This window comes from uncultured Bacteroides sp. (assembly GCF_949298305.1).
Classification (GTDB): Bacteria; Bacteroidota; Bacteroidia; order Bacteroidales; family Bacteroidaceae; genus Bacteroides.
In genome coordinates this window covers 1-57,671 of the sequence record NZ_CASFWU010000005.1, presented here as the reverse complement: position 1 = coordinate 57,671, position 57,671 = coordinate 1, and the positions used below count along the sequence as shown (strand labels likewise).

48 protein-coding genes are annotated in these 57,671 nt (G+C 50.3%); 42 read left to right on the top strand and 6 right to left on the bottom strand.

Translation table 11 applies throughout. From position 1 onward, the window contains the following. Positions 1-260: 260 nt before the first annotated feature. The 9 genes from purU to Q1Y74_RS01280 all read left to right on the top strand — a co-directional run bounded on the left by purU (position 261) and on the right by Q1Y74_RS01280 (position 7,943). Entirely contained in the window at positions 261-1,115 is an 855-nt protein-coding gene (gene purU / locus Q1Y74_RS01320; protein ID WP_300811890.1) for a formyltetrahydrofolate deformylase, read from the top strand. A gap of 110 nt (positions 1,116-1,225) precedes the next feature. Further along, positions 1,226-1,819: an imidazole glycerol phosphate synthase subunit HisH gene (hisH, locus tag Q1Y74_RS01315; RefSeq protein ID WP_300811889.1), complete on the top strand. Its 594-nt coding sequence runs from the start codon at positions 1,226-1,228 to the stop codon at positions 1,817-1,819. 24 nt (positions 1,820-1,843) lie between these two features. Beyond that, positions 1,844-2,566 carry a 1-(5-phosphoribosyl)-5-[(5-phosphoribosylamino)methylideneamino]imidazole-4-carboxamide isomerase gene (gene hisA / locus Q1Y74_RS01310; protein ID WP_300811888.1) on the top strand — a complete coding sequence of 241 codons (723 nt, stop codon included), beginning with the start codon at positions 1,844-1,846 and terminating at the stop codon, positions 2,564-2,566. Between the two features lie 45 nt (positions 2,567-2,611). Next, complete coding sequence (hisF, locus tag Q1Y74_RS01305) at positions 2,612-3,370, top strand: imidazole glycerol phosphate synthase subunit HisF (RefSeq protein ID WP_300811887.1); 759 nt, start codon at positions 2,612-2,614, stop codon at positions 3,368-3,370. Positions 3,371-3,416: 46 nt separating this feature from the next. Next, the gene (hisIE, locus tag Q1Y74_RS01300) at positions 3,417-4,028 is read left to right on the top strand and encodes a bifunctional phosphoribosyl-AMP cyclohydrolase/phosphoribosyl-ATP diphosphatase HisIE (RefSeq protein ID WP_300811886.1); all 612 of its coding nucleotides are present in this window, start codon (positions 3,417-3,419) and stop codon (positions 4,026-4,028) included. 27 nt (positions 4,029-4,055) lie between these two features. Next, positions 4,056-4,754: an ATP-binding cassette domain-containing protein gene (locus Q1Y74_RS01295; RefSeq protein ID WP_300811885.1), complete on the top strand. Its 699-nt coding sequence runs from the start codon at positions 4,056-4,058 to the stop codon at positions 4,752-4,754. An 81-nt stretch (positions 4,755-4,835) separates the two neighbouring features. Next, complete coding sequence (locus Q1Y74_RS01290; RefSeq protein ID WP_300811884.1) at positions 4,836-6,152, top strand: aspartate kinase; 1,317 nt, start codon at positions 4,836-4,838, stop codon at positions 6,150-6,152. Between the two features lie 109 nt (positions 6,153-6,261). After that, on the top strand, positions 6,262-7,422 hold the full coding sequence (gene lysA / locus Q1Y74_RS01285) for a diaminopimelate decarboxylase (protein ID WP_300811883.1): 1,161 nt from the start codon (positions 6,262-6,264) through the stop codon (positions 7,420-7,422). A 38-nt stretch (positions 7,423-7,460) separates the two neighbouring features. Beyond that, on the top strand, positions 7,461-7,943 hold the full coding sequence (locus tag Q1Y74_RS01280) for a ferritin (protein WP_300811882.1): 483 nt from the start codon (positions 7,461-7,463) through the stop codon (positions 7,941-7,943). A gap of 308 nt (positions 7,944-8,251) precedes the next feature. Here Q1Y74_RS01280 and kbl read toward each other — a convergent pair whose 3' ends face one another. Next, entirely contained in the window at positions 8,252-9,439 is a 1,188-nt protein-coding gene (gene kbl / locus Q1Y74_RS01275) for a glycine C-acetyltransferase (protein ID WP_300811881.1), read from the bottom strand. A 153-nt stretch (positions 9,440-9,592) separates the two neighbouring features. Between kbl and Q1Y74_RS01270 the strand changes: the two genes are divergently transcribed. From Q1Y74_RS01270 to Q1Y74_RS01250, 5 genes are all read left to right on the top strand, one after another. Continuing rightward, entirely contained in the window at positions 9,593-10,549 is a 957-nt protein-coding gene (locus tag Q1Y74_RS01270) for an NAD-dependent epimerase/dehydratase family protein (RefSeq protein ID WP_300811880.1), read from the top strand. Positions 10,550-10,569: 20 nt separating this feature from the next. Beyond that, positions 10,570-11,430 carry a DUF4348 domain-containing protein gene (locus tag Q1Y74_RS01265; RefSeq protein WP_300811896.1) on the top strand — a complete coding sequence of 287 codons (861 nt, stop codon included), beginning with the start codon at positions 10,570-10,572 and terminating at the stop codon, positions 11,428-11,430. A gap of 17 nt (positions 11,431-11,447) precedes the next feature. Then, positions 11,448-12,449, top strand: a complete 1,002-nt coding sequence (gene murB, locus Q1Y74_RS01260) for a UDP-N-acetylmuramate dehydrogenase (protein ID WP_300811879.1) — start codon at positions 11,448-11,450, stop codon at positions 12,447-12,449. 85 nt (positions 12,450-12,534) lie between these two features. Then, positions 12,535-13,302 (top strand): MBL fold metallo-hydrolase, encoded by a 768-nt coding sequence (locus Q1Y74_RS01255; RefSeq protein ID WP_300811878.1) that lies wholly within the window; start codon positions 12,535-12,537, stop codon positions 13,300-13,302. Between the two features lie 70 nt (positions 13,303-13,372). After that, entirely contained in the window at positions 13,373-15,028 is a 1,656-nt protein-coding gene (locus tag Q1Y74_RS01250; RefSeq protein ID WP_300811876.1) for a DUF3352 domain-containing protein, read from the top strand. Between the two features lie 296 nt (positions 15,029-15,324). Here the strand turns inward: Q1Y74_RS01250 and Q1Y74_RS01245 are convergent, their stop codons facing one another. Then, positions 15,325-15,690: a DUF3127 domain-containing protein gene (locus Q1Y74_RS01245; RefSeq protein WP_300811875.1), complete on the bottom strand. Its 366-nt coding sequence runs from the start codon at positions 15,688-15,690 to the stop codon at positions 15,325-15,327. A gap of 266 nt (positions 15,691-15,956) precedes the next feature. Here Q1Y74_RS01245 and dnaN point away from each other — a divergent pair, with 266 nt between their 5' ends. The 7 genes from dnaN to Q1Y74_RS01210 all read left to right on the top strand — a co-directional run bounded on the left by dnaN (position 15,957) and on the right by Q1Y74_RS01210 (position 23,988). Next, entirely contained in the window at positions 15,957-17,081 is a 1,125-nt protein-coding gene (gene dnaN, locus Q1Y74_RS01240) for a DNA polymerase III subunit beta (RefSeq protein ID WP_300811874.1), read from the top strand. A 32-nt stretch (positions 17,082-17,113) separates the two neighbouring features. Continuing rightward, complete coding sequence (locus Q1Y74_RS01235; RefSeq protein WP_300811873.1) at positions 17,114-17,884, top strand: 3'-5' exonuclease; 771 nt, start codon at positions 17,114-17,116, stop codon at positions 17,882-17,884. Between the two features lie 7 nt (positions 17,885-17,891). Beyond that, complete coding sequence (gene coaBC, locus Q1Y74_RS01230; protein WP_300811895.1) at positions 17,892-19,115, top strand: bifunctional phosphopantothenoylcysteine decarboxylase/phosphopantothenate--cysteine ligase CoaBC; 1,224 nt, start codon at positions 17,892-17,894, stop codon at positions 19,113-19,115. Positions 19,116-19,165: 50 nt separating this feature from the next. Then, on the top strand, positions 19,166-20,824 hold the full coding sequence (recN, locus tag Q1Y74_RS01225; protein WP_300811872.1) for a DNA repair protein RecN: 1,659 nt from the start codon (positions 19,166-19,168) through the stop codon (positions 20,822-20,824). Positions 20,825-20,864: 40 nt separating this feature from the next. Further along, a complete protein-coding gene (rlmB, locus tag Q1Y74_RS01220) occupies positions 20,865-21,608 on the top strand; it encodes a 23S rRNA (guanosine(2251)-2'-O)-methyltransferase RlmB (protein ID WP_300811871.1) in 744 nt (247 codons plus the stop codon). A gap of 45 nt (positions 21,609-21,653) precedes the next feature. Next, entirely contained in the window at positions 21,654-23,357 is a 1,704-nt protein-coding gene (locus Q1Y74_RS01215) for a serine protease (protein ID WP_300811870.1), read from the top strand. A gap of 256 nt (positions 23,358-23,613) precedes the next feature. Further along, positions 23,614-23,988, top strand: coding sequence for a RidA family protein (locus Q1Y74_RS01210; protein WP_300811869.1), 375 nt, complete (start codon positions 23,614-23,616; stop codon positions 23,986-23,988). Here Q1Y74_RS01210 and Q1Y74_RS01205 read toward each other — a convergent pair. Next, positions 23,956-25,209 (bottom strand): folylpolyglutamate synthase/dihydrofolate synthase family protein, encoded by a 1,254-nt coding sequence (locus Q1Y74_RS01205; protein WP_300811868.1) that lies wholly within the window; start codon positions 25,207-25,209, stop codon positions 23,956-23,958. The two genes, Q1Y74_RS01210 and Q1Y74_RS01205, sit on opposite strands and share 33 nt — an antisense overlap. A gap of 171 nt (positions 25,210-25,380) precedes the next feature. On the opposite strand from Q1Y74_RS01205, the gene Q1Y74_RS01200 reads away from it, so the two are divergent. The 6 genes from Q1Y74_RS01200 (at position 25,381) to Q1Y74_RS01175 (ending at position 33,368) form a co-directional block, all read left to right on the top strand. Then, positions 25,381-26,706 carry a PhoH family protein gene (locus Q1Y74_RS01200; protein ID WP_300811867.1) on the top strand — a complete coding sequence of 442 codons (1,326 nt, stop codon included), beginning with the start codon at positions 25,381-25,383 and terminating at the stop codon, positions 26,704-26,706. Between the two features lie 505 nt (positions 26,707-27,211). Continuing rightward, on the top strand, positions 27,212-29,554 hold the full coding sequence (locus Q1Y74_RS01195) for a transglycosylase domain-containing protein (RefSeq protein WP_300811866.1): 2,343 nt from the start codon (positions 27,212-27,214) through the stop codon (positions 29,552-29,554). Next, on the top strand, positions 29,554-29,952 hold the full coding sequence (locus tag Q1Y74_RS01190) for a 2-amino-4-hydroxy-6-hydroxymethyldihydropteridine diphosphokinase (RefSeq protein WP_300811894.1): 399 nt from the start codon (positions 29,554-29,556) through the stop codon (positions 29,950-29,952). The genes Q1Y74_RS01195 and Q1Y74_RS01190 overlap by 1 nt, the downstream gene beginning before the upstream one ends. A 30-nt stretch (positions 29,953-29,982) precedes the next feature. Then, positions 29,983-30,741: a 3-deoxy-manno-octulosonate cytidylyltransferase gene (gene kdsB / locus Q1Y74_RS01185; protein ID WP_300811865.1), complete on the top strand. Its 759-nt coding sequence runs from the start codon at positions 29,983-29,985 to the stop codon at positions 30,739-30,741. Beyond that, positions 30,731-32,020, top strand: a complete 1,290-nt coding sequence (locus Q1Y74_RS01180; protein ID WP_300811864.1) for a pitrilysin family protein — start codon at positions 30,731-30,733, stop codon at positions 32,018-32,020. The genes kdsB and Q1Y74_RS01180 overlap by 11 nt, the downstream gene beginning before the upstream one ends. A 181-nt stretch (positions 32,021-32,201) precedes the next feature. Beyond that, positions 32,202-33,368 (top strand): phosphatidylinositol-4-phosphate 5-kinase, encoded by a 1,167-nt coding sequence (locus Q1Y74_RS01175; protein ID WP_300811893.1) that lies wholly within the window; start codon positions 32,202-32,204, stop codon positions 33,366-33,368. Positions 33,369-33,708: 340 nt separating this feature from the next. Here Q1Y74_RS01175 and Q1Y74_RS01170 read toward each other — a convergent pair whose 3' ends face one another. Then, positions 33,709-34,647, bottom strand: a complete 939-nt coding sequence (locus Q1Y74_RS01170; protein WP_300811863.1) for a ribose-phosphate pyrophosphokinase — start codon at positions 34,645-34,647, stop codon at positions 33,709-33,711. A 522-nt stretch (positions 34,648-35,169) separates the two neighbouring features. Between Q1Y74_RS01170 and Q1Y74_RS01165 the strand changes: the two genes are divergently transcribed. From Q1Y74_RS01165 to Q1Y74_RS01145, 5 genes are all read left to right on the top strand, one after another. Beyond that, entirely contained in the window at positions 35,170-36,225 is a 1,056-nt protein-coding gene (locus Q1Y74_RS01165) for an alcohol dehydrogenase (protein WP_300811892.1), read from the top strand. After that, positions 36,222-37,028 (top strand): RNA methyltransferase, encoded by an 807-nt coding sequence (locus Q1Y74_RS01160; RefSeq protein WP_300811862.1) that lies wholly within the window; start codon positions 36,222-36,224, stop codon positions 37,026-37,028. The genes Q1Y74_RS01165 and Q1Y74_RS01160 overlap by 4 nt, the downstream gene beginning before the upstream one ends. Positions 37,029-37,187: 159 nt before the next feature. Then, positions 37,188-41,549 (top strand): DUF5113 domain-containing protein, encoded by a 4,362-nt coding sequence (locus tag Q1Y74_RS01155; RefSeq protein WP_300811861.1) that lies wholly within the window; start codon positions 37,188-37,190, stop codon positions 41,547-41,549. Then, the gene (locus Q1Y74_RS01150; RefSeq protein WP_300811860.1) at positions 41,539-42,267 is read left to right on the top strand and encodes a DUF5932 domain-containing protein; all 729 of its coding nucleotides are present in this window, start codon (positions 41,539-41,541) and stop codon (positions 42,265-42,267) included. Before Q1Y74_RS01155 ends, Q1Y74_RS01150 begins: the two co-directional genes overlap by 11 nt. Beyond that, positions 42,260-43,738 (top strand): AbgT family transporter, encoded by a 1,479-nt coding sequence (locus Q1Y74_RS01145; RefSeq protein ID WP_300811859.1) that lies wholly within the window; start codon positions 42,260-42,262, stop codon positions 43,736-43,738. Before Q1Y74_RS01150 ends, Q1Y74_RS01145 begins: the two co-directional genes overlap by 8 nt. A gap of 103 nt (positions 43,739-43,841) precedes the next feature. Here Q1Y74_RS01145 and uvrB read toward each other — a convergent pair whose 3' ends face one another. Then, positions 43,842-45,890, bottom strand: coding sequence for an excinuclease ABC subunit UvrB (gene uvrB, locus Q1Y74_RS01140; protein ID WP_300811858.1), 2,049 nt, complete (start codon positions 45,888-45,890; stop codon positions 43,842-43,844). Positions 45,891-46,029: 139 nt separating this feature from the next. On the opposite strand from uvrB, the gene Q1Y74_RS01135 reads away from it, so the two are divergent. From Q1Y74_RS01135 to Q1Y74_RS01095, 9 genes are all read left to right on the top strand, one after another. Beyond that, the gene (locus Q1Y74_RS01135) at positions 46,030-47,328 is read left to right on the top strand and encodes a phenylacetate--CoA ligase family protein (protein ID WP_300811857.1); all 1,299 of its coding nucleotides are present in this window, start codon (positions 46,030-46,032) and stop codon (positions 47,326-47,328) included. Positions 47,329-47,494: 166 nt separating this feature from the next. Then, on the top strand, positions 47,495-47,920 hold the full coding sequence (locus Q1Y74_RS01130; RefSeq protein ID WP_300811856.1) for an amino acid-binding protein: 426 nt from the start codon (positions 47,495-47,497) through the stop codon (positions 47,918-47,920). 196 nt (positions 47,921-48,116) lie between these two features. Then, positions 48,117-48,941 (top strand): outer membrane protein assembly factor BamD, encoded by an 825-nt coding sequence (bamD, locus tag Q1Y74_RS01125; protein WP_300811891.1) that lies wholly within the window; start codon positions 48,117-48,119, stop codon positions 48,939-48,941. 17 nt (positions 48,942-48,958) lie between these two features. Continuing rightward, complete coding sequence (locus Q1Y74_RS01120; protein WP_300811855.1) at positions 48,959-49,294, top strand: DNA-directed RNA polymerase subunit omega; 336 nt, start codon at positions 48,959-48,961, stop codon at positions 49,292-49,294. Next, on the top strand, positions 49,294-49,752 hold the full coding sequence (locus Q1Y74_RS01115; RefSeq protein WP_300811854.1) for a DUF4293 domain-containing protein: 459 nt from the start codon (positions 49,294-49,296) through the stop codon (positions 49,750-49,752). Before Q1Y74_RS01120 ends, Q1Y74_RS01115 begins: the two co-directional genes overlap by 1 nt. 144 nt (positions 49,753-49,896) lie before the next feature. Continuing rightward, positions 49,897-50,583, top strand: a complete 687-nt coding sequence (locus tag Q1Y74_RS01110) for a TrkA family potassium uptake protein (protein ID WP_300811853.1) — start codon at positions 49,897-49,899, stop codon at positions 50,581-50,583. A 60-nt stretch (positions 50,584-50,643) separates the two neighbouring features. Further along, entirely contained in the window at positions 50,644-52,428 is a 1,785-nt protein-coding gene (locus Q1Y74_RS01105) for an ATP-binding protein (protein ID WP_300811852.1), read from the top strand. Between the two features lie 84 nt (positions 52,429-52,512). Continuing rightward, a complete protein-coding gene (locus tag Q1Y74_RS01100) occupies positions 52,513-53,160 on the top strand; it encodes a response regulator transcription factor (RefSeq protein ID WP_300811851.1) in 648 nt (215 codons plus the stop codon). A gap of 75 nt (positions 53,161-53,235) precedes the next feature. After that, positions 53,236-54,822: a hypothetical protein gene (locus tag Q1Y74_RS01095; RefSeq protein WP_300811850.1), complete on the top strand. Its 1,587-nt coding sequence runs from the start codon at positions 53,236-53,238 to the stop codon at positions 54,820-54,822. A 516-nt stretch (positions 54,823-55,338) separates the two neighbouring features. On the opposite strand, the gene Q1Y74_RS01090 is transcribed toward Q1Y74_RS01095, so the two are convergent. Then, on the bottom strand, positions 55,339-56,514 hold the full coding sequence (locus tag Q1Y74_RS01090) for an MFS transporter (RefSeq protein ID WP_300811849.1): 1,176 nt from the start codon (positions 56,512-56,514) through the stop codon (positions 55,339-55,341). Between the two features lie 393 nt (positions 56,515-56,907). Here Q1Y74_RS01090 and Q1Y74_RS01085 point away from each other — a divergent pair. Further along, positions 56,908-57,671, top strand: a 764-nt coding sequence (locus tag Q1Y74_RS01085) for a site-specific integrase (RefSeq protein ID WP_300811848.1), incomplete at its 3' end; no start/stop codon positions are given.

Sequence of the window (57,671 nt, the reverse complement as noted above, 5' to 3'; positions counted from 1 at the left end):
GCTTCATTATCAGTATGTTGTGTGAGGAATGTCGCAGTGTCTTTGGGGATGTTCTATTCAGTGAGTCTGGCTGCGTATGGCGTTGCCCGAAATGAAGAGAACGAAACGTTTTTAAGGTGGAAGTAAACTTTCTGCTCGAAAAGTTCGTCGATTTGCAGTAAATCGTTATTTTTGCAGCCTTAATTAAAGAATGTTGTAATCTGGGATTGTAAATGGCAATGCTTTGTGTTTGCAGAGCCAGCCCTAAATGGAAAATATGAATGAAAACTGCTAAATTGTTGCTGCATTGTCCTGACAGGCCGGGTATTCTTGCCGAAGTAACCGGCTTCATTACTGAAAACAAAGGAAACATAGTCTACCTGGACCAGTATGTAGACCATGTGGAGGATATATTTTTTATGCGGATAGAATGGGAGCTGGAGCATTTCCTGGTTCCACAAGAGAAAATTGAGGATTATTTTGCCACTCTGTATGCGCAGAAGTATGGCATGAGTTTCCGGCTCTATTTTTCAGACCACAAGCCGAGGATGGCGATATTCGTTTCCAAAATGTCGCATTGTCTGTTCGATTTGCTGGCGCGCTATACAGCAGGTGAGTGGAATGTGGAAATTCCCCTTATCATCAGCAATCATCCAGACTTGCAGCATGTGGCCGAGCGCTTTGGGATACCTTTCTATCTGTTCCCCATTACGAAGGAAACAAAGGAAGAGCAGGAAAAGAAAGAACTGGAGCTGCTGGCCGAGCACAGGGTAAATTTCATTGTACTGGCGCGCTATATGCAGGTGGTGTCTGAGCAGATGATTAACGCTTTCCCTAACCGTATCATTAATATACACCACTCGTTCTTGCCGGCATTCGTGGGAGCCAAGCCTTATCATGCGGCTTTTCAGCGTGGGGTGAAAATTATCGGTGCCACCAGCCACTATGTGACAACAGAACTGGACGCCGGTCCCATCATTGAGCAGGATGTGGTTCGTATCACGCACAAGGACACCGTGACTGATTTGATTAACAAGGGTAAGGACTTGGAGAAGATAGTCCTGTCGCGTGCGGTGCAGAAGCACATTGAACGCAAAGTGCTGGCGTATAAGAATAAGACGGTGATATTCAGTTGAACCAGCGAGACAGCGAGTGTGGAATATAGATTGTGGATTTTGGAAATCATTTAGTGGATAATTGGCTTGGGATTTCATGAATGCGAAACTTTAATAATTGATATAAGAAAGTGAAAGTAGCTATTGTGAAGTATAATGCGGGTAATATCCGTTCGGTAGATTATGCCTTGCGCCGTTTGGGCGTAGAGCCAGTGATTACGGCGGACGAGGCGGTGCTTCGTGCTGCGGACAGGGTCATCTTTCCGGGTGTAGGCGAGGCTGAAACCACGATGAGACATCTGCAGGCTTCGGGCTTGGACCACCTGATTATGGACTTGAAGCAACCGGTGCTGGGCATTTGTTTGGGAATGCAGTTGATGTGCCGTCATTCTGAAGAGGGTGATGTGGATTGTCTGGGCATTTTTGATGTAGACGTGAAACGTTTTGTCTCGCAACGACACGAAGACAAGGTGCCCCACATGGGCTGGAACACCCTCGGGCAGGTGAATAGCTGTTTGTTTGATGGTTTCAAAGGTGGGGAGTATGTTTATTTCGTGCACAGCTACTATGTGCCTGTCAATGAGTGTACGGCTGCGGTGACGGACTACATACAGCCTTTCAGTGCCGCCTTGCACAAAGGAAATTATTACGCTACTCAGTTTCATCCTGAAAAAAGTGGAGGAGTAGGCGAGCGTATTCTGAGAAACTTTTTGGAAATAAAATAACCCTGATAACAGAATGAGAACTGTATGATAGAACTGATTCCTGCCATTGACATTATTGAGGGGAAGTGTGTGCGCCTTTCCCGCGGAGACTATGATAGCAAGAAGGTTTATAACGAGAATCCCGTGGAAGTGGCCAAAGAACTGGAGGGGCATGGTATCCGTCGCCTGCATTTGGTAGACCTGGACGGCGCGGCTACCCACCACATTGTGAATTATCGAGTCTTGGAGCAGATAGCTTCGGCCACTTCGCTGGTCATTGATTTTGGAGGAGGGGTGAAGAGCGATGATGATTTGCGGATAGCCTTTGAAAACGGGGCTCAGATGGTGACGGGAGGGAGTATTGCCGTGAAGAATCCCGACCTGTTTTGCCATTGGCTCCAGGTGTATGGACCGGAGCGGATTATTCTGGGGGCTGACGTGAAGGAGGACAAGATAGCTGTGAATGGTTGGAAACAGGATAGCGGACAAGAGCTTTTCCCTTTTCTGCAAAACTATACGGAGCAGGGGGTCAGAAAGGTCATCTGTACCGATATTGGTTGCGACGGTATGCTGCAAGGTCCTTCGCTGGCGTTGTACGGCCGGATTCTGGAGAAACATCCCGACCTCTATCTGATAGCCAGCGGAGGTGTTAGCGGGATGAATGATATTGCCGCTTTGGAGGAAGCCGGTGTGCCGGCCGTTATTTTTGGCAAGGCGCTTTATGAAGGGCGCATCAGTTTGGAAGAGCTGGAGCACAGACTCCGGTAGCGGCATTTGTTTTTGTTAGGTATCAACGAACTAAATTGTAGTCAAGTGTTAGCGAAAAGAATCATACCCTGTCTTGACATCAAAGACGGACAAACAGTGAAAGGGACAAATTTTGTAAATCTGCGTCATGCGGGTGATCCGGTGGAATTAGCCCGAGCTTATAGCGAACAGGGGGCTGACGAGCTGGTGTTCCTGGACATAACGGCCAGTTTCGAGGGACGCAAGACTTTTGCGGATCTGGTGAAGCGCATTGCCGCCAACATCAGTATTCCCTTTACGGTGGGGGGCGGCATCCATGAACTGAGCGATGTAGACCGCTTGCTGGAAGCCGGCGCGGATAAAATCTCCATCAATTCTGCGGCCATACGCCGTCCGGAACTGATAGATGAGATAGCCAAACACTACGGGTCGCAGGTGTGCGTGCTGGCTGTAGATGCTAAGCAGACAGAGAAAGGCTGGTGGTGTTATCTGAATGGCGGCCGTGTGGAGACAGACAAGGAACTGTTTGCGTGGACTCATGAGGCACAGGAGCGCGGAGCGGGTGAAGTGTTGTTTACAAGCATGAATCATGATGGTGTGAAGACTGGTTATGCCAATGAGGCTTTGTCAGCTTTGGCGGGAGGTTTGTCCATCCCGGTCATTGCATCGGGCGGAGCGGGGGCCAAGGAGCACTTCCGTGATGTCTTTTTGCAGGGAAAAGTGGATGCCGCTTTGGCGGCCAGCGTTTTTCATTTCGGAGAAATTAAAATTCCCGATTTAAAATTGTATCTTTGCGGCCATGGAATCCCCATGCGCACAATCTGACTTCATAAAGTCTGTGTAAGGTTATAAATAAATATATAGAACAAAGATGACTTTGGATTTTGAAAAGATGAACGGACTGGTTCCGGCAATCATACAGGATGCAGATACAGCCAAAGTGCTGATGTTGGGCTTCATGAATAAGGAGGCCTACGAAAAGACATTGGAGACGGGAAAGGTGACATTTTTCAGCCGCACCAAGAACCGTCTGTGGACCAAGGGCGAAGAAAGTGGAAATTTCCTGCATGTTGTGTCCATGAAGGAGGATTGTGATTGTGACACTTTGCTGGTACAGGTGCATCCGGTCGGTCCCGTGTGCCACAAGGGCACTGATACTTGTTGGGGTGAGAAGAACGAGGAACCGGTGATGTTCTTGAAGTTATTACAGGACTTCATAGACAAACGCCATGCCGAGATGCCCGAGAATTCTTATACCACAAGCCTTTTCCGCTCCGGAGTGAATAAAATGGCACAGAAAGTGGGTGAGGAAGCTGTGGAGACTGTGATAGAGGCATGTAACGGAACGGATGAACGTCTGATTTATGAAGGAGCCGATTTGCTGTATCATCTGATTGTACTGCTGACGTCTAAAGGTTACCGTATTGAGGACTTGGCACGGGAGTTGCAAGAACGCCATAGTGCAACCTGGAAGAAGCATTGACCTTTCTTTTCACCCCTGTATGCCACAATGGAAGAAGCGTTGATACAATATAAGAATGTGACGGTACGTCAGCAGGAGTTGTGTGTGCTCGAAGATGTCAATATGAATCTTCACAAAGGTGAATTTGTTTACCTGATAGGAAAGGTGGGGTCTGGAAAGACCTCCCTGATGAAGACTTTTTATGGTGAGCTGGAAGTGGCCGGAGGTGAGGCGGTAGTACTGGGATATGACATGTTTCGCTTGAAACGCAAGTCTTTGCCTCAGTTGCGTCGCAGGATGGGAATCGTTTTTCAAGACTTCCAGCTGCTGACGGATCGTACGGTGAACAGTAACCTTGAGTTTGTGCTCAGGGCCACGGGGTGGAAAAACAGGGGCGAAATAGCTGACCGGATAGAAGAAGTGCTGGGCATGGTGGGGATGAGCAACAAAGGCTACAAGTTGCCTAATGAATTGTCGGGTGGTGAGCAGCAGCGTATTGTGATAGCGCGCGCCATGCTGAATTCTCCGCAAGTGATTTTGGCCGACGAACCGACAGGCAATTTGGATGTCGAGACGGGGCGTGGTATCACGGAACTGTTGCACGATATCAGCGACAGCGGTTCTTTGGTTATTATGACCACACATAACCTGCAATTGCTCCGTGAATATCCGGGGAAGGTGTATCGTTGTGCCGACCATCGGATTGCCGAAGTGGCGGATGGACGGATAGATGTTGGTGTGGTCTAATTATACGAGGAAATAAATGATGGCCCGAAACCTGGAGAAGGCGGGCCGCTAACTATAAACTAAATTAATACAGAAACGAAAATGAAAGTTTTAAAGTTTGGAGGTACTTCAGTAGGTTCGGCCCAAAGAATGAAGGAAGTGGCCAAGTTGATTACCGATGGTGAATGTAAGATTGTGGTTCTCTCTGCCATGTCGGGTACCACAAACACATTGGTGGAAATTTCGGATTATTTGTACAAGAAGAATCCGGAAGGTGCCAATGAAATTATCAACCGGCTGGAGAGCAAATACCGCCAGCATGTTGACGAACTTTATGCAACGCCGGAATATAAGCAGAAAGGGCTGGAACTCATCAAGTCCCATTTTGACTACATCCGTTCTTATACCAAAGACTTGTTTACACTCTTTGAGGAAAAAGTGGTGTTGGCACAGGGCGAATTGATTTCAACCGCCATGATGAATTATTACCTGCAGGAGTGCGGCGTTAAATCTGTTCTGCTCCCTGCCTTGGACTTTATGCGTACAGACAAGAATGCAGAACCAGACCCCGTTTACATCAAGGACAAACTTCAGGTTCAGCTCGAGCTGCATCCCGATGCAGAAATTTATATTACGCAGGGTTTCATTTGCCGCAATGCTTACGGTGAGATAGACAACCTGCAACGTGGCGGTAGCGACTATACAGCTTCGCTGATTGGTGCGGCAGTCAATGCTTCCGAAATTCAGATTTGGACCGACATCGACGGTATGCACAATAACGACCCCCGCATTGTGGACAAGACCTCCCCCGTACGTCATCTTCATTTTGAGGAGGCTGCCGAATTGGCTTATTTCGGTGCAAAAATTCTGCATCCCACTTGTATCCAGCCGGCTAAATATGCCAATATCCCCGTACGTTTGCTGAATACGATGGACCCGGCTGCTCCCGGTACGCTCATTTCCAACGATACGGAGAAAGGACGCATCAAGGCTGTTGCCGCCAAGGATAACATCACCGCCATTAAAATCAAGTCCAGCCGCATGTTGCTGGCTCACGGCTTCTTGCGCAAGGTGTTCGAGATATTTGAAAGCTACCAGACTTCCATCGACATGGTTTGTACTTCAGAAGTGGGCGTTTCTGTCTCGATAGACAATACCAAGCATCTGAACGAAATCCTGGATGACTTGAAGAAGTATGGTACCGTGACAGTAGACCGCGACATGTGTATCATCTGTGTGGTGGGCGATTTGGAATGGGAGAATGTTGGTTTCGAAGCCAGAGCTTTGGACGCTATGCGAGACATTCCCGTACGTATGATTTCGTTCGGAGGAAGTAATTACAACATTTCGTTCCTTGTCCGTGAATGCGACAAGAAAGCGGCTCTGCAATCGCTGAGCGATGTACTCTTCAACGCATAATGAAGGGTATATATAAGGAAAGAGAGGCTTAAAAAGCCTGCGTTTGAGGTGTGAGAATGAACTCCCGTCAGGGAGTAATGACGGATTCATATTAAAGTTTTGGAAGAAGATGAAAGGAGTTTTTCCGGTTGGCAAGTTTCGCGAGTTGCGTACGCCATTCTATTATTACGATACAGAAGTGCTGCGCAATACACTTGCTACCATACGTGTGGAGGCGGCAAAATATGAGAATTATGTGGTGCATTATGCCGTAAAGGCGAATGCCAATCCCAAAGTGCTGACCATTATCCGAGAGAGCGGCATGGGGGCTGATTGTGTGAGTGGAGGAGAGATACGTGCAGCCATTAAGACGGGTTTCCCCGCGAGCAAGATTGTCTTTGCCGGTGTGGGAAAGGCGGATTGGGAAATCAATCTGGGATTGGATTATGGCATATTCTGTTTCAATGTTGAATCTGTTCCGGAGCTTGAGGTCATCAATGAACTGGCGGCCGCCCGTGGCAAGGTGGCGAATGTGGCTTTCCGCATCAATCCGAATGTGGGAGCACATACTCATGCCAATATTACGACCGGACTGGCCGAAAACAAGTTTGGTATCAGTATGGAGGATATGGATAAGGTGATTGAACTGGCTGGCAACCTGGCTAACGTGAAGTTCATCGGCCTTCATTTCCACATCGGTTCCCAGATACTTGACATGGGAGACTTTGCCGCCTTGTGCAATCGTGTAAACGAGTTGCAGAACAAACTTGATTCGTGTGGAATCCGCATCGAACACATTAATGTGGGTGGAGGACTGGGCATTGATTATGCGCACCCTAACCGCCAGTCGATACCAGACTTTAAGGGCTACTTTGAGACGTATGACAATTGCCTGAAGCTTCGTTCCTATCAGACATTGCATTTTGAGCTTGGCCGTTCGGTAGTTGGCCAGTGCGGCTCACTGATTTCCAAAGTCTTGTATGTGAAGCAGGGTACCAATAAGCAATTTGCTATTTTAGATGCCGGTATGACAGACTTGATTCGCCCCGCTCTCTACCAGGCGTATCACAAGATTGAGAACATTACTTCGGACGAGAAGCCCGAAACTTATGATGTGGTAGGCCCCATTTGCGAGTCTTCCGATGTGTTTGGCAAAGCGGTCGATCTTAATAAAGTGAAACGGGGCGACCTGCTGGCTATCCGTTCTGCTGGAGCCTATGGTGAAATCATGGCTTCGGGGTATAATTGCCGTGAGTTGCCGCAGGGATATACTTCAGATGATTTATTTTGATTTCGGCATGTCCGAATTTATTTAGAAAGGAGATATTTATGATTACAGAAAAATTGCAGAATGCGATTAATGGACAGATTGCCGCAGAAATGTGGTCGTCCTATCTTTATTTGTCCATGTCCTTCTATATGGAAAAAGAAGGATATAGCGGTATGGCTTCCTGGTTGAAGAAACAGGCTGCTGAAGAGCAGGAACATGCCTGCACCATGGCTTCCTACATGATGAAGCGTGGGGGCAGGGCCGTGTTGGGCAAGATTGATGTCGTGCCCACCGAGTTCGGCACGCCGCAGGAAGTTTTCCAGCAGGTTTACGAACACGAATGCCGTGTTTCAAAGATGATTGACGAATTGGTAGATGTGGCATCTGCCGAACGTGACAAGGCTTCACAGGATTTCTTGTGGGGCTTTGTACGCGAACAGGTAGAAGAAGAGGCAACTGCCTCCGGCATTGTGGAGATGCTGAAGAAAGCAGGTGCGGCCGGCATTTATCTGGTAGATTCCAAGTTGGGCGAGCGCCAATAAGGAACAGGTAAAATAGAAATATCATAGCCGGGCGACCTTCCTTCATGGAGGCACCCGGCTATGTTTGTATCTGTCCGTACGTGTTGCAAAAGCACGCGGCTTGTATGCTGCCATACATTTGATTATCATATCCTGACAACATTTGCCTTTATGGAAATAATGTTAGACCTAAAAGTAAGGTGACTTGTATTTATACTGCTTTTAGTGTCGTGGCTTTTGTCGTTTTGAAACAATGGAAAATCCCGATAATCGCTATTGCCAGAGCGGCAATAGAAATTATCGGGATTGTTCATAAGCAGGTGGGTGGATTATTTAAGCACGCCCAGTTCTTTACCGACCTTGATGAAGGCAGCGATGCATCTGTCAAGATGTTCTTTTTCGTGTCCGGCCGAAATCTGTACGCGGATGCGTGCTTGTCCTTTGGGAACTACAGGATAGTAGAAGCCTGTGACATAGATGCCTTCTTCCTGCATGCGGGCAGCGTAAATCTGTGAGAGTTTGGCATCGTAGAGCATAACGGCGCAGATGGCGCTTTGGGTGGGCTTGATGTCGAAGCCGGCTGCCGTCATCTTGTCGCGGAAGTAGTTTACATTTTCGACCAGTTTGTCGTGCAAGGCATTGCTTTCTTTCAGCATCTTGAACACTTCGATACTTGCTCCGATGACAGCGGGTGCTACGGAGTTGGAGAACAGATAGGGACGACTGCGTTGGCGGAGCAGGTCGATGATTTCCTTACGTCCGGTAGTGAAACCTCCCATGGCACCTCCGAAGGCTTTTCCCAGCGTGCCGGTGTAGATGTCTACACGTCCGTAGGTGTTGTAGAGCTCGCTTACTCCATGTCCCGTTGCACCTACCACGCCGGCAGAGTGAGATTCGTCTACCATTACCAGAGCATCATATTTTTCAGCCAGGTCGCAGATCTTGTCCATCGGGGCCACGTTCCCATCCATAGAGAATACACCGTCGGTCACTACGATGCGGAAACGTTGTGCCTGTGCTTCTTGCAGGCATTTCTCCAGTTCTCCCATGTCTGCGTTTGCATAACGGTAGCGTTTGGCTTTGCAGAGGCGAACTCCATCGATGATGGAGGCATGGTTCAGCGAGTCGGAAATAATTGCGTCTTCTTCGGTGAACAGAGGCTCAAAGACGCCGCCATTGGCATCGAAACAAGCGGCATAGAGGATGGTATCCTCGGTGTGGAAGTAGTCGGAGATGGCTGCTTCCAGTTCTTTGTGAATGTCTTGTGTTCCACAAATGAAGCGAACGGACGACATTCCATATCCACGTCGGTCCATCATTTCCTTGGCAGCGGCAATCAACCGCGGATGGTTGGACAAGCCAAGATAGTTGTTGGCGCAGAAGTTCAGTACTTCTTTCCCTTTTACCTGGATGGCAGCCTGTTGGGCACTTTCAATCAACCGTTCTTCTTTGTAGAGACCGGCATCTTTGATTTCAGCAAGTGTCTTGCTGAGATAGTCTTGCATTTTACCGTACATAAGTATAATTTTTAAGGTGATATGTCCTGATAGACATTTTCTACAAAGGACATCATTTTTATTGGAATAAACAAGAGCAGAATGATAGAAAAATGAAAAAAAATTGCGTATATTTGCACTTCAATACTAACGAAATCCTTATTAATAAATCGTATGAAAAATATTTTGGTAATTGGAGCTACCGGACAGATCGGTTCGGAACTTACGCTGGAACTGCGTAAACGTTATGGTAATGACCATGTTATAGCGGGATATATTCCGAGCGCTATGCCTCAGGGTGAATTGAAGGCATCGGGCCCTTCGGCTATTGCTGATGTTACAGACCGTCAATCTATCGAAGTGGTGGCACGCCAGTTCAAGGTGGATACGATTTATAACTTGGCCGCTCTTTTGTCTGTGGTTGCAGAAAGTCGTCCGGCTATGGCATGGAAGATTGGTATTGATGGCTTGTGGAATGTGCTGGAAGTAGCACGTGAATATGGTTGTGCGGTCTTTACTCCCAGTTCCATCGGGTCGTTTGGCGAGACAACACCACATGTCAAGACGCCCCAAGATACCATCCAGCGTCCTCGTACGATGTATGGCGTTACCAAGGTGACTACCGAACTGTTGAGTGACTACTATTTTACTAAATACGGTGTTGATACGCGTGCTGTCCGTTTTCCGGGTATTATCTCCAATGTGACACCTCCGGGGGGCGGTACGACTGACTATGCGGTAGACATTTACTATTCGGCAGTGAAGGGGGAGAAATTTGTTTGTCCTTTGAAGCCCGGTACTTTTATGGATATGATGTACATGCCCGATGCGCTTAATGCGGCCATTTCATTGATGGAGGCTGATCCTTCCCGTTTGGTGCATAGGAATGCTTTTAACATCGCTTCAATGAGTTTTTCGCCAGAAATTATTTATGCGGAGATCAAGAAGCATGTACCCGACTTTGTGATGGAGTACAAGGTGGATCCGTTGAAGCAGACAATTGCTGACAGCTGGCCTGATTCTTTGGATGATTCGTGTGCTCGTCAGGAATGGGATTGGGCTCCTCAATATGATTTGGAGCGGATGACGGTCGACATGCTTGAAAAGTTAAAAGCTAAATTAAATAAATGACCGGTGAGGGTCGACGAATGATGAGAAAAATTTGTTTGGGATTTGTATTCTTGTTTTTGTTTGTTTCGTGTATGAATAACAAAAAGACGAATATAAATCCCTTTTCTACGATTACCAGTATGGTGGATTCTGCTTCTCACCATGCGGAAATGGCCGATACGTTGCAAAATAATGATTGGCAAGAGGAGGAAGAGGAACCTGGAGGTGACGAGTTGTTTGATGATTTTATTTTCAATTATGCTTCCGATTCTGCTATGCAACGCAAGCGGACAGTATTTCCTTTGCCGTATTATAATGTAGACACTCCCCAGAAAATTGAGGAGCGATACTGGAAACATGATTCTCTGTTTACGGGGCAAAGTTATTATACTTTGCTTTTCGATAACGAAGAAGAAATGGAAATGGTAGGTGATACGGCTTTGTCCTCGGTTCAGGTAGAGTGGATTTATTTGAAGACCCGTATGGTAAAGAAGTATTATTTTGAACGTAAAAAGGGCAAGTGGATGCTTGAAGCTGTCAATTTGCGCCGCATGGAGAAAGGGGAGAATGAGAATTTCGTGGAATTTTATGCCCGTTTTGTCACGGACAGTCTTTATCAGAGCCGACATATCAGTAATCCTATTCAGTATGTGACTATCGATCCGGATGATGAGTTCTCCATTCTCGAAACTACCCTTGACATCAACCAATGGTATGCTTTCCGCCCTTCGTTGCCTGCAGACCGTCTTTCCAATATTAACTACGGTCAAAAAAATGACGATTTATCCAATTCAAAGATATTAAAAGTGAACGGGATAGGGAATGGTTATTCCAATATCTTCTATTTTAGGAGAAGGGGAGGAGAATGGGTATTGTATAAATATGAAGACACTAGCATTTGACGGGATACGGACGGTTTATGGATGATAAGAATGGAATAAGGATACCCAATACTTTTGGAATAGAGGCAAATGCTGCTGTGTGGTTGGAGTATGCTTCCGTGGAAGAGTTGGAGGCGATGATTGCTGCCGGCAGAATTGTTGCGCCTTACCTGCATGTGGGTGCAGGAAGTAACCTGTTGTTTGTCGGTGATTATGCGGGAACAGTGTTGCATTCGCGCATTAGCGGCATCGAAATAATTGCTGAAGAAGATGACAGTGTGGAGGTGCGCGTAGGAGCTGGCGTGGTTTGGGATGATTTTGTAGCTTATTGTGTGGATCATTCCTGGTATGGTGCCGAAAATCTGTCACTGATACCAGGAGAAGTTGGGGCAAGTGCGGTACAGAACATCGGAGCATACGGTGTGGAAGTGAAAGATTTGATTACTGCAGTTGAAACTATTGACGTGAAGGGACGGAAACGTGTCTATGCGGTTGGTGAATGTGGCTATGCATATCGCAAAAGCCTGTTCAAGAGTCCTGCCATGAAGTCCGTATTTGTTACCTATGTCCGTTACCGTCTGAGTAAAAAAGAGCATTATCGCTTGGATTATGGCGCGCTCCGTCGTGAATGGGAGAAATGTCCTAATCCGAATTTGAAGGCACTACGCCAGTTGATTATAGGCATTCGCCGTCAGAAATTGCCTGATCCGGCAGTATTGGGAAATGCCGGCAGTTTTTTTGTGAATCCGGTTGTGCAACGTTCGAAGTTTGAGCAACTGTTGAAGGAATATCCGACAATTCCCCATTACGAAGTAGATGGCGAGCTCGTAAAAATTCCTGCCGGCTGGCTGATTGAGCAATGTGGCTGGAAGGGTAAGGCGATGGGCAGGGCGGCGGTTTACGAGAAGCAGGCTCTGGTGTTGGTCAATCTGGGAGGGGCTTCTGGCCTGGACATTGTGGCGCTTTCTGATGCAGTTCGCACTTCTGTCCGTCAACAGTTTGGTATTGAGATTGTACCTGAGGTGAACTTTATAGGCTGAAGGTATGTTGAAGAACGTGGAAGTTTCATTAAAGCATAATCGTTAATTAAAACTTGACAGCTCCAATGTCTGGGGGAAGTGTAATATGAAATTGAGAATATTAGGCAGTGGAACGTCTACTGGTGTTCCCGAGGTTGGATGCACCTGTCCCGTGTGTACTTCGTCTGATCCGTGTGACAGACGTTTGCGTACTTCAGCTTTGGTTTATGCAGACGACGGGAGTGTAATTTTGATAGATTGTGGCCCTGATTTTCGGGAACAGATGTTGAGGATGACATCTTTTGAAAAGATAGATGGGGTGTTGATAACTCATGAGCATTACGACCATGTGGGTGGCTTGGATGACCTGCGTCCCTTCTGTCGTTTCGGGGAGATTCCCATTTATTCCGACGCTTATACGGCTGAACATTTGAGAGCACGTATGCCATATTGTTTCGTTGGGCAAAAATATCCTGGTGTTCCCCGCATCTATTTGAAAGAGGTGTGTGCCGGTACTCCTTTTGCTATTAACCAAACCGAAATTCTGCCTTTATGTGTAATGCATGGCAGGCTTCCCATCCTGGCCTATCGTATTGGTGGTCGATTGGGTTATGTCACGGATATGCTGACTGTGCCAGACGCTTCCTTGCAGGCGTTGACGGGAGTTGATGTGCTGGTGATGAACGCCCTGCGTATCAAGTCCCATCCGACACATCAGAATCTGGAAGAGGCGTTGCAGGTGGCCGAAAAGATAGGAGCTAAAGAAACATATTTCATTCACATGAGTCACCACATGGGAATTCATGCTGAAATCGGGCGATTCCTGCCTTCTTCCATGCACTTTGCTTACGATGGCCTGGAAATAATATTTTAAACTTTTTGAAACGTTTGTTTTGTTTTGTTAGTATAAATCGTTATTTTTGTCCAAACTTGAAAATTAGACCATGAGGCTTCGCTTGCTCATACGGATTGCCGTCATCGTATCCATAGTTTTGCTATGTACGGGTTTGGGGATATATTCTTTTTTGCAGTTGGATGCAGTCAACAGGCAAAAGGATTTTAATCTGTATGCAGTTGTTCCGCAAGATGCCTTGGCGGTGCTTGAGACAGACCGCTTGGCTGAGTTAATGGACGACATCGGCCGGATGGAGTGCAGCAAGGATGGGCATTTTCTTTATTTTTCTGAACTTTTCGTTTGTCTCAAACAATACTTCTATACTTTAATGGACGATACTCCGCATGGGTTGAGCCGTCAGATGAATAAAGTGCTCATCAGCTTCCATGAACCTGACACTCCCATGAATCAGGTGATGTATTGTACCTTGGGGGCTGGTGATGCGGAATTAGTCGAAACGTTCATCCGTAAATACAGTTCCAGTTCCTATCCTTCCAAGCGCATAGATTACAAGGGAGAGGAAATCCGGATATATCCGATGTCTGACGGTCGTTTTCTGGCGGTCTATCTCACTCCAGATTTTCTGGCTTTTAGCTTTCAGAAGCGGCTGATAGAGCAGGTGATTGATGCCGCCCGTTCCAAGCGTTCGTTGATGGAGCTCCCTTCCTTCAAACGAATGTACACAGGTAAACATGCCAATGTCTCCGCCACGATTTATCTGCGGATGAAGTCGGTGGATATGGGCAAGCGGACGGACGGCCTGCACGTGCAGACGCGCCTGGGTAACTGGGCTGAGTTTGACCTGAAGCTGGATGAGGAGGCCATCTACTGTTCGGGAGTGAGCCAGAATACGGATTCGGTCACGAATTTTGTCAACGTGCTGCGCAAGCTCGGTCCGATAGAGGGCTTCTGTGGCGAACAGCTGCCGGCTTCCACCTTTTTCTATACCTGCTGCTCGCTGTCCGATGTGAAAGCCATGCTGGACTTTGCCGCTTCCCAGGAGTATGCCAAGGCAGACTATCCCGAGGTGGTGAAGAAGCGGGACGGCGAGTGGTTTGCCTATCTGAGCGAGTTTGCCGGCGACCGTATGCTGTTCTGCCTGTTCCAATCCAAGGATACGGCTGATAATAAGCCCTGTGCGGTCGTGGCTATTCCTCTGAAGGATGTCAGGAAGGCTGAGGGGGCTCTGCAGGACTTGATTTATTCGGTGCCGCGTGAGGGCGGCGAGCCCATGCCGCCTAAGTTCGTGCCGGACTATGCACGCTATCCGCGTGCCCGATGGAACCGGAAATACCTGTTGCCCAGGTCTACCCTGCTGCCTCAATTGACCGGTATTACCGAGTCCTCGTTGTATGCCTACGCTTCCCTTTATAAAGACACTTTGCTGTTGGCACCCGATGGCCGCAGCCTGTCGGCTTATGTAGATGCGCTGGAGGAGGGGAGCGTGCTCCCGCCCGCTTCCATCTATGGCGAGGGGATGAGGAATTTGTCGCAGGCCTATAATCTGGTGATGATGGTGGATATGGAGGAGATGCTGGAACAGCCCGAGGCTTATGTGCGCCTGGTGCCCAACTTCTTCTTCAGGCAACATGAGTTCTTCCGCCATTTCATGTTGGCCATCCAGTTTACTTGTGTTGAAGGTGTAATCTATCCTAACATTGTACTGCTTTATAACCGTAAACCGACGGATGAACCGATGGAGTAAACGGCGGGACTTCCTGTGACTGACTATGAGGATGCGCTCTCAACGCCTATTGAGAGGGGACTCTCAACGCCTATTGAGAAGGAGTTCTCAACGGTTATTGAGAGGGGGTCTCAACGGCTATTGAGAAGGTTGTCTCAAAAGAAGGTGGGAATAATTGCCATGTGAGAATATGGAACCGCCTCAAAACGGCGGCGGGCTGCTCGTTCGCATATTGAATGCTGTCAGCCTGTATCCGTTTTGAGGCGGTTTGCCGCATCGTGCCTGATGCAAATCCTTTCGGGACTTCCGTCGGGGGGTCAGAAAGGCAGGTCGTCCTTGACGTCGCCGGCCAGGAAGTCGGGGGCGGCAGTCGGAGCGGGAGGAGGTACGGTGCCTTCTGCGGGGGCAGCGGTGCTGACGCGGTCAACCTTCCAGGCGCGGATGCTGTTGAACCAGCGGTCTTGCCATTGGCGTGCGTCGATATCGAACGATACGGTCAGTTCTTCGCCCATCTGGATGTTGAATTGTTCTATCTTGTCGGCTCCGAATACGTCGAAGCACATTTTGCGGGGATACTGGCCGTGGTCTTCAATGACGTATTCCTGAACTTTCCACTCATTGCCTGTCTTTGAAACTCCGCCTCTGGCTGGGAGTATCGCAATAATCTTTCCTGTAAATTCCATTGTCCTTTGTTTTAATGATGCGGCGAAGTTACAATTTTTTAGGAATATGCGACGAATAATCCGCCGTTTTTTCTTTGTATATTTCTTTGCTGTAGGAAATTCTTTTTTTAATTTTGTCCGTTACTTGTGAAACGAATGGCTCTGCTTCGCGTCGTTGTGTTTGGGGAGGTGGAAAGACTGGTTTTTCCCCCTTTGTCAGGCCAATGTTTTGCCATTAGAAAACCGGAGCGATGGATATGGATAAAAATTTAAACATACAAGAATATATGAATTTTATAGTTTCAAGTGCTGCGCTTTTCAGCCATTTGCAGGCTGTCAGCCGTGTTATTAATTCTAAGAATGCGTTGCCCATTCTGGATTGTTTCCTTTTTGAATTGCAGGATGGAACTTTGTCCATAACGGCATCTGATAGTGAGACGACCATGGTTACTTCCGTAGAAGTGAATGAAAGTGATGCCGACGGACGCTTTGCAGTTACAGCCAAAACTCTGCTGGACGCCCTCAAGGAAATTCCGGAGCAGCCCCTGTCGTTTTGCATTAATATGAACACCATGGAGATAACGGTGCAGTATCAGAACGGTAAATATAGTTTGGTAGGACAGAATGCCGACGAATTCCCTCAGGTGACCATGTTGAGTGAAAGTGCTGTGCGTGTGGAGCTGGATGCACAGATACTGTTAGGAGGAATCAACCGCGCCGTATTTGCCACGGCCGACGACGAACTTCGTCCGGTGATGAATGGTATTTATTTTGACATAACGACGGACGATATCACTATGGTGGCTTCCGACGGTCACAAGTTGGTGCGTTGCCGTACACTGGCAGCACATGGCAATGAACGTGCAGCATTTATTCTGCCCAAGAAACCCGCTTCATTGATAAAGAACCTGTTACCTCGTGAAGAGGGTAATGTAACCATTGAGTTTGATGAGCGCAATGCAGTGTTCACGTTGGAGAAGTTCCGGATGGTTTGCCGCTTGATAGAAGGACGCTATCCTAATTATAATTCGGTAATTCCGCAGAACAATCCTTATAAGATTATAATTGACCGTCTGATGCTGATAGGTGCATTGCGCCGTGTCTCCATTTTCTCTTCGCAAGCCAGCAGCCTTATCAAGCTGCGTATGCAGGAAAATCTGTTGGTCGTTTCTGCCCAGGATATCGACTTTTCCACTTCGGCTGAGGAAACGTTGGCCTGCCAGTATAGCGGTGCTCCCATGAGCATCGGCTTCAAGTCTACTTTCCTGGTTGACATTCTCAACAATATCTCTGCCGAGGAAGTGGTGATTGAATTGGCCGATCCTTCCCGCGCGGGTGTCATCGTTCCGGTGGAACAGGAAGAGAATGAAGATTTGTTGATGCTGCTGATGCCTATGATGCTCAATGATTAATCGAAATGTGCCATTTTATCTGAATGTAACTTATGAAACTGAACTTGAGAAATCCCCTTGTCTTCTTTGATTTGGAGACAACGGGAACCAATATCAATACCGACCGTATTGTAGAGATATGCTACCTGAAAGTATATCCGAATGGCAACGAAGAATCGAAAACCATGCGTATCAATCCCGAGATGCACATCCCGGCAGAGGCATCGACGGTACATGGCATTTATGATGCTGACGTGGCCAACTGCCCGACCTTCAAAGAAGTGGCGCGTAAGATAGCCAACGACATTGAGGGCTGTGACCTGGCAGGTTTCAATTCCAATCGGTTTGACATCCCCGTCCTGGCCGAAGAGTTCCTGCGCGCGGATGTGGACATTGACCTCAGCCGCCGCAAGTTTGTCGATGTGCAGGTCATTTTCCACAAGATGGAGCAACGGACACTTTCTGCTGCCTATAAATTCTATTGTGGCAAGAATCTGGAAGATGCACATACGGCCGAAGCCGATACCCGTGCCACCTACGAGGTGCTGATGTCGCAATTGGACCGTTATCCTGAGTTGCAGAATGATGTGGCTTTCCTTTCCGAATACTCCAGTTTCAGTAAGAATGTGGATTTTGCCGGCCGTATGGTCTATGACGACAAAGGCGTTGAAATCTTTAATTTCGGCAAATATAAAGGTATGCCTGTGGCCGAGGTGCTGAAACGCGATCCGGGATATTATGGCTGGATACTGAATAACGACTTTACACTGAATACCAAAGCCATGCTTACCAAAATCCGTCTGCGTGAAATGACTCAAAAATGATGATGTGATGGCAAACGTGCTGAAAGGAAAAAAAATAGTATTGGGCATCACGGGTAGCATAGCGGCCTATAAGGCATGTCTCATTATTCGTGGTCTGATTAAGAAAGGAGCGGAAGTGCAGGTCGTCATTACCCCTGCAGGAAAGGAATTTATAACACCGATAACTTTGTCGGCCTTGACCAGCAAACCGGTTATCAGCGAGTTTTTCGCCCAGCGTGACGGGACGTGGAACAGCCACGTCGATTTGGGCTTGTGGGCCGATGCCATGCTGATTGCCCCTGCTACGGCCTCGACCATAGGCAAGATGGCTAATGGAGTGGCAGACAACATGCTGATTACCACATATCTTTCGGCTAAAGCTCCTGTGTTCGTGGCTCCGGCTATGGATCTGGATATGTATGCTCATCCTTCAACTCAGCAGAATCTGGAGCGGTTGCGCAGTTATGGTAATCATATCATTGAGCCGGGCACGGGCGAACTGGCCAGTCATCTGGTAGGCAAGGGACGTATGGAAGAACCGGAGGCCATCATCCGTCATCTGGAGGAGTATTTCGCGGAGAAGGAGGGAGATTTGTGCGGCAAGACCATCCTGATTACCACAGGACCTACGTATGAGAAGATAGACCCTGTACGCTTTATTGGCAACTATTCCTCGGGAAAGATGGGCTTTGCTTTGGCCGATGAATGCACTGCCCGAGGAGCCAAGGTGATATTGGTGACAGGTCCCGTACAGCGTCAGACCCATTTTACTCCTTATAAGCGTTGCGATGTGGAGTCGGCTGCACAGATGTATGAAGAGACGTTGCGTTGGTTCGATGAGGCTGATGCCGCCATCCTTTGTGCAGCTGTAGCCGATTATACTCCCGAACAGGTAGCTGAGGAAAAGATGAAGCGGGAGAAGACAGGCGATCTTACGCTGCATCTGAAGCCGACGCAGGACATTGCCGCCGCTTTGGGACGGCTGAAAGCGGAGCAGGCCGGCCGGAAGGTATTGGTAGGTTTTGCCTTGGAAACGAACGATGAACAGGCCAATGCCCAAGGCAAACTGGAAAGAAAGAATCTGGATTTCATCGTGCTGAATTCGTTGAACGACAAAGGTGCAGGTTTCCGTTGCGATACCAACAAAATATCAATCATAGACCGTAACGGAAAGACGGACTATCCGTTGAAACCCAAAACAGAAGTCGCCGCCGACATCGTAGACCGCCTGGCAGAGATTCTTAAAAAGTGAATGTCGACTTCCTGAACTAAAAAGAAGCCGTTTATTAAGGTAGATAAGTTATGTTGCGTACACTTTATATACAGAATTATGCGCTGATAGAAAAGCTTGAAATTGAGTTCGGTACCGGATTCTCGGTCATAACGGGAGAGACCGGTGCCGGAAAGTCTATCATTTTGGGGGCTATCGGTCTGTTGCTGGGGCAACGAGCCGACGCGAAAGCCATTCGCCAGGGAGCCATGAAGTGTGTGATTGAAGCCCGCTTTGAGATTGGAGCTTACGACATGTGTCCTTTCTTTGAGGAAAACGACTTGGAGTACGAGGACGAGTGCATCCTACGCAGGGAAGTCTCTACGTCGGGCAAGAGTCGGGCTTTCATTAATGATACTCCTGTGTCGCTGTCCTTGATGAAGGATTTGGGTGAGATGCTGATTGACATACATTCGCAGCATCAAAACCTATTGCTGAACAAGGAAGGCTTTCAGTTGAACGTGTTGGATATCTTGGCGCATGACGAAGAGGAATTGTCTGCTTATCAGCAGGCTTATCAGGATTGGAGGCGTACTCGGCAGGAATTGGAGAAAGTAATAGTTCAGGCAGAGCAGAATAAGGCGGATGAAGATTACGTCCGATTCCAGTTGGAGCAGCTGGAGGAAGCGCATTTGGTAGAAGGCGAACAGGAGCAGTTGGAGCAGGAATCCGAGATGCTGGCTCACGCTGAGGAAATCAAGATGGGCTTGTATCGTGCCGGACAGTTGCTGGCTTCTGATGAAGGCGGATTGCTGGCTGTGCTGAAGGATTGCATGAATACCGTTTCCGGCTTGCAAAAGGTTTATCCTGCGGCTGGGGAATTGTCCGAGCGATTGGAGAGCTCATATATTGAACTGAAGGACGTGTCCATGGAACTGTCCGAAAAGGAAGAGGGGATAGAATATAACCCTACCCGTTTGGAAGAGGTGAACGACCGTTTGAATCTGATATATACACTTCAGCAGAAACATCGTGTATCTACGGTGGAAGAGTTGCTGGCTTTGACTGAAGAATATGCCTCCAGGCTGATGTCCATCACTTCTTCAGATGAAAGGATTGAAGTGCTGCGGAAACAGTGCGATGGCCTCTATGTACAGGTGGTTCAACGTGCGGCCCGGTTGACAGAGCTTCGTGAGGAAGCTGCCCGTGAGGTGGAAAAGCAGATGGCCTCCCGATTGATGCAGTTGGGCATGCCCAATGTGCGTTTTCAAGTGGAAATCGGTGCCCGGAAGGAGCCGGGCACACATGGAGCCGATGCGGTGAATTTTCTGTTCTCGGCCAACAAGAATGCACCTTTGCAAAACATCTCTTCGGTGGCTTCCGGCGGTGAGATAGCGAGGGTTATGTTGTCCATTAAGGCGATGATTGCCCGGGCGGTCAAATTGCCTACTATCGTGTTTGATGAGATAGATACAGGTGTGTCGGGAGAAATTGCCGACCGCATGGCTGACATTATGCAGGAGATGGGCGATAACAACCGTCAGGTCATCAGCATCACGCATCTGCCTCAGATTGCAGCCCGCGGACGGGTACATTATAAGGTATATAAGCAGGATAATGCCACCGAGACCAATAGCCACATCCGCCGCCTGACCGATGAGGAGCGGATTGAAGAACTGGCTCACATGTTGAGTGGGGCCACCTTGACGGAAGCGGCCCTGAACAATGCCAAGACCTTATTGGGCTTGTGAGAATGAACTGTTAAGTAGTAATTTTAATGATGAAACATAGATGACTGATAACAATGAGATAATCTTCGGAATCCGGGCGGTAATAGAAGCCGTACAGGCAGGAAAGGACATTGACAAGATTCTGATAAAGAAAGATATACAAAGTGAACTCTCCCGGGAACTTTTCACGGTGTTGAAGGGGAAACATATACCGGTAAGCCGTGTACCGGTAGAGCGCATCAACCGCATTACCCGCAAGAACCATCAGGGAGTGGTGGCTTTCATCTCTTCCATTACATATCAGCGGATAGAGGATATTGTTCCTTTCTTGTTCGAGCAGGGGAAGAATCCCCTGTTTGTGATGTTGGACGGGGTGACCGATGTCCGTAACTTTGGAGCCATTGCCCGCACTTGCGAATGTGCCGGAGTGGATGCCATCGTGATTCCGGCCAAGAACAGCGTGACAGTGAATGCGGATGCCATCAAAACTTCGGCAGGTGCCTTGCATACGTTGCCGGTTTGCCGTGAACCGAATCTGAAAGATGCCTTGCAATATCTCAAGAACAGCGGTTTTCATGTCGTAGCCGCTACGGAGAAAGGCGATTACGACTATGTCAAGGCTGACTATACGGGGCCGATGTGCATCATTATGGGGGCTGAGGACAAAGGTGTCTCATACGATAATCTGGCCCTGTGCGATGAGTGGGTCAAAATCCCGATGTTTGGCACCATCGAGTCTCTGAATGTGTCGGTCGCTGCCGGTATTTTGATTTACGAGGCCGTCAGACAGAGGACTCGCGAGTGAAACGGATTGCTTCCCGGGGAAGGAAATTAAACGATAGACTGATATATGAAAAAAGGATTTTTATTGTTTTGGGGATTGTGCCTCTTGGCTCAATGGGGAATGGCACAGGCTCCCAAATGGATGGAGAAGGCAAAACGTTCTGTCTTTTCGGTCGTAACCTACGGCCAGGATGACAAGATATTGAACACGGGAAACGGCTTTTTTGTAACGGAAGATGGCATTGCCTTGTCCGATTACTCCTTGTTCAAGGATGCCAAACGTGCGGTTATTGTCAACTACGAAGGGGAACAGATGCCGGTAGAGGCTATCATGGGTGCCGATGACATGTATGATGTCGTGAAGTTCAAAGTGGCGATTACCGGGAAGAAAGTACCTGCCCTTTCGGTGGTGGCTGCATCTCCTGCGGTGGGTACGGATGTTTATCTGCTGCCTTATTCCACCCGCAAGGATCGTTCCTATACGGCTGGTAAGGTGAAGGCTGTAGATAAGGTGGCAGACAACAACAATTACTATACACTCGACATGCATCTGACGGACAAGATGGTTAGTTGTCCGCTTGTTACGGCAGACGGATTGGCTTTCGGCATGGTGCAGAAGTCTTCGGGGCAGGATACAGCCACAGTTTGTTATGCCGTAGACGTTCGCTTTGCCGCGGCCCAAAGCATATCGGCATTGTCATACAATGATATGACTTTGCGGACTATCGGCATCAAGAAGGCGTTGCCCGATACCGAGGAGCAGGCACTGGTCTTTCTGCTGATGGCGTCTTCTCAGATTTCTGCGGACAGATATGCTGCGTTGTTGGATGACTTTGTCGCGCAATTCCCCAATAGTTCCGAGGGATATATCCGCCGTGCCAGCAACAGGTTGGCAATGTCTATAGAGGAACCTTCCATGGAGCTGGTGTCCGAAGACCTTGACAAGGCTTTGGAAGTTTCCTCAAAGAAAGACGATGCCTACTATAACCGTGCCAAACTGATTTATGCCTACATGTTGGGAGAACCCAAGACGGTTTATAAAGACTGGTCGTTTGACAAGGCTTTGGAGGAAATCAGAAAGGCCATTGAAATGGAGCCTCTGCCGATATACCTGCAATTGGAAGGTGACATCTGTTATGCCAAGCAGGATTATGCTTCGGCTTTGACCAGTTATGAGAAGGTCAATCAGACCAATCTGGCTTCACCTGCCACTTTCTTCAATACGGCCAAGACTAAAGAAATGATGAAAGCACCGGCCGAAGAGGTGCTGGCTTTGATGGACAGTTGTATCGCACGCTGCCCCCAGCCCTATACCGAAATAGCAGCCCCCTATCTGTTGGAACGTGCTCAGGCACGCATGAATGCAGATCAGGCCCGTGCTGCCTTGCAAGATTATGATGCCTACTATCAGGTGGCTAACGGCAAGGTTAACGATTTGTTCTATTATTACCGCGAGCAGGCGGCCTTGAAGGCTAAACAGTATCAGCGGGCGCTGGACGATATGGCTAAGGCCATTGAACTGAATCCGAAAGACCTGACCTACCGTGCCGAACTGGCGGTTGTCAATATGCGTGTAGGCCGTAATGAGGAGGCATTGAATGTGTTGAACAAGGCTTTGGAGATTGATCCCGGCTATGCTGAAGGTTATCGCCTGGTAGGCATTGCCTATTTGCAGCTTAAGAAAAAGAATGAAGCCTGCAAGAATTTCCAGAAAGCCAAGGAACTGGGAGACCCCAATGTGGATGCTTTGATTGAGAAGCATTGCAAGTAAGCCTCCGGGCGCGGCTTGTCATTTAGAAGAAAGAGGATGCACCGTTTGGATACATCCTCTTTTCAACCGGGAAGATTCCCATGAAAAACTTAAAGTCGGGTTTAGGTGTATAGTGTCTTGCAAAATGAGATGAAAAAAACTAAGTTCGTTATGTCGCTGAGTTTGTAGAAGAAATGTGCTGTTGCCCGTTTTACTGCATACGTGCGGTGTAATTTAACGTTTGTTCAATGGATGTATAAGAAAAAAGAAAAGAAAAATGAAGAATGTAATTAGTAGTCAGAAGGCACCGGGAGCTATCGGGCCTTATAGCCAGGCCATCGAGGCCAATGGTTTTGTGTTTGTGTCGGGCCAGTTACCCATTGATGCTGCCACAGGTGTAATGCCCGGTGACATTGAGAGCCAGACACGTCAGTCTTTGGAGAATGTGAAGGCCATTCTGGAAGAAGCCGGATTGAGCATGGCCCATATCGTGAAGACCACAGTATTCCTGCATGACATGTCCATGTTTGCAGAGATGAACAAGGTATATGCCACTTATTTTGAATCCGCTTGTCCCGCCCGTTCGGCTGTTGCGGTGAAGGCTCTTCCCAAAGATGCCTTAGTGGAGATTGAGTGCATCGCGGCTCGCTAACAGGTCGGCCACAATAAAGTTACTGCCTCCTACGAAGATGAAGTCTTCCGGGAGGCTTTCTTTTTGTGCAGCCCGTACGGCAGTGCTTACGTCGGGATAGCTTTCGCCTTGCAGGCCGGCAGCCCGGGCCATTTGTGCCAGCTGTTTTTCGTCTATCGCACGTTTTACGCTGGCTTTGGTGAAGTAATAGACCGCATCGTGTGGCAGCAGTTGCAGGACGCCTGCAATATCCTTGTCGTTGACCATGCCGATGACAATGCGCAGTGTGTGGTAGGTTTGCTGTTTCAGTTGCTGCACAATGTAGCTGATGCCGCCCACGTTGTGTCCCGTGTCACAAATCAGGGTGGGGGAGTCCTGCAGTTTCTGCCAACGTCCCATCAGGCCCGTCAGTTCGCATACGTGGGCAAAGCCGCTGCGTACGTGCGCTTCTTCTATCCTGTATCCGGCGGCCTTCAGCAGGGGAAGGGCAGCCAGCAGGGTACGGGTGTTCTTGGACTGATAAATCCCTTTCAGTTCGCATTCCAGATTTGGATACTCCTCTTCTTCATATTCCTCGGCAAAGCGGATGGGAGCACCCGTCTCTTCTGCTTTTTTCAGGAAGACTTCTTTCGTTTCAGGCGCAGTCTCACCGATGACTACAGGAACTCCCTGCTTGATGATTCCGGCTTTCTCGCCGGCAATCTTTGCCAGTGTGTTGCCCAGAAACTGCACATGGTCGAAGCTGATGTTGGTGATGACGCACAAATCCGGCCGGATGATGTTGGTGCAGTCCAACCTGCCTCCCAAGCCCACTTCAATGACGGCCACATCCACCTTCTCATCCGCGAAATAGCGGAAGGCCATGGCCGTGCTCAGTTCAAAGAAGGAAGGATGCAGCGGCTCAAAGAAACTTCGTTCGTTTTCCACGAAGTCGATGACGTATTGTTGGGGCACCGGACTGCCGTTGATACGTATCCGTTCGCGGAAGTCCATCAGATGGGGTGAGGTATAGAGCCCCACCCGGTAGCCCGCTTCCTGCAGAATGGCGGCCAGGGTGTGCGAGCAGGAACCTTTCCCGTTGGTGCCGGCCACATGGATGGTCCGGTAGTTGCGGTGCGGGTGTCCGAAGTGTTCGTCCAGTTTCAGCGTATTCTCCAGTCCTTCCTTGTAGGCGGAGCCTCCCACCTGCTGGAACATGGGTACGCTGTTGTATAAGTATTGTAAAGTGTCCTGATAGTCCATGTTTTGTAATATTTAACGGGAAAGCCGATTTTTCTGTTCCTTTAATCGTTATCTTAGATGGCTGCAAAGATAGTGCAAACCGCAGGCAATGCAAAGAAGGAAAGGATTTCTTTTTTCCCGATGCCGGCGGCACGGGTCTTGCGGAAGTATTAACCCTTAAAATCTAACGTCATGGGAGCTAAGAAGAATTTTGTGATTGACACCAATGTGATCCTTCACGACTATAAGTGTTTGAGCAACTTTCAGGAAAACGACATCTACCTTCCTATCGTGGTACTCGAAGAGCTCGACAAGTTCAAGAAAGGTAACGAGCAAATCAACTTCAATGCGCGCGAGTTTGTCCGTGAACTCGACTTGATAACCGATGACAATCTGTTTACCAAAGGTGCTCCGCTGGGCGAAGGCATGGGCCGTTTATTCGTGGTGGCCGGACAGGTAGAATCCAAACGTGTGCAGGAGTCCTTCCCCGAGCGTTTGCCCGACCATCGGATATTGGCTGTTGTCGACTGGCTGACCCGCAAAGACCCTGACACGAAATCCATCCTCGTCACAAAAGACGTCAATCTTCGCATGAAGGCGCGCTCCATCGGTCTGTTGTGTGAAGACTATATCACGGACAAGGTGGTCAATGTCGATATTTTCGAGAAGGCCAATGAGGTGTTCGACGGGGTAGACCCTTCTTTGATAGACCGTATCTACTCCTCCAGGGAGGGACTGGACATCAGTGAATTCGATTTCAAGGACGTACTCCATCCTAACGAATGTTTCATCCTGCGCAGTGACCGCAACTCTGTCCTGGCACGTTACAATCCGTTTACCCATTCCGTCTGTCGGGTCAACAAGAACAAGAACTACGGGGTAGAGCCCCGCAATGCGGAGCAGAGTTTTGCCTTCGAGGTGTTGAACGACCCCAACATCAAGCTCGTGGCTCTGACCGGTAAGGCCGGTACCGGCAAGACATTGCTGGCCCTGGCCTCCGCCTTGAGCCAGCAGGCAGAGTACAAGCAGATTCTGCTGGCGCGTCCCATCGTGGCACTGTCCAATAAAGACATCGGTTTCCTGCCGGGCGATGCCCAGGAGAAGGTGGCTCCCTACATGCAGCCGTTGTTCGATAATCTGAATGTCATCAAGCGCCAGTTCGCCACCAATTCCACGGAGGTCAAGCGCCTGGAGGAGATGCAGAAGAACGAGCAGTTGGTCATCGAAGCCCTGGCCTTCATCCGCGGGCGGAGCCTGAGCGAGACCTACTGCATCATTGACGAGTCTCAGAACCTCACTCCCCACGAAATCAAGACCATCATCACCCGTGCCGGCGAAGGCACGAAGATGGTGTTTACGGGCGACATCCAGCAGATTGACCAGCCTTACCTGGACAGCCAGTCCAACGGGCTTGTCTATATGATAGACCGCATGCGCGACCAGAACCTGTTTGCCCATGTCAATCTGGTGAAGGGCGAACGCAGCGAACTGAGCGAGCTGGCCAGCAACCTGATGTAGACCGGTCCTTTTGTCCCTTTTGAGGCGACACAAAAGGTGGAAATGCACGCGGATGACGCAGAATGATACAGATACTCACCGATGAAATCCCTTGCAGACAGCACTTCTGTTCTGTGATTATCTGTTCAATCTGCGTCATTTGCGTGCTATTTCTATATCTGAGACAGTTTCAAAGCCTATCGAATATTCGTTCGAAAGGCTTTCGAATGCCTATTCCAAAGACAATGGAATATCTATTCCAAAGGCTTTGGAATTTTTTGTGCTGCATTCGGCCTGCGGGGAAGGGCTTTCCACGACACTTGCATGGTCTGCGGTGGACACTTGCATGGTCCGCGGGCCGTGCAAGCATCGTGCAAACGTAATGCAAGTGTCCTCCAAACGCATTGCAAGCGTCCGTCAGAAGTCTTGTCACTTTTAGCTTTTAAAAACCCTTAAATCCTGATGGCTGTACCATATAATTCCGTACCTTTGTCCCAATATTGTTTTTATTCTTTATAGTCCGCACATGATAAAGATTGTTGTAAGGATCCTATGGGGTCTCGTCATATTGGGAATTTTGGTATGTGTTGTCCTGTTTTATTCCATTTCCAAAGGCTGGATCGGTTACATGCCGCCGGTGGAAGATCTGGAAAATCCCAACTATAAGTTTGCGACGGAAGTATATGCAGAAGATACGAAGGAAGGAAAGAACGTGGTGCTGGGCACCTACTCTTACAGTAAGGAAAACCGGGTTTATGTAGGCTACCAAGACCTTTCACCCCATATCATCAATGCGCTGATTGCTACGGAGGATGTCCGCTTTGCAGAGCATTCGGGAGTGGATGCCAAGGCCTTGTTCCGTGCCATCCTGAAGCGCGGCATCCTGATGCAGAAGAATGCGGGCGGCGGCAGTACCATTACCCAGCAGTTGTCCAAACAGCTTTATTCACCCAGTGCAGACGATGTTATGGAGCGCCTCTTCCAGAAACCCATTGAATGGGTGATAGCCGTGAAGTTGGAGCGCTACTATACGAAGGAAGAAATCCTGACCATGTATCTCAACAAGTTCGACTTTCTCAATAATGCTGTGGGGGTTAAGACAGCTGCCCATACCTATTTCGGCTGCGAGCCCAAAGACCTGAAGATAGAAGAGGCTGCTACGCTGGTGGGCATGTGTAAGAATCCCTCGCTCTACAATCCGGTCCGCTATAACGAACGGACACGCGGTAGGCGCAACGTGGTGTTGGACCAGATGCGGAAGGCGGGCTATATCTCCGATGCGGAATGCGACTCTCTGAAGGCTTTACCCTTGAAACTGAACTATCACCGTGTGGACCACAACGAAGGTCTGGCTACCTACTTCCGCGAATACCTGCGCGGGGTGATGACGGCCAAGAAGCCCGACCGCTCCGAGTACCGCGGCTGGCAAATGCAGAAGTATTACGAAGACTCGCTCGACTGGGAGAACAATCCGCTCTTCGGCTGGTGTGAGAAGAACAAGAAGAAGGACGGCTCCAAGTATAATCTCTATACCGATGGACTGAAGATTTACACCACCATCAATTCACGTATGCAGCAGTATGCCGAGGAAGCGGTGACCGAACACCTGACCGAACTGCAGGGCTATTTCTTCAAGGAGAAGAAGGGAGCCAAGAAGGCACCCTACACCTTCCGACTGACGCAGGAACAGGTGGACGAGATTCTGGACCGTGCCGTGAAGCAGTCCGACCGTTACCGTCTGATGAAGCAGGCCGGTGCTTCAGAAACTGAAATCAAGAAAGCCTTTGCCACCCCAGAAGAGATGACGGTCTTCAGTTGGGCCGGCGACAAGGATACGGTGATGACTCCGATGGATTCAATCCGCTACTACAAGTTCTTCCTGCGTGCAGGCTTCATGTCCATGGACCCACGCAACGGCCATGTGAAAGCCTACGTGGGAGGTCCTAACCACCACTATTTCAAGTACGATATGGCCATGGTCGGCCGCCGTCAGGTGGGCTCCACCATGAAGCCTTACGTCTATTCGCTGGCCATGGAGAACGGCTTCTCGCCGTGCGACCAGGCCCGACACGTGGAATATACGCTGCTCGATGAGAATGGAATTCCCTGGACACCGCGTAATGCGAACAACAAACGCTATGGCGAGATTGTGACCCTGAAGTGGGGCTTGGCCAATTCGGATAACTGGATTACGGCCTATCTGATGAGCAAGCTGAATCCTTACGAACTGAAACGTCTGGTGCATAACTTCGGTGTGCGCAACCGTGACATTGTCCCCTCTGTCTCCCTTTGTCTGGGACCGTGCGAGATTTCTGTCGGCGAGATGGTAAGTGCTTATACCACCTTCCCCAACAAGGGAATCCGTGTGGCTCCATTGTTCGTTACCCGCATTGAGGATAACGAGGGGAACGTATTGGCTACTTTTGCTCCCGAAATGCAGGAAGTCATCAGTGTTTCCAGTGCCTATAAAATGCTGGTCATGCTGCGAGCTGTCATCAACGAGGGTACAGGTGGTCGTGTGCGCCGTCTGGGTGTGAAGGCCGATATGGGTGGCAAGACGGGAACTACCAACTATAATTCCGATGGCTGGTTCATGGGCTTTACGCCTTCGCTTGTGTCAGGCTGCTGGGTGGGCGGTGAAGACCGTGACATCCACTTTGACACCATGCTCCACGGACAGGGCGCTTCGATGGCCCTGCCCATCTGGGCTAAATACATGGTGAAGGTTTTTGCTGACAAAACGTTGGGGTATGACGAGACAGAAACCTTCCAGTTGCCCGAAGGATATGATCCTTGCAAGGATACCGGAGAGGGAACTGCTTCGGGGGGTGATGAGCCGATTGTTGGACTGGACGAACTGTTTGAATGATGGTTTACACCATCTGCATAGGAAGTAATGAGCAGCGTCGGGCTAATTTGGCACTGGCCCGGAGACGGTTGTCCGAATTGTTTCCTGGTATCCGCTTTTCGCGGATGGAAGAAACCGCTCCACTGTTGCTCAAACGTCCGGCTCTTTTCGCCAACCAGTTAGCACGCTTTGCATCTGATTGTCCGGTCAATGAAGTCGTTGCCCGTCTGAAAGCCATTGAACAGGAAGCGGGACGTACTCACGTAGAAACCCTTCAGGAAATCATCCGACTGGACATTGACCTGTTGTCGTGCGACGCAACGGTCTACAAACCCGATGACCTGAGGCGCGACTACGTGATGCGGGGACTGAAGGAACTGGAGACCGGTCTCGTGTCGGATGTGCAGCCCCGTTACTGATAAAGTGAAACTTTAAAACAAAATAAGAAGATGAAATTTTTAGGAATTATTCCTGCCCGATATGCGTCTACCCGTTTCCCGGCCAAGCCGTTGGCTATGCTGGGCGGTAAGACGGTCATTCAGCGTGTGTATGAACAAGTGGCCGGCGTCCTGGACGATGCCTACGTGGCTACCGACGACGAACGTATTGAAGCTGCCGTGAAGGCTTTTGGCGGAAAGGTGGTGATGACCTCCGTCCACCACAAGAGCGGTACCGACCGTTGCTACGAAGCCTATACGAAGATTGGCGGCGACTTTGATGTCGTAGTGAACATTCAGGGCGACGAGCCTTTTATCATGCCTTCACAGTTGGAGGCTGTCAAGGATTGTTTTACCGACCCTACCACACAGATTGCCACGTTGGTGAAACCTTTTACGGCCGAAAGCGGCCTGGAGGCACTGGAAAATCCGAATTCTCCGAAGGTGGTTGTGAACCGCAACATGAACGCACTTTATTTCAGCCGGTCTGTTATTCCTTACCTGCGTAACGTGGATAAGCAGGAATGGCTTTCTCGTCATGTCTACTATAAACACATCGGTCTCTATGCCTACCGTGTAGGAGTTTTGGGTGAGATAACCTCTTTGCCGCAGTCTTCACTGGAAGTGGCCGAATCGCTGGAGCAGCTTCGCTGGCTGGAGAACGGTTATACCATCAAGGTGGGCATTACGGAAGTGGAGACCATCGGCATTGATACTCCTGAAGACCTGCAACGTGCGGAACAGTTTTTGAAGAATCGCCATGCTGAATAGAAGTGTCCAGCCCTCCATTTGCCAGCCGGACCAACTGGTCGTCCAAGTCCCGGAACGGACGGTGATGCCCAATGGAGTACCCTTGAACGTGCTGAATGTGGGCAGTAACGATGTAGTCCGTATCGATTGGCTGATGGCTGGCGGCCGTTGGCAGCAGGCGCAACCCCTTCAGGCTGTTTTCACCAACCGCATGTTACGCGAGGGTACCCGTCGTTATTCGGCGGCCGAGATAGCTGAAAAGTTGGATTATTTCGGTGCTTGGCTGGAATTGTCTACAACTTTCGAGTATTCTTATATTACTCTTTATTCGTTGAACCGCTATCTGCCTCAGACGCTGGATGTACTGGAATCTGTCATCAAGGAACCTGTTTTCCCCGAAAAGGAACTGGGAATTGTATTGGCAAACAACCTTCAGCAGTTTCTGGTCAATCTCTCCAAGGTGGACTTTCTGGCCCGTCGGGCATTGGTCAAGTCTGTGTATGGCGAGCAGCATCCCTGCGGAAAACTGGTAGAGGAATCCGATTACCAACGCATTCATCCGGCAGTTCTGAAGGAATTCTATAATCAGTACTATCATTCGGGAAATTGCAGTATTTATTTATCCGGTTTGGTCAATGAAGATTGCCTTCATCGCATAGAACGGCTTTTCGGTACGGAACCTTTTGGTTGTGGGAGACCTTTGGCTGACAAGAAGGACTATGCAGTTGTTCCGGCTGCCGGAAAGCGTATTTTCATTGAGCGCTCCGATGCGTTGCAAAGTGCTGTCTGTATGGGTACGCTTTCCATCGGACGCAAACACCCCGATTATCTGAAGGCCCGTGTGCTGATGACTCTTTTCGGAGGTTACTTCGGCAGCCGTCTCATGTCGAATATTCGTGAAGAAAAAGGATATACTTATGGCATTTCTGCTGGTTTGGAGCCTTCTCCAGGTGGAGGTATGATGGCCATCACTGCCGAGACCGCCAATGAATTTGTCGAACCCCTTATTCGGGAAATTTATGTGGAGATAGACAAACTGCAGAATGACCTGGTCGGGAAAGATGAACTGAAGATGGTACAGAACTACATGCTGGGCGACATGTGCCGCAGCTACGAGTCGGCCTTCTCGCTGGCCGATGCCTGGATGTTCATTCAGGTTTACGGTTTGTCCGACACCTTTTTTAAGGATTCGTTGGATGCCGTGAAGGAGGTCACTCCTTGGGAAATCCGTGATTTGGCAGAGAAGTATCTGTGCAAAGAGAATTTAAAAGAGGTGATAGCTGGCAAAAAAATCTCATAAAAAAGCAAAGTGTATCATTCCGTTTTGGCAGATAAATCGTATCTTTGTCCGTATAGAATTTATCTTGATTGTTAATAATTGGACTTTCGTTGGCTTAAATTGTAATAGACAAGGTCTTGTTGAGCCCTTGTCTGTGAGCAGGCCTGCGAGATTCAACATAAAAAAAGAAGGATTATTTTTCATGAAGTATCTGTATATTGCATTTGTTTTATTTTTCTTATCACAGGGGAAAACTTTAGCACAAGAACAAAAAGACGGTTTTTTAGACAAGGTCAAGACCACCTTCACATCTGGTATCAAGATAGGATCTTATACCTTTAAAGATGGCTCTGTCTATACGGGCGAACTAAAAGGTAGGAAACCCAATGGGAAAGGTAAAACCGTTTTTAAAAATGGTGATACTTACGAGGGGGATTATGTGAAAGGCAAACGCGAAGGCTATGGCGTTTACATATTCTCTGATGGAGAAAAATATGAAGGAGAGTGGCAGCAGGACCGGCAGCACGGTAAGGGTATTTATTACTTCCTGAACAATAACCGTTACGAAGGCATGTGGTATCAGGATTATCAGCAAGGTCAGGGTACAATGTATTATTATACGGGTGATGTCTATGTGGGGAGTTGGGTGAATGACAAACGTGAAGGCCAGGGAACTTATACATGGAAGAATGGATCCAAGTATACCGGATCTTGGAAGAACGATAAGAAAGATGGCGAAGGTACTTTCATCTGGAATGACGGAAGTAAGTACGTGGGTTCCTGGAAGAATGATGTTCGCGAAGGCAAAGGTACTTTTGAATATGTCAATGGTGACAAATACGTGGGCAATTGGGCTGATGACATGCAGCATGGCAAGGGAATTTACTACTTTCATACAGGAGACCGTTACGAAGGCTCATATGTGAAGGGCGAGCGTACCGGTCAGGGTATCTATTACCATGTCAACGGAGACAAGTACGTGGGCAACTTTAAGAACGGAATGCAAGAGGGACAGGGCACCTTTACCTGGGCCAACGGGGCCGTGTACGAAGGTGACTGGAAGGATAACCAGCGCGACGGTTACGGTGTCTACAAGTGGAATGTGGGTGACTCCTACGAAGGTGAATGGAAAGACAATAAGTTCAATGGACAGGGAACCTTGATTCAGACCGATGGAACAAAATACAGGGGAGGCTTTGTGGACGGACTGGAAGAAGGCAGTGGCGTGCAGGAGGATAAAAATGGAAACAGATTCGAAGGATTCTTCAAGCAAGGTAAGAAAAACGGTCCTTTTGTAGAGACGGACAAGGATGGCAAGATTATCCGTAAGGGAACTTACAAAATGGGACGGCTTGAACTCAGCAACTAAGTCCCTTCAGAGTGAGATAAGATAAAAATACCTTAAGTCTTGGGTTCGATATTTTAAGTTAAGGAGCTGTAAAAGTTGTCGCTTCGTGTGCCTTGCTGGAAGTTAAAGCTGTAAGCACCATAAAGAGGAAATCTACGGTAGCAAAATCTATTGGCTTTTACTTCTAAGCCCGTCTTGGCGGGCGATAATTTCTTTTAACTCCTCTAACTCTTGCAAGTTTGGCTTCGTCAATTTTCAATTCGGTAAAACCGAAACTCAAGAAAAAGTGAAAGAGGGCGTGTCAGTGAAAATGTTGACACGCCCTCTTCTTATGCGTTAATTAAATGATTTAGCAATCTTATCAGATGATGTATTGCGAACTGATGGATTCGTTGTTCATCACGCGGCGGATGGTTTCGGCAAACATGTCGGCAATGCTTAGCTGTTTTACCTTGGCGCATTTCTTGGAGTAGGGGATGCTATCGGTGAACACCATTTCCTCCAGACCCGATTCCTGTACACGGAACGAAGCCGGGTCGGACATTACACAGTGGCTGGCAATGGCACGTACGGACTTGGCTCCGGCTTCCAGCATGATGTTGGCTGCCTTGGTGATGGTACCGGCCGTGTCCACAATGTCATCAATCAGTACTACGTTTTTGTCCTTCACGTCGCCGATAATCTGCATGCTGGCTACGACGTTGGCTTTCTCCCGCACCTTGTTGCAGAGCACCAGCGGGGCGCCCAGATATTTGGAGAAGGTACTGGCGCGTTTCGAGCCACCCACGTCCGGCGTGGCTATCACCAGATTGTCCAGCTTCAGTGATTCGATGTAGGGGAGGAACACGGCGGAAGCGTAGAGGTGGTCCACCGGGATGTCAAAGAAGCCCTGAATCTGGTCGGCGTGCAGGTCCATGGTAATCAGGCGGTCAATGCCGGCCACCGAGAGCAGGTCAGCCACCAGTTTGGCACCGATGGATACACGCGGTTTGTCTTTGCGGTCCTGACGGGCCCATCCGAAGTAGGGAATGACGGCTACAATGCTCTTGGCCGATGCGCGTTTGGCTGCGTCAATCATCAGTAGGAGTTCCATCAAGTTGTCAGAGTTGGGGAAGGTGGATTGTACCAGGAATACGTGCGATCCGCGGATGGATTCTTCGTAGGATACGGCAAATTCGCCATCGGCAAAGTGGGTGATGTTCATGTTTCCCAGAGGGCAACCAAGGCTGGCGCAGATTTTCTCTGCAAGGTATCTCGAATTTGTTCCGGAGAATACCATAAAAGGTGCTTTTTCGCTCATTGCTGTTGTAATAGATGTTACCTATTTGTTATTATGCGTACAAAGGTATGAATTTCTCATTACATAACGCAACACTTATTGTGGAAATTTTGATTTCCCTTTCTTTCTGTTATGTGTAGGTTGTCAGCCGACGAATGGGCGGAAAGGCGGATGCCTGCTTTGGACGAAGGAGGAAGGACGACTGCCTTGTGCTGACTGTATGTCATCCGCAGTCTTCCGTCCGATTCGCCAGATTCCGTAGCATAAGGTGTTATCTTATATGTAAAAGCGTAGCGGATGGCTCTATGTGTCGTTTTTATCTGGTGGACAATTCTTGCTCATGGCCAGTGGCTTGTCAGTTTTAACGATGTAAAGGTTGCAAGGAGCAAACACAGTAAGGGGTGGCTTACCGGATTTTCGGTTTCGTTTACGTACCTATTGGCTCGAAATATCTTTTTCTGAAGGAAGGATTAGGGCGCTACGATATAAATCGTTATTTTTGGCAACCGGAAAAAACAGTTTGTTATGGACAAGAAAGATAGTATGTTGGCATATACTTATGTGGAGCGGGGGAGGTTTGCCTTGAAGGAGAAACCTGTACCCGGACTGAAAGAACCGCACGATGCCCTGGTGCGTGTAACCCTGGGGAGCATCTGTACCAGCGACCTGCACATCAAGCATGGAAGCGTGCCCCGGGCAGTGCCTGGCATTACTGTGGGACACGAGATGGTAGGCGTTGTGGAGCAGGTAGGCAGCGGAGTGACCACTGTGCGTCCGGGTGACCGGGTGACGGTGAATGTGGAAACCTTCTGCGGCGAATGCTTTTTCTGCCGGCAGGGCTATGTGAACAACTGCGAAGCCCCCGACGGTGGATGGGCGTTGGGATGCCGCATTGACGGCGGACAGGCGGAGTACGTGCGTGTGCCCCATGCCGACCAGGGGCTGAACCGTATCCCCGAGGGAGTGAGCGACGAACAGGCCCTCTTTGTGGGCGACATCCTCGCCACGAGCTTCTGGGCCGCGCGTATCTCGGAAATCAAAGAGGACGACACGGTGCTGATTATCGGTGCCGGGCCTACGGGCATCTGTACGTTGCAATGCGTCCGGCTGAAGCGGCCGCGTAGGGTTATTGTATGCGAGAAGGCCGAAGAACGTACCCGCTTTGTGTGCACCCATTATCCCGAGGTGCTGGTCGTGGGTCCCGATGATTGCCGCGACTTCGTGCTGGCGCATACCGCTCACGGCGGAGCCGACGTCGTGATAGAAGTGGCAGGCGCCGATGATACCTTCCGCCTGGCCTGGGAGTGTGCCCGCCCCAATGCGGTGGTCACGGTGGTGGCCCTCTACGACCGTGCGCAGGTACTCCCGCTGCCCGACATGTACGGCAAGAATCTCACCTTCAAGACGGGCGGGGTGGACGGATGTGACTGTGACGAAATCCTCCAACTCATTGCCGGGGGCAAGATTGACACTACCCCCCTTATTACCCATCGTTTCCCCCTGTCGGAGATTGAAGAAGCCTACCGCATCTTCGAGAACCGGCTGGACGGAGTCATCAAAGTGGCGGTTGAAGGACCGGCGGGAGGAACGGGCAGATGAACATTATTGAAATCACATCGCTTGCACACCCCGGCGTGGAGGTGTTCGGTGCGCTGACCGAAGCCCAGTTACGCAACCGCCTTGAACCGGACAAGGGCATCTTCATTGCCGAGAGTCCCAAGGTCATCAGTGTGGCACTGGATGCCGGCTACCAGCCACTTGCCCTCCTCTGCGAGCGCAGGCACATTGAGGGCGACGCCGCTGCCATCATTGCCCGTGCGGGCGACATTCCTGTCTATACCGGCGGGCGCGAGTTGCTGGCCAGTCTGACGGGATACACTCTGACTCGTGGCGTGCTTTGTGCCATGCGCCGCCCTTTGCCCCGCCCGGTAGACGAGGTTTGCCGCAAGGCACGGCGCGTGGTGGTCATCGACGGGGTGGTGGACACGACCAACATTGGGGCCATCTTCCGCTCGGCTGCCGCTCTGGGCATCGACGGCGTGTTGCTGACTCCCAACTCGTGCGACCCCTTGAACCGTCGTGCTGTGCGGGTGTCCATGGGCTCGGTCTTTCTGGTTCCCTGGACGTGGCTGGAGGCTCCCCTCCGTAGCCTTCACGACCTGGGCTTTCGCACAGCAGCCATGGCCCTAACGGACAACTCCGTATCCATTGACGACCCTCGTCTGGCTGCCGAACCGCGTCTGGCCATCGTGATGGGAACCGAGGGCGACGGCCTGCCCTGCGAAACCATTGCCGAGGCCGACTACGTGGTGCGCATCCCTATGTCGCACGGCGTGGACTCGCTCAACGTGGCCGCCGCTTCTGCCGTAGCCTTCTGGCAGCTTCGTGCAAGGGAATCATAACCCCTGCACCGGGCTGTCCATTCGTCAGTTTCTTTTTTGGGGGGGGTGAATAGAGTGGGGGAGAACCAAAGTCGGAAACACTTGGAGCAAAAAATACGTCAGCCTTCATGGTCTGTACCGAATTATTTGTAGCTTTGCTTTGTGAAACATTCCTTCCTTATGATATGGATAGCGGGGTTGCTGTACGTAGGTATGTCGGCAGTCTCTTGCGGCGATACTGCTCCAGCCGGCGAGGTGTCTCTTGTCGACTCTCTCAATCAGGCTGCCTATCAGTTCCGTTACAAGAATCTGGACTCTTCGTGCCATGCTGCCGGTCGTGCCTATCAGGCAGCGCGCCTCTACCGCTCGGGTAGGGCGGCTGCTTGCAACAACCTGGGCTTTTGTGCTTTCATGCGCATGGATTTTGAGAAGGCCGAAGAGTGGCACCGCCAAGTATATGGTCTGACTAAGAACGAACTGGAGTTGCTGGTGGCTGATGTTGGATTGATGAAAATCTATCAACGTACTGCTCTGAACAAGGAATTTTACGATTACCGTAACAGTGCCTTGCGCCGCATGAAGCGCATTGCCGAGGACCGTGAGCTTTTTGTAGACCGTTACGAACGCATGAGACTCAATTATGCTTGTTCAGAGTTTTACATTGTTTCTGCGGTATATTATTACTATCTGCAGCAACGCCCCGAAGCTTTGGAGTGCATTGCTGCAGTGATTCGGAACGAGAAGTTGCTGGCTGATACCAATCAATTGCTTTATTACCATTATATTAAAGGAGCGGCTTCACTGTTGGATACAGATTCTTTGGAGCGTCGCAAGTTGCATGACTTCGACGAATTATATACTACCTGGCGAATGGCTTCGCGTCGGGGATATCCTTATTTTGAGGGAAACGGTGTACAAGGGTTGGCTAACCTGATGGCTGCTCCGGAGGATTACGCATTTTTTCAGGAGCGCCGCAAACATGTATTGCAGCAGTTCGGATTGCCTGTAGATACGTTGTTGCCTCTGCGTTTGGGGCAGTTGGCTTTACAGAAATTCCGGAGCTATAACGACCTTTATCAGATAGCCGGGGCATACGTTTCCATTGGCAAGTATCTCAATGCTCATGGTCGCTATGCCGAAGCACTTGACACCTTGACGCTTGCTTTAGAGTGTGTCAACGACCACCATCGCCGTTTCTATCACTGCGAGGACAGTCTGGACTGGCTACAGACTTACGGCCACCGCTCTACGTTTAGCGTTGAAGAGGCTTGGATGAAGCAGAAATTGAAAACGGTCCCGGAATGGATTTCGCGCATTCGCGAACAACTCAGCGTTACTTATGCCGGGTTGGAACTGAAGGAATATTCCGATTACAACCGGAATGTGTATCTGGACATCCTGGATGAGACCCGCCAAGACAAAGAGCTGGAGAGCCGCTACCAGGCTTTGGAACATGAGGCTGCCCAGCTGAACATGCTGCTGGTTGCTGTCTTGGTAGGTTTGGCAGGTATTCTGTTGTTTTTCTGGGGATTCAACCGGCGAGCTAAGGTGCGTAGCCGTATTCATCTTCATCGTCTGCAGCAGGTGTTGGAGGTCTGTCAGCAGATAACGGCTTCCATCCCGTCCGATGTACAGACTGAAGATGAGATAGCCTCGGCCATTCTTTCCTCTGTTACTCCCCAACTGGAGGAACTGTTTGGCATGAAGGGTATTGGTATCCGTAACAGGCAACTCTCTTTTCCGCGACGTCCTGGCAAGGAGATGTGTGCCATAGCCAATGTCATCAATCCTTATATCCGCTGGGCGTTAGAGAACGGAATGACGTCCATCAGCCTGGGCGATGAGTGCCGGCGGTTGGAGGAGCAACGCTACATACACGAGTTGCACATTGCCAGCAACAAACGGCAGAATGTGGTGAAGAAAGCATGCTTGTCCATTGTAAACGGTATTCATCCGTTTATAGACCGTATTGTCAACGAGGTTCACAAATTGGAGCGGAACGGATTTATGGACAATGAGGTTGTCAAACAGGAGAAATTCCGTTACATTGACGAACTGGTGACCACCATTGTAGAATATAACGACATCCTGGCCCTCTGGATTAAAATGAAACAGGGTAGCCTGAGTCTGAATATTGAGACATTCAACCTGAACGAGCTGTTCGATCTTCTGCGCAAAGGAGGCCGTGCTTTTGAGATGAAGCGTCAGACTCTGTTGGTAGAGCCTGTTGACCTTTGTGTGAAAGCCGACAAAGCTCTGACTCTTTTTATGATTAACACACTGGCCGAGAATGCCCGTAAGTATACACCCCGTGGCGGTACGGTGAAGGTCTATGCCCAAAGCGGCCCGGACTATGTGGAAGTTTCTGTCGAAGATAACGGAGTGGGCCTTTCGGAAAGCGATGTGGCTTGCATTGTGGGTGAGAAGGTCTACGATTCCAATAAGATTGGCCTGGATACGGCGTCCGACCGCGAGGAGCTGCGCCGGAACAAAGGAGGGGGCTTTGGCCTGATTAACTGCAAGGGTATCATTGACAAGTATCGTAAGACAGACAGCCTTTTCCACGTGTGTCTGTTCAGTGTGGAGAGTAAGGTGGGGCAGGGAAGCCGTTTCTATTTCCGCCTGCCTTTGGGCGTGCGCAAGACCGTGATGCTGTTGGCTGTCCTGTTTTTCGGCGTATGGACTGTCCGTGCGGGAGTGCAGACGTCTCCGGCAGTTTCCGATGCGAGGGATGCTTACGAGGTATTGCTCGATTCTGCTTTCACTTATGCCAATGAGGCTTATTATTGCAACATAGACGGCGAGTACGAATGGGCTTTGCAATACATAGATTCGGCCATGATGTGCCTCAACGCCCATTATCAGCGTTATTCTGTCCGCCCCAGTGCCTTTATGACCTTGAAGGGGCAAGGTTCTCCCGCCGAGTTGGCTTGGTGGGACGAACCTTTCGATTCCGATTTTCATATCATTCTCGACATTCGCAACGAGGCGGCGGTGGCCTTTCTGGCCTTGAAGCAATGGGAAGCCTACAGTTACAACAACGCTGCCTATACTGCTCTCTATAAATTGCTGGGTGAAGACCGTTCGCTTGAGGACTATTGCCGGCAGTTGGAGCGCTCCACCAACAACAAAGTAGTAAGCATCTGGATGTTAGTACTACTCGGCCTCATTCTGTTGCTGGGCTACTACATCCTTTATGTCCGCAAACGGTTGCTCAACCGCTGGAACCTGGAACAGGTACTTGAGATCAACAGGCAAGTGTCTGCGGCCTCCCGCGTCACGGCGGCCGATGCTGCCGGCAGCCTGCTACCTGCCGGAGAGGCCTCATTGGACGCTATTCCACGCCGCATTGTCGATGCCGCTTTCGATACCATCAATGAACTGCTGCCCATAGACCGCCTTGGCATCGCAGTCTATAACGAAGGAACGTCTCGTCTGGAGCTGGTGCTCAAGCCTGACTTTGCAGACGAAACTGCGGCTGCGCCACCGGCCGAATGGCTGCAGCAATGTTTGGAGAAGCGTGCGTGTCTAAGTCACGGCTCCTGGCTGGCCTTCCCGTTGGTGGTTGAGGTAGGAGGAGGCTGTCGCAGTGTAGGGGTGCTCTGTCTGGAGCTTCGCGATGCGGCAGGGCAACCCAGCGGACGTTTGTTGCTCGAACTGGTGGCCCGCTATGTAGCCATTGTGCTCTACAATTCCGTCATTAAGCTTTCTACCCAGTATCGTGACATTGAAGAGGCACAGGACGAGGCCCGTCGTGCCTCATGGGAGGGAAGCTTGCTCCATGTGCAGAACATGGTGCTGGACAATTGCCTCTCGACCATTAAACACGAGACGGTTTACTATCCTAACCGAATCCGCCAACTCATGTCCCAGCTGTGTGCTGGCAGGCTTACTGCGGATGAAGAGCGCGAGACGGTCAAGGCTGTGGGCGAACTGATAGAATATTATAAAGGTGTGTTTACCATTCTTAGCCGTTGTGCTTCCCGTCAGTTGGAGGAGGTTACTTTCAGGCGTACATCTATGCCGGTGGCTGTTTGCTTTGAGGCTGCCTCCAAGTACTTCCGCAAGCATATCCGCGGCTTCTCTTCGCCGCCCTCGCTGGTCGTTGCCGGTGTGGACGAGTTGCGTGACCTCTATGTGTCGGCCGACCGCAATCTGTTGTGTTTCCTACTGGAGAATCTGGTCGACGAGGCACTTTCCTGTCCAGAACCGGGAGAACTCCGCCTGCACGCTCAGGCCGACGGGGATTTTGTCCGTTTTCTGTTTACTGACACTCGCCGTTCCAAGACGCAGGATGAACTCAACCAATTGTTCTATCCCAGCCTGGCACGGATGGCAGGCGACGGTCACGGACGCTTGCGAGGCACCGAGTACTTGGTATGTAAGCAGATTATCCGCGACCACGATGAATTTGCAGGACGCCGCGGGTGCCGCATTAATGCCGAGATGGCTCCCGGTGGGGGCTTTACGGTCTATTTCACCCTGCCTCTTGTCAGGGTACATACGAACGATTATCAAGAAAACAAGTTATATGGAAACTAAGAAATTCAAGGTCATCATTGTAGAAGATGTCAAACTGGAACTGAAAGGTACGGAAGAAATCTTCCGCCACGAAATACCCGATGCCGAAGTCATAGGTACTGCCATGACCGAGCAGGAGTTCTGGACGCTGATGCAGCAGTCCGTTCCCGACCTCGTTCTGCTTGATTTGGGACTTGGCGGCTCTACAACCATCGGGGTTGAAATCTGTCGAAACATTTTCCAACGTTATCCCGGTGTGCACGTACTCATTTTTACGGGCGAGGTGCTGAACGAACGGTTGTGGGTCGATGTGCTCGATGCCGGTGCCGACGGCATCATTCTGAAGACGGGTGAACTGCTCACGCAGACCGATGTACGGGCAGTCATGGCAGGCAAGAAGCTGGTGTTCAATTATCCGATTCTTGAGAAGATTGTGGAGCGTTTCCGTCGTTCGGTACTTAATGATAGCAAGCGGCAGGAAGCGTTTATTTCCTACGATATAGATGAGTATGATGAACGTTTTCTGCGCCATCTGGCCTTGGGCTATACCAAGGAGATGATAGCAGGCTTGCGTGGGATGCCTTTTGGAGTCAAGTCGCTTGAGAAGCGGCAGAGCGATTTGGTGAGCCGCCTCTTTCCTGCGGGCGAACGGGTGGGAGTGAACGCTACCCGGCTGGTGGTCAGGGCCATTGAGCTTCGCATACTGGATGTGGACAATCTGCAGGCCGACGATGAATAGTGCCGCTCCCATATCTGCCGGCGGCCGGTGGCGTATGCTCCATCCGGCCACCCTGTTTCTGCTGCTGACGCTGGTGGTGGTCTTCCTCTCGTGGATATCCGATGTTTACGGACTCAGTGCCATTCAACCTGATACAGGCCGCGAGATTCGGGTACAGAGTCTGCTCAGTCCTGAAGGATTGCGTTGGTGGCTGCGTCATGTAATCACCAACTTTACAGGTTTCACTCCATTGGGCATGGTCATTGTGGCCATGTTCGGTATCGGTGTGGCCCGGCATTCCGGTTTCTTGGGTGCCTGCATCCGGCGGTTGAACCGTCGGGCTGTCCGCCCCGGACGCATGGTGGCGTCAGTGGCGCTGGCAGGGTTGCTTTCAAGTGTGGCGGGCGATGCGGGTTACGTTCTTCTGCTTCCCATAGCTGCTATTTTGTTCCTTTCCGTCGGGCTGCATCCGGTGGCCGGTATCGTCACGGCTTATGTCTCCGTGTCGTGCGGTTACAGTGCCAATCTGTTTGTCAGTACGCTCGACCCTCTGCTGGCGGCCATCACCCGCGAGGCGGCCGATGCGACCGATGTCTCGTCCGGCCCCTTGGGGCCTTTGTGCAATTATTATTTTCTGGCAGTTTCTGTCCTGTTGTTGTGGTTTCTCATCAGTCGCATTACCTGCCGCAGTCTGCTGCCTGCCTTGGGCAGTTACCATGGTGTTTCTGCCTTTACGGGTCACAAGCCTTTGTCTCATAAAGAACGGCGTGCGTTGCTTATGGCTTGGGTGGTCGGTGCGCTTTATGCGGCTCTTGTGATGTGGGCTACTTTTTCTCCCTGGGGCATTCTGCGTGGTTTGGACGGCAGCCTGCTTCGCTCACCGTTCATGGCAGCTATCCTGTTCCTGCTTTCATTCGGCATCGGTCTGATGGGGATGGTCTATGGCTTTGTTTCGGGGCGTTACCGCACCGATGCCGATGTGGCCGACGGCCTGACCCAGCCCATGCAGCAGCTGGGTGGCTATTTTGTCATGGTATTCTTCGCCTCCCAGCTGTTTGCCTGCCTGGAGTATTCCCGGCTTGACCGTTGCGTGGCCATCCTGGGAGCCGATTTTGTCTCTACCATCCATTGGGGAACGTTGGGTACACTGGCCGTTTTTATTCTCTTTACAGCAGTAGTCAACCTGTTTATGGTGTCCGCCACATCCAAGTGGGCGTTCATGTCTTTCATCTTCGTTCCGGTACTGGCCGGTATGGGCATATCGCCCGAAGTGGCCCAATGCGCTTTTCGCATCGGAGACAGCTCTACCAATGCCCTCACTCCATTCATGTTCTATATGCCGTTGGTACTTACCTATATGCAGCAGTACGACTGCCGTTCGACTTACGTCACCCTGCTGGGCTATACGTGGCGATATTCTGTGGCTATCCTGTTGGCATATACAGCTCTGTTTCTGCTTTGGTATGTCAGCGGACTTCCGTTGGGGTTATAGGCTTTTTCTTTGAATCTCCTTGCTTTTGCCTCCGAGCCTCTTTGGCGTTGCCTCCGGGCCTCTTTGATGTCGCCTCCGAGCCTCTTTGGCAAGAGCTTCGGATTCAGGCGTCTGTTTTCTCTTTCAGCATATCTTCCAGCTTGAGCAGTTCGTCGCGATACTGGGCGGCTTCGATGAAGTCCAGCTTCTTGGCGGCCTCCTGCATCTGTTTGCGGGTACGTTCGATGCTCTTCTGCAATTGCTCTCGGCTCATGTGGCTGATAATGGGGTCGGCGGCGGCGAGGGTGACAGTCTCTTGTTCGATGTAGGGACGCGGAACAGCGGCCTTCGGGCGGTCATCCTCGGCCATTTCGGCATTGACCAGTACGTTCAGGTTGCGGGCCTTCCTGATTTGCTGCGGGGTGATGCCGTGCTCTTCATTGTACTTCAACTGTTTCTGGCGTCGGCGGTTGGTTTCGTCGATGGTGAGTTGCATGCTTTCCGTTATCTTGTCGGCATACATGATGACCCGTCCGTTCAGGTTGCGGGCGGCTCGTCCGGCGGTCTGCGTCAGCGAGCGGTGGGAGCGGAGGAAGCCTTCCTTGTCGGCGTCGAGGATGGCTACCAGCGAGACTTCGGGCAGGTCCAGTCCTTCGCGCAACAGGTTGACGCCGATAAGCACGTCATACTCGCCGTCGCGCAGGGCGCTCATTATCTTGATACGTTCCAGGGTGTCCACGTCGCTGTGGATGTAGTTGCAGCGGATGCCGTTGTTCAGCAGGTATTCCGTCAGTTCTTCAGCCATGCGTTTGGTAAGGGTGGTGACCAGGGCGCGTTCGTCGCGCTCGATGCACATCCTGATTTCTTCCATCAGGTCGTCTATCTGGTTGAGGCTGGGACGCACCTCGATGGGCGGATCGAGCAGACCGGTCGGACGGATGACCTGTTCCACGACGATGCCTTCGGATTTGGCCAGCTCGTAATCGGCCGGTGTGGCGCTGACGTAGATGACCTGGCGGGCCATTTCCTCAAACTCTTCAAACTTCAAGGGACGGTTGTCCAAAGCGGCGGGCAGGCGGAAACCGTATTCCACCAGATTGGTCTTGCGGGCACGGTCGCCGCCGTACATGGCTCTGATTTGAGGCACGCTGACATGGCTCTCGTCGATGACAATCAGGAAATCTTCGGGGAAAAAGTCCAGCAGACAGTAGGGCCGTGTGCCAGGCGCACGGCCGTCGAAGTAGCGGGAGTAGTTCTCTATGCCCGAGCAGTGCCCCAGCTCGCGCAGCATCTCCATGTCATAGGTGACACGTTCCTTCAGCCGTTTGGCCTCCAACAGCTTGCCTTCCGATTCAAACCACTGCACCTGTTTCTGCAAGTCGTCTTCTATCTGATAGATGGCATGTAAAGTGCTCTCCTTGGTGGTCATGAAAAGATTGGCGGGATAGATTTTGTAGCTGTCGAAGCTGGCCACGGTAACGCCGCTGACAGGATCCACTTCCTGAATGCCGTCTACTTCATCGCCCCAGAACTCAATGCGCAGCAGATTGTCGGCATAAGCCAGATAAATGTCTACGGTGTCGCCCTTTACGCGGAAGTTGCCGCGGTTGAGGTCTACATCGTTGCGTACGTAGAGGCTGTCCACCAACCGGCGCAGGAGCACGTTGCGGCTCAGGGGCTTGCCCTGCTGCACCTCGATGACGTTGTTGTAGAAGTCGGCAGGATTGCCCATGCCGTAGATGCACGACACGGAGGAGACCACCACCACGTCGTTCCGCCCCGAAAGCAGGGCGGAGGTGGCGGCCAGACGCAGCTTGTCTATCTCGTCATTGATGGCCAGGTCCTTCTCGATATAAGTGTCGGTCGAAGGCAGGTAAGCCTCCGGCTGGTAGTAGTCGTAGTAAGACACGTAGTATTCCACGGCATTGTGCGGGAAGAAGGCCTTGAACTCGCTGTAAAGCTGGGCGGCCAGCGTCTTGTTATGGCTCAGTATCAGGGTGGGCTTGTTGATGTTGGCAATGACGTTGGCAATGGTGAAGGTCTTGCCCGAACCGGTCACCCCAAGCAAGGTCTGTGCGGGCAATCCCTCGCGGATTCCTTCGGTCAGTTGGGCGATGGCCTCCGGCTGGTCGCCGGTAGGCTGGTAGGCGGATGTCAATTCAAATTTGTTCATTTTTGCTCATTGGGGACGCAATATTCGGTAAAATCTTTGAGATAAACAAAAAAAATTGTTTCTTTGCGAAAGTCAATAGCCAACAGACTGGCTTTTACACGACTCATATTATATCTAACAATTAAATACAACGAAAAACATGATTTGGAATGAAAGCATTGAATGCATGGACCGGGAGAGCCTCCGGAAGATACAGAGCATTCGCTTGAAGAAAACCGTGGAGCGCGTCTACCACAGCACTCCTTTCTACCGTAAGAAAATGCAGGAACTCGGCATTACCCCCGATGACATTAACGACATAGACGATATCGTGAAACTGCCGTTCACGACGAAATACGACCTGCGGGACAACTATCCCTTCGGCCTCTGTGCCGTGCCGATGAGCCAGATTGTACGCATCCACGCCTCGTCCGGCACAACGGGCAAGCCTACCGTGGTGGGTTACACCCGCAAGGACTTGTCGGCATGGTCGGAATGTCTGTCCAGAGCCTTTACGGCCTACGGGGCCGACAGTTCGGACATCTTCCAGGTGTCCTACGGCTACGGACTGTTTACGGGCGGTCTGGGTGCCCATGCCGGTGCGGAGAACATCGGTGCGTCCGTCATCCCCATGTCCAGCGGAAACACAGAGAAACAGATTACGCTGATGCACGACTTCGGCTCCACCGTGCTGTGCTGCACGCCTTCCTACGCCCTCTACCTGGCCGATGCCATCAAGGACTCCGGCCTGCCGCGCGAAGAGTTCAAGCTGAAGGCGGGTGCCTTCGGTGCCGAGCCGTGGACCGAGAACATGCGTAAGGACATCGAAGCCAAATTGGGTATCAAGGCGTATGACATTTACGGACTGAGCGAGATAGCCGGCCCGGGTGTGGGTTACGAATGCGAATGTCAGAACGGTACGCACCTGAACGAAGACCACTACTTCCCCGAGATAGTCGACCCGAAGACACTGGAGCCGGTAGCACCCGGACAGACGGGCGAACTGGTGTTTACCCACCTCACCAAAGAAGGCATGCCGCTGTTGCGTTACCGCACGAAGGACCTCACCGCCCTGCATTACGAAAAGTGTGCCTGCGGACGTACACTGGTGCGCATGGACCGCATTCTGGGCCGCAGCGACGACATGCTCATCATCCGCGGCGTGAACGTATTCCCGACTCAAATCGAGTCCGTCATCCTGGAGATGCCGGAGTTCGAGCCGCACTATCTGCTGTTGGTTGACCGCAAGAACAATACGGACACCATGGAACTGCAAGTGGAAGTACGTCCGGACTTCTATTCGGACGAAATCAACAAGATGCTGGCCATGAAGAAGAAACTTACCGCACGTCTGCAAAGCGTGCTGGGCCTGGGCGTGGACGTACGCCTGGTAGAGCCGCGCAGCATCGAGCGCAGCGTAGGCAAGGCCAAGCGTGTGATTGACAACCGGAAACTGTAAGTGAGCCCCCTCTGACTCCCCCCGAAGGGGAGAAACCCTGCGGAAGGGGATGAGGAGTTAAAGGCTAAAAGAATGGAGAATGAAGAATCTACTAATCATTAACCATTTATCATTAATCATTCACTATTAACAAGTAATGAATACAACCTTAAAACATTGATAGATTATGGTAGCGAAACAACTTTCTATTTTTCTGGAAAACAAGTCGGGCCGTCTGACAGAAGTGACGGAAGTTCTTGCCAAGGAAGGAGTGAACCTTTCTGCATTGTGCATTGCAGAGAATGCGGACTTCGGAATCCTGCGTGGCATTGTTTCAGAGCCCGAGAAGGCATACAAGGCTTTGAAGGACAATCATTTTGCCGTAAACGTAACCGATGTGGTAGGCATCAGTTGCCCGAACATACCCGGTTCCTTGGCCAAAGTGCTGCGTTTCCTTTCGGACGAAGGCGTGTTTATTGAATACATGTACTCCTTTGCCAATGGACAGACCGCCAATGTCATCATCCGTCCCAACGACATGGATAACTGTATCCGTGTGCTGACGGAAAAGAAAGTGGATTTGCTGGCCGCCAGCGACCTGTACAAACTGTAACGGTAATACTTTAGTGTATGATAACAAAAGCCCAAAGGGAGCGGACGGTTGTCCTTTAATTCCTTTGGGCTGTTTTTGGGTGTCAAGCCTGCTGTTTTACTCTCTATCCTGTCGGCTTTTTGAAAAATTAAGTCTTGTTCAGTTGCTTTATTTCGTGCGAACCTCTATCTTTGCACATCATTTTGGAGTAAAACTAATGAAGAAGAATATCCTACTAACACTGCTGGCAATCTTGCTGCTCTCCTCGTGTGGAGAATACAACAAACTGCTGAAAAGCACGGATCCAGAATACAAGTATGAAGCGGCAAAGACCTATTTTGCAAAAGGTCAATACAACCGTTCGGCAACCTTGCTGAATGAGCTGATTGCCATTCTGAAGGGAACGGACAAGGCGGAAGAATCGCTTTACATGCTGGGCATGTGTTATTATAATCAGAAGGATTATCAGACTGCCGCACAGACTTTCATTCAATACTATAATGTTTATCCGCGTGGAACCTTTGCTGAATTAGCCCGTTTCCATGCAGGCAAGGCCTTGTATCTGGATACGCCGGAGCCACGTTTGGACCAGTCGGGTACATATACTGCCATTCAGCAGTTGCAGATGTTTATGGAGTATTTCCCGGAAAGCTCCAAGAAGGAAGAAGCCCAGAATATGATATTTGCGCTGCAAGATAAACTGGTGATGAAAGAGTTTCTTGCCGCCCGGATGTATTATAATTTGGGTAACTATTCGGGCAACAACTATTTGTCTTGTGTTATAACTGCCCAAAATGCGCTGAAAGATTACCCTTATACCAACCTTCGTGAAGAATTGTCCATCCTTATTTTGCGTGCCAAGTATGAGATGGCCATTTATAGTGTAGAGGAGAAACGTGCCGACCGTTATCGTGAAGCCGTGGACGAATATTACGCTTTTAAGAATGAATTTCCCGAGAGCAAGTACTTGAAAGAGGCTGATCGCATTTTCCAGAATTCATCGAAAATGTTGGGAGATGATAATCAAGATGATATTGACTAATAATAAATAAAAGAATTATGGATTACAGAAAGACGAATGCTCCTACTACCACAGTGACCCGTGACCTGATGGAGCTGTGTGAGGATACAGGCAACATCTACGAAACTGTGTCGATTATTGCAAAGCGTGCTAACCAAATCAGTGTGGAGATAAAAAACGACCTTTCCAAGAAATTGGCCGAATTCGCTTCTTATAATGACAATCTGGAGGAAGTCTTTGAAAATCGCGAGCAGATTGAAATTTCCCGTTATTATGAAAAGTTGCCGAAACCGACTTTGATTGCCACGCAGGAATATTTGGAAGGAAAAGTTTACTATCGTAACCCTTCTAAAGAAAAAGAAAAATTGCAATAATGATACAGCGTATTCAATCTGTCTATTTGTTGTTGGCCGCTATCCTGCTGGGAGTGGCTCTTTGTATGCCTATGGGACAGTTCCTGGCGCCGGATAATATAACCTCCATGGTATTCAAACCGCTGGGGGTCTCACTGACCGACGGCAGTTTGCAGTCCACGTGGGGCTTGTTCGGAATATTGTTATTGAGTGCCATAGTGGATTTGTGTACCATATTTCTGTTCCGCAATCGTATGTTGCAGGTACGCATGTCCATTTTTAGTTCCATTCTGCTGATAGGGTTCTATGTGGCATTTTTTATTTTCATGTACATGTTGAAGTCGAACCTGGAAGCGGCTTCTTTCCGCGTCGGATGGGCGCTTTGTTTGCCGGCTGTATGCATTATTCTGAATTATCTTGCGTTCCGTGCCATTTATCGTGACGAATTGATGGTTAAGGCTATGGACCGTTTGAGATAATACGTTTTTGATAGAGTTTTCGGGATACGGATTTATACGGGTAAAAGATTGATTGTCCGTATAACTGTGTCCCTTTTTTGTTTCTAAAGGGAAGACTGCTGCTTGGATAGGGTTGCTTCTTTTGATTTGTAATTTGTAATAGCGATGAAATATATCATTATCGGCTTGGGAAACTACGGCCATGTGCTTGCCGAGGAATTGACGGCGTTGGGCCATGAAGTGATAGGGGCGGATGTCAGTGCCACCCGGGTAGAAAGTCTGAAAGATACGGTTGCGACCGCCTTCGTCCTCGATGCTACCGACGAGCAGGCTTTGTCTGTGTTGCCGTTGAATACGGTAGATGTGGTGATTGTGGCCATTGGTGAGAATTTCGGTGCTTCCATACGTGTCGTGGCCTTACTGAAGCAGCGGAAGGTGAAGCACATCTATGCCCGTGCCATTGATTCTGTCCATCGTTCAGTGCTCGATGCTTTCGGCCTTGACCGTATTCTTACCCCTGAGGAGGATGCTGCCCGGGGGGTGGTGCGCTTGTTTGAGTTTGGTGCGGATATGGAGACTTTCCAGATAGATCAGGAATATTACGTGGTCAAGTTTACAGTCCCGGCCAAACTGGTTGGCTATTATGTGAGTGAGTTGAAGCTGGACGAGGAATTTGGTTTGCAACTGCTTGCCTTGAAGCGCGAGGAGAAGCTATGCAATTGCCTCGGAATCTCTTATGTGGATCACAATGTTGTAAATACGTTGCCTGCCGACACCCAGATTAAGGAAGGTGACCAGCTGGCCTGTTACGGCCGTTACAAAGATTTCCAGAAGTTCTGGAAAGCGCTTTGAGTGAGCCATCGGCCGGAGTTCCTGTCCGCAGAGTTTTTTCATTATTTCAACTATGCAGTTATGGGTAAAAGAAGAGGGCTGTCATTGCTTTGTTTGCTGTTTGTTTGGGCCGCGGTGGCAGCCCGGAATGACTCTCTGCGCATTGTCCGTTCTTTGGAAATTGCCGATTCGCTTTATCAGGTAGGGCGTGTCGATTCGGCTCTTGTTATCTGTCGCAATCTGGTTCCGACTGTCCGCAGCCTCGGGCAGGCTGATGTCAAGGTGTCATTCTATACGTCACAAGGTGTATATCTGCGTTCCTCGGGTGCCTTGCAGGAGGCCGTCGGTTCTTACGATGAGGCCTTGTCATGTTTGGACAGTCTGGATTTCTCTGTCGAGGATGAACTGCAGAGTGCTGTGGTGCTTTATAACAACCTCGCCGCCTTGCATTTGGATATGAAGTCTCCCGAAAAGGCCGGCGAATATGCTTTGCGTGCAGCCACATTGGCAGACAAGTGCTCCGACAAGGCTTTCCGTTCCCAGATTTATGCGGTAGCCTCCTCCGTTTTCATATCCTGCAAGCAGAATGACCGGGCCAAGGAATATCTGATGAAGGCTATGGAGTTGTCTCACGAAGTGCGGCAATTCGATGCGGAGCTGAATGCCTTGACCTATTACCTCCTGATAGTGGACAGGGAAGGCGCTTCCTCGGCCCAGATGGAACCATATATGGCCCGGGCCGAAGCCCTGTTGCCGCAGGTGTCGTCGGTGATGAGCCTGATTAATTACTATCAGGTGCTTTATCTGATGCACAGCGGTCATAAGAACTATCGCGCTGCGATTTCCACCTCTCAGAAGTTGCTGGGAATAGAAGAGGTGAAGAATTATCCGTTCCTTCAGTATGATGTCTACAACAACCTGCACGAGGCCTATCGGAACATGGGCGACTATAAGAATGCTTACCAGACGTTGAGACAGGCTCAAATGTTGAACGACTCTCTTTTCCAGAAGGAAAAAACGCGCCAGCTGGAAGAACTTTCGGTCAAATACGAGAGCAAGGAAAAGGAACTGGAGATTCAGAAATTGAACGAAGAAAAACGGCAGGAACGGCAGAGGCTGTATATGCTGGTGGCTGTCTTTGCCTTTGTTCTGGTCGTGTTGGGCTTGGCCATTGCCTATCTTTTACAGCGTCAGAAACTTCGTGCAGAACGCCAGAAACGCCAGTCGGAGGCTTTGGAGCATGAGTTCAGGGAACAGCAGCGGGCCACGGAACAGAAGCTGACGCGCGATTATCTGGATAAGCTGGAGCATGAACATGCCCGTCTGGCCAAAGAACTGCACGACGGCATTTGCAACGACCTTTTCTCAATCGAACTTGCCGTCCGTTCGGCAGACACCTCTGCCGAGTCTTTGGTGGAGAGCTTGCGGCAGACCCGCGAGGGCATTCGTCGTGTTTCCCACGAGCTGCTGCCTCCGGTGTTCCAGGAAGCTACCATTACCGAAGTGATAGCCAATTATCTGGACAATCTTTCCACCGCCAGCTGCCAGATAGAATTCACGACCTTGCCTCCTGAGGTAGATTGGACGGGCCTGCCGCAGTCTATGATGTTGAATGTCTACCGCATTGTGCAGGAAGCCGTGAGCAACGCCTTGAAGCATGCGCATGCCTCAAAGATATCCGTTGCATTGGAGTGGAAATTGCCCGATCTGGAGATTCGTATCCAGGACAATGGGACATACGCCGGTTCGTCCCGTCCGGGGGTGGGCATGCAGACCATGAAAGAGAGGGTGGCAGCCATGAAAGGCAGTTTCCACATGGATGTGGCGGACGGTACGAAGATAGTTGTCCGCATTCCGGTTTTTTAGCCTGCCGAAACTACGGTTTTCCGTGGGATGTGTTTCGTCTCGAATTGTTAACTTTGTCTGCAAATATAAAAAAACAGACAACCGATGGATTTTGATGTAGTTCTTGTAGATGATCATTCCTTAGTATTGGAGGGCCTTAAATCCTTGTTGAAGGAAGTCCCCGGTATAGGTAATGTCTATGCGGCGACCAGTGGAAAGGAGTTGTTGGATATGCTGAAGACCCATACTCCTTCTTTGTATATCATGGATCTGGAGTTGCCCGATGCTGATGGCTTTGCACTGGCTGCTGACATCAAGCGGATGAATCCGGTTGCCAGGATTATTGTTTGCACCATGCACGAAGAGGTATGGATTGTAAAGCAGTTGAAGCATCCAGACATTGATGCGGTTGCCTTTAAATCCTCGGGCACGCTGCCTTTGCTCGAAGCTGTCCATGCCCTGATGGCTGGCGAAACATATTATTGTCCGCGGTTCAGACAATTGTATAAGGAGACCGGCAAAGCCGAGGGAGATGCAGATTCGGCCGATATCCTGCCAACTTCACGCGAACTGGACATCCTCAAGGCAATGGCCAAGGGGATGAATACCCATGAAATATCCCAGCATCTGTTCATTTCGGAGAATACCGTAGAGTGGCATCGCAAGAATCTGATGCTGAAGTTTTCGGCACGCAATGCCACCGATCTGGTCATAAAGGCTCTGACAAAAGGTTTCCTGACCATTCCGCTCTGAATTCCTGATGGGTAGGGGGAGGGATGGGGCTGCCTTCTTTCATTGTTGCAGACATTCATTCAATATCAATTTATTATGAAAACACGCAGTCTATTATTTCTTGCGGCAATTTTGTCCCTGTGCTGGGGAAGCGCCGCACTGTCGGCAAAAGAACTTCCGGAAGACCGGCTGATGCTGGACATCCAATTTGGCGAAAAGCCTGTTGAGAATGTCAAGGGGCTTCCGGTGGAGTGGCAGGAAGAGAGTGAGGATTATTATGTTAAGTTTGACGCATCCAAGGCTACATTGCCACAACGTACCCTGGTCCTGGTCTATCAGGTGGTAGAAAAGGATTCCATCAGGGGAAAACGTTTGGTTTGGCTTTCGGACGATGAGCTGCATGGGGGCGGAGTTTCCTACTTCGAGTTGCTCGACGACAACCGGATTATCATCCGCGGTACTTCTACAGCCGATGGCGAACATGCCCGCAACCTGAAGATTGACCTGAACATGGAGAACGGTCAGGAGTATGTCTTTATCCAGACTTCCGATTCGCAGACGGGCGAGAACCACCTCATTGTCGGCACCGATGACTACTGTTTCTATTCACCCAAGAAGGAATATTCATCCGAGAACACTCCGTTCAAAAGCATCAGAATCGCTTCGGGCAAATGGTTGCAGGTGAAGCGTGCGGCTGTCTATGGCAGGGTGTTGACCCAGGACGAGATTGAGGCCATTGCCGGCGGGTCCGTTGACAGGCATGATGCCGAAGAGATGGATGCCGACCAAACCTCCATACACGGATTCTTCTTTGTGCACATCATCCTGATAGGACTGGTTGTCTGGTTCTATGTCAAGCAGAAGAAAGAACGCTTTGCACCCGTCACTGCCCATTATGTGGAAAGCATTGGGGGCGGAAGCCGTTTGAGCAAGGAGGAAGCGCGTGCCCAGGCCTTGAAGTATTTGGAAGAGGCTCACCGGCCGTGGAGTTGGGCAGAGACGGCAGACGGCGGACTGACCTGCTCCTATCCCCAGAACGGAGCCGGGCTGAAACGTTCCCGCGAAGCGCTGCTGAAGGCCATGCAGACAGGGTGTACGGACACCGACATCATTTATGAGTACAACGAGATGGCCGCTCTCCACAACCAGGCGTCGAAGTTTGTTTTCAATGGATGGTTCCCGTTTGTACTGATAGCTTTCGTGGCCATTATCGCCATGCCGTTGTTCAGTGGCGAATTTTGGCGGATGGTGTTGAGCTGGAAATACCTGGGCTATTGGATTGCACTGGCGGCGTATGCCGTGGTTTCCATGTGTCCTGCTTACATTGCCTGGAGGGGACGCGAAGTGGAACAGCCGCGTCAGCTCGCAGACAGCATGGCCAACCTGGCCGGAAATGTGGCTGCGGGGGCCGTCATGGCGGGCGAGGCTGCGTTTGCCGGGCTGAAAGTAGGTATGAATTTCTTGTCGTGGTGTCTGGCCAATTCGGTTTCACACTTCAAGGTCTATCGCAACGGTTCGTATGTGGGACGGACTACCGAGCTCAATCCGGTAGGCCTGGTTACGTTCTTTTTCGGGATTGCTGTTGTGATAGCCCTGTTCGTCGTCGCATGGACGTTTGTCATGATACTGCTCTATTTTGCGGCTGTCTATAAGTTCGTGCGCAACTACATCATCAAACGCTGATTACCCGGTTCTGTCTATTCTGATGCAGGCACAAGCCACGCTGACTGACGGGAGGAACAGACTTCCCCAAGCGTCCTCTTGCGTGGTTTGTGCCTGATTGGTTTCAGACCGTGACAGCACTTTGGGGACTTCGTGCTTTGCGTTGGACGAGGGTGGGCGGCCGTCCCGGTAGGTCGGACGCCTGCACGGTCTGTGGAGGATGCCAGCACGGTCCGTGGAGGATGTTTGCACGGTCCGTGGAGGATGCTTGCACGGTCCGTGGAGGATGCTTGCTTCGTTCGTGTGTGACGTCTGTATGCCGATGGGGCCTATTTTTATGTCTGTCGGGTGAATGATTGTGGAACCGGAACTTCGGTGCGGCATGTGGAAGGGTACAGACTCACCGGAAAAACAGTTGGCCCGGAAACCGGGTTCACGCTTTCACCTTCTTCTCAATTTGCTGGAATACAGTCCGAACCAGTGAACTTTGACGTTTCACCCTGGATTCAGCTTGTACGCTGCATGTCCCGTGTCGTCTTACTTCGTGGTGCAGGCCGTGAGCAGGGCGGCGCACAAGGTAAGCGCTGTGCCGGCGCAGGCCACTCCCGTCCATCCCCACATCTCCCAGCAGCTTCCGGCAAGGAAGGTGCCCAGCGAACCGCCTATAAAGTAGGTGGTCATAAAGATGGTGTTTACGCGGTTGGAGGCCGAGGGACATAGCTCGAAGATGCTGGCCTGGTTGCTCAGCTGTACACACTGCATGCCTATGTCTATCAGTAGAATGCCCGCAATGATGCCTGCGTACGTGTTCCCGCAGAAGTAGAGCAGGGACCAGGCGGAGAGGTTCAGGGCAAAGCCTATGTAGTTGAAGTTGCGTATGCCCACACGCTTGACGTATCCGCCCACAAACGAGGCGGTCAGTGCCCCGGCTATGCCGCACAGGCCCAGAAAACCCACCACGTCGCTCCCTGCATGGAAGGGGGCACCGGCCATTTTGAAAGCCAGACACGACCACATGGCCAGAAACGAGCCGAACACCAGCCCCGAACGTATCGAATAGATGCGCAGGGCAGGGTAGTCGCGTATCAGCAGGAAGAGTGACTTCATCAGGCCGCCGTACCGTCCTTCAAACGTCGGGCGGATGTCCGGCAATACCTTCAGCACCACCACAGCACACAGGGCCATCAGTACAGCGGCAATCAGATACATTTCGCGCCATCCCATCACATCGCCTACGTACCCGCTTACGACGCGCGAGGCCAGTATGCCGGTCAGCAATCCCGATATGACAATGCCTACGTTGCGCCCCTTGTTCTCCGGGCGTGAGAATTGCGAGGCAATCGGGACAAATATCTGGGGAATCATCGAACCGATACCTGTCAGTAGCGAAGCTGCCCACACCGTGTGAATGTTGGGAGCCCATGCGATGGCAAGCAGGGAGAATATCAGCAGGGTGAAGTTGGCAAGAATAATTATCTTGCGTCTGTACAGGTCGCCCAGCGGGACAATGAACAGCAGTCCCAGCGCATAGCCTATTTGGGTGATGACCGTTATCAGGTTGGCTTGAAACTCGGATACCCCCAAGTCGTGCCTGATCAGGTTCAGCAGGGGTTGGTTATAATAGATGTTGGCTACCGATATGCCTGCCACGATGGCAAGCGTCCATAAGATGTGTGCGGGTAGCCCGCTGTTTTCTTTCAATTCCACTTTCATGCCGCAAAGATACGGCTTTTGTTGGATTTACGGACAGGCAATTCTCAATTTGGACACTTTCTTTGACGGTCATTTTTTTACGCAGGGGTGCAGAAAGCCGGTGTGTGGCCGGATTGGGATTCCGGAAGGAGGGAAAGCAGGTTCCGCACCCATCCCTGCCGGAGATGGCAGCTTCCGTTCCGGGCGCTTGCCGGTGTCTTTGTCTGAAAATAGCCTAAAAACAGTTTCCTGTACGCACCAAATCACACGGCAGGCGTTCTGTTTAGTTGCAGTTTCCGCAAGTTTGCAATGATAAGTCTTGCATTTTGTGTAATTTGCATTCCGGTAGAAGATGCTTCATCCCGCATCGGGAAGACGTCTCTGCTGTTTTTTATTAACCCAAAAATAAGAAGTATGAAAAAAAGAAAGCTAACAACGAAACCGAAGGAAAGGTATGTGTCGTGTTTTATGGCAGAGGTCGTGGCAAATCTCCGTCAGGAGGGGCGCATGGGTACGGCTCACATATACCAGAGCACTTGCAATCGTGTGAATGAGTTCATGCAGGGGCGTCCGCTGGCATTTTCCGATGTGACTCCCGAGTGGCTGAGCTCGTTCCAGATGTTTCTGCTTGCTCGCCAACTCCGCTGGAACACCGTTTCTACTTACATGCGCATGCTGCGTGCTGTGTACTTTCGTGCGGTAGATGCAGGCATTGCCCCCTATCGCAGCCGGCTGTTCAATGGGGTCTATACAGGTACGGAAAGGTCGGTGAAGCGTGCGGTGGGGGCGGATGTCTTCCGGCGTCTGCAGGAACCGCTGTCCACAGACCACAATCTGGAGAGTGCCCGTATGCTCTTTCTGTTGCTCTTCATGCTGCGGGGCATTCCCTTTGTCGACATTGCTTTCATGCGCCGCTGCGACTTGAATGGTGATGTCATTAGTTACCGCAGGCGTAAGACGGGGTCCTCGCTGACAGTCCGGGTGGAGCCAAAGGCCATGGAACTGATACGCCAGTTGCAGAATAAGGATAAAAATTCACCTTATCTTTTTCCCTGCATCCAGTGTCCTGGAAGTGACGAATACAGGCAGTACCAACGTGCCTTGCGTACTTTTAATTACCGTTTGTATAAGATGTCGAAGCTGCTGGGTGATGCCGGATTGTTGAGCAGTTACACCGC

Coding starts and splice junctions, on each gene's coding strand:
- purU (WP_300811890.1), top strand. CDS start 261: ATGAAAACTGCTAAATTGTTGCTGCATTGTCCTGACAGGCCGGGTATT.
- Q1Y74_RS01150 (WP_300811860.1), top strand. CDS start 41,539: ATGGAAACTAAGAAATTCAAGGTCATCATTGTAGAAGATGTCAAACTG.
- Q1Y74_RS01190 (WP_300811894.1), top strand. CDS start 29,554: ATGGTTTACACCATCTGCATAGGAAGTAATGAGCAGCGTCGGGCTAAT.
- Q1Y74_RS01235 (WP_300811873.1), top strand. CDS start 17,114: ATGAAACTGAACTTGAGAAATCCCCTTGTCTTCTTTGATTTGGAGACA.
- Q1Y74_RS01170 (WP_300811863.1), bottom strand. CDS start 34,647: ATGAGCGAAAAAGCACCTTTTATGGTATTCTCCGGAACAAATTCGAGA.
- hisIE (WP_300811886.1), top strand. CDS start 3,417: ATGACTTTGGATTTTGAAAAGATGAACGGACTGGTTCCGGCAATCATA.
- Q1Y74_RS01135 (WP_300811857.1), top strand. CDS start 46,030: ATGATTTGGAATGAAAGCATTGAATGCATGGACCGGGAGAGCCTCCGG.
- Q1Y74_RS01115 (WP_300811854.1), top strand. CDS start 49,294: ATGATACAGCGTATTCAATCTGTCTATTTGTTGTTGGCCGCTATCCTG.
- Q1Y74_RS01130 (WP_300811856.1), top strand. CDS start 47,495: ATGGTAGCGAAACAACTTTCTATTTTTCTGGAAAACAAGTCGGGCCGT.
- Q1Y74_RS01245 (WP_300811875.1), bottom strand. CDS start 15,690: ATGGAATTTACAGGAAAGATTATTGCGATACTCCCAGCCAGAGGCGGA.
- hisA (WP_300811888.1), top strand. CDS start 1,844: ATGATAGAACTGATTCCTGCCATTGACATTATTGAGGGGAAGTGTGTG.
- Q1Y74_RS01100 (WP_300811851.1), top strand. CDS start 52,513: ATGGATTTTGATGTAGTTCTTGTAGATGATCATTCCTTAGTATTGGAG.
- Q1Y74_RS01290 (WP_300811884.1), top strand. CDS start 4,836: ATGAAAGTTTTAAAGTTTGGAGGTACTTCAGTAGGTTCGGCCCAAAGA.
- Q1Y74_RS01210 (WP_300811869.1), top strand. CDS start 23,614: ATGAAGAATGTAATTAGTAGTCAGAAGGCACCGGGAGCTATCGGGCCT.
- dnaN (WP_300811874.1), top strand. CDS start 15,957: ATGAATTTTATAGTTTCAAGTGCTGCGCTTTTCAGCCATTTGCAGGCT.
- Q1Y74_RS01250 (WP_300811876.1), top strand. CDS start 13,373: ATGAGGCTTCGCTTGCTCATACGGATTGCCGTCATCGTATCCATAGTT.
- Q1Y74_RS01175 (WP_300811893.1), top strand. CDS start 32,202: ATGAAGTATCTGTATATTGCATTTGTTTTATTTTTCTTATCACAGGGG.
- recN (WP_300811872.1), top strand. CDS start 19,166: ATGTTGCGTACACTTTATATACAGAATTATGCGCTGATAGAAAAGCTT.
- Q1Y74_RS01215 (WP_300811870.1), top strand. CDS start 21,654: ATGAAAAAAGGATTTTTATTGTTTTGGGGATTGTGCCTCTTGGCTCAA.
- Q1Y74_RS01145 (WP_300811859.1), top strand. CDS start 42,260: ATGAATAGTGCCGCTCCCATATCTGCCGGCGGCCGGTGGCGTATGCTC.
- Q1Y74_RS01180 (WP_300811864.1), top strand. CDS start 30,731: ATGCTGAATAGAAGTGTCCAGCCCTCCATTTGCCAGCCGGACCAACTG.
- murB (WP_300811879.1), top strand. CDS start 11,448: ATGGATGATAAGAATGGAATAAGGATACCCAATACTTTTGGAATAGAG.
- Q1Y74_RS01295 (WP_300811885.1), top strand. CDS start 4,056: ATGGAAGAAGCGTTGATACAATATAAGAATGTGACGGTACGTCAGCAG.
- Q1Y74_RS01195 (WP_300811866.1), top strand. CDS start 27,212: ATGATAAAGATTGTTGTAAGGATCCTATGGGGTCTCGTCATATTGGGA.
- rlmB (WP_300811871.1), top strand. CDS start 20,865: ATGACTGATAACAATGAGATAATCTTCGGAATCCGGGCGGTAATAGAA.
- Q1Y74_RS01265 (WP_300811896.1), top strand. CDS start 10,570: ATGAGAAAAATTTGTTTGGGATTTGTATTCTTGTTTTTGTTTGTTTCG.
- Q1Y74_RS01110 (WP_300811853.1), top strand. CDS start 49,897: ATGAAATATATCATTATCGGCTTGGGAAACTACGGCCATGTGCTTGCC.
- coaBC (WP_300811895.1), top strand. CDS start 17,892: ATGGCAAACGTGCTGAAAGGAAAAAAAATAGTATTGGGCATCACGGGT.
- Q1Y74_RS01280 (WP_300811882.1), top strand. CDS start 7,461: ATGATTACAGAAAAATTGCAGAATGCGATTAATGGACAGATTGCCGCA.
- kbl (WP_300811881.1), bottom strand. CDS start 9,439: ATGTACGGTAAAATGCAAGACTATCTCAGCAAGACACTTGCTGAAATC.
- lysA (WP_300811883.1), top strand. CDS start 6,262: ATGAAAGGAGTTTTTCCGGTTGGCAAGTTTCGCGAGTTGCGTACGCCA.
- uvrB (WP_300811858.1), bottom strand. CDS start 45,890: ATGAACAAATTTGAATTGACATCCGCCTACCAGCCTACCGGCGACCAG.
- Q1Y74_RS01155 (WP_300811861.1), top strand. CDS start 37,188: ATGATATGGATAGCGGGGTTGCTGTACGTAGGTATGTCGGCAGTCTCT.
- Q1Y74_RS01120 (WP_300811855.1), top strand. CDS start 48,959: ATGGATTACAGAAAGACGAATGCTCCTACTACCACAGTGACCCGTGAC.
- Q1Y74_RS01165 (WP_300811892.1), top strand. CDS start 35,170: ATGTTGGCATATACTTATGTGGAGCGGGGGAGGTTTGCCTTGAAGGAG.
- Q1Y74_RS01255 (WP_300811878.1), top strand. CDS start 12,535: ATGAAATTGAGAATATTAGGCAGTGGAACGTCTACTGGTGTTCCCGAG.
- Q1Y74_RS01270 (WP_300811880.1), top strand. CDS start 9,593: ATGAAAAATATTTTGGTAATTGGAGCTACCGGACAGATCGGTTCGGAA.
- Q1Y74_RS01105 (WP_300811852.1), top strand. CDS start 50,644: ATGGGTAAAAGAAGAGGGCTGTCATTGCTTTGTTTGCTGTTTGTTTGG.
- kdsB (WP_300811865.1), top strand. CDS start 29,983: ATGAAATTTTTAGGAATTATTCCTGCCCGATATGCGTCTACCCGTTTC.
- Q1Y74_RS01090 (WP_300811849.1), bottom strand. CDS start 56,514: ATGAAAGTGGAATTGAAAGAAAACAGCGGGCTACCCGCACACATCTTA.
- Q1Y74_RS01160 (WP_300811862.1), top strand. CDS start 36,222: ATGAACATTATTGAAATCACATCGCTTGCACACCCCGGCGTGGAGGTG.
- Q1Y74_RS01205 (WP_300811868.1), bottom strand. CDS start 25,209: ATGGACTATCAGGACACTTTACAATACTTATACAACAGCGTACCCATG.
- bamD (WP_300811891.1), top strand. CDS start 48,117: ATGAAGAAGAATATCCTACTAACACTGCTGGCAATCTTGCTGCTCTCC.
- Q1Y74_RS01095 (WP_300811850.1), top strand. CDS start 53,236: ATGAAAACACGCAGTCTATTATTTCTTGCGGCAATTTTGTCCCTGTGC.
- Q1Y74_RS01200 (WP_300811867.1), top strand. CDS start 25,381: ATGGGAGCTAAGAAGAATTTTGTGATTGACACCAATGTGATCCTTCAC.